This window comes from Modicisalibacter sp., from assembly GCF_055145905.1.
The window spans coordinates 1-55,894 of sequence record NZ_JBSREH010000041.1 but is presented as its reverse complement, the minus strand read 5'-3'; the positions used below and the strand labels follow the sequence as shown (position 1 = coordinate 55,894).

The 55,894-nt window shown below is 67.2% G+C and carries 54 protein-coding genes and 2 tRNA genes (1 of these 56 cut by a window edge); 23 read left to right on the top strand and 33 right to left on the bottom strand.

What is annotated here, in order from left to right:
* The 9 genes from ACTCB7_RS12375 to hemA all read right to left on the bottom strand — a co-directional run.
* Window positions 1–492, bottom strand: the 5' portion of a protein-coding gene (locus ACTCB7_RS12375; RefSeq protein ID WP_163649912.1) for an ABC transporter permease. Its footprint begins 306 nt before the window's first position; the window shows 492 of its 798 coding nt (coding positions 1–492); the start codon lies at window positions 490–492; its stop codon lies off the left edge, out of view.
* Entirely contained in the window at window positions 489–1,409 is a 921-nt protein-coding gene (locus ACTCB7_RS12370) for an ABC transporter permease (RefSeq protein ID WP_163649913.1), read from the bottom strand. Before ACTCB7_RS12370 ends, ACTCB7_RS12375 begins: the two co-directional genes overlap by 4 nt.
* A gap of 10 nt (window positions 1,410–1,419) precedes the next feature.
* Window positions 1,420–2,550 (bottom strand): ABC transporter ATP-binding protein, encoded by a 1,131-nt coding sequence (locus ACTCB7_RS12365; RefSeq protein WP_163649914.1) that lies wholly within the window; start codon window positions 2,548–2,550, stop codon window positions 1,420–1,422.
* Window positions 2,551–2,624: 74 nt separating this feature from the next.
* Entirely contained in the window at window positions 2,625–3,914 is a 1,290-nt protein-coding gene (locus tag ACTCB7_RS12360) for an NAD(P)/FAD-dependent oxidoreductase (RefSeq protein WP_463006903.1), read from the bottom strand.
* A gap of 162 nt (window positions 3,915–4,076) precedes the next feature.
* A complete protein-coding gene (locus ACTCB7_RS12355; protein ID WP_463006902.1) occupies window positions 4,077–4,826 on the bottom strand; it encodes a HesA/MoeB/ThiF family protein in 750 nt (249 codons plus the stop codon).
* A gap of 23 nt (window positions 4,827–4,849) precedes the next feature.
* The gene (locus ACTCB7_RS12350) at window positions 4,850–5,350 is read right to left on the bottom strand and encodes an Lrp/AsnC ligand binding domain-containing protein (RefSeq protein WP_163649917.1); all 501 of its coding nucleotides are present in this window, start codon (window positions 5,348–5,350) and stop codon (window positions 4,850–4,852) included.
* Window positions 5,351–5,521: 171 nt separating this feature from the next.
* Complete coding sequence (gene prmC, locus ACTCB7_RS12345; RefSeq protein WP_224415197.1) at window positions 5,522–6,376, bottom strand: peptide chain release factor N(5)-glutamine methyltransferase; 855 nt, start codon at window positions 6,374–6,376, stop codon at window positions 5,522–5,524.
* Complete coding sequence (gene prfA / locus ACTCB7_RS12340; protein ID WP_224415198.1) at window positions 6,376–7,461, bottom strand: peptide chain release factor 1; 1,086 nt, start codon at window positions 7,459–7,461, stop codon at window positions 6,376–6,378. The genes prmC and prfA overlap by 1 nt, the downstream gene beginning before the upstream one ends.
* 8 nt (window positions 7,462–7,469) lie before the next feature.
* Window positions 7,470–8,744, bottom strand: a complete 1,275-nt coding sequence (hemA, locus tag ACTCB7_RS12335) for a glutamyl-tRNA reductase (protein WP_224415199.1) — start codon at window positions 8,742–8,744, stop codon at window positions 7,470–7,472.
* Window positions 8,745–9,078: 334 nt separating this feature from the next.
* Between hemA and ACTCB7_RS12330 the strand changes: the two genes are divergently transcribed.
* The 9 genes from ACTCB7_RS12330 (at window position 9,079) to ACTCB7_RS12290 (ending at window position 16,376) form a co-directional block, all read left to right on the top strand.
* Window positions 9,079–10,797 carry a tetratricopeptide repeat protein gene (locus ACTCB7_RS12330; protein WP_224415200.1) on the top strand — a complete coding sequence of 573 codons (1,719 nt, stop codon included), beginning with the start codon at window positions 9,079–9,081 and terminating at the stop codon, window positions 10,795–10,797.
* A 3-nt stretch (window positions 10,798–10,800) separates the two neighbouring features.
* Window positions 10,801–11,412 (top strand): lipoprotein insertase outer membrane protein LolB, encoded by a 612-nt coding sequence (gene lolB, locus ACTCB7_RS12325; protein ID WP_224415201.1) that lies wholly within the window; start codon window positions 10,801–10,803, stop codon window positions 11,410–11,412.
* Entirely contained in the window at window positions 11,409–12,260 is an 852-nt protein-coding gene (ispE, locus tag ACTCB7_RS12320; protein WP_224415202.1) for a 4-(cytidine 5'-diphospho)-2-C-methyl-D-erythritol kinase, read from the top strand. Before lolB ends, ispE begins: the two co-directional genes overlap by 4 nt.
* Before the next feature lie 71 nt (window positions 12,261–12,331).
* A tRNA-Gln gene (locus ACTCB7_RS12315) sits at window positions 12,332–12,406 on the top strand.
* 66 nt (window positions 12,407–12,472) lie between these two features.
* Entirely contained in the window at window positions 12,473–13,414 is a 942-nt protein-coding gene (locus ACTCB7_RS12310) for a ribose-phosphate pyrophosphokinase (protein ID WP_224415203.1), read from the top strand.
* 115 nt (window positions 13,415–13,529) lie between these two features.
* Window positions 13,530–14,180, top strand: a complete 651-nt coding sequence (locus ACTCB7_RS12305) for a 50S ribosomal protein L25/general stress protein Ctc (RefSeq protein ID WP_463006901.1) — start codon at window positions 13,530–13,532, stop codon at window positions 14,178–14,180.
* 42 nt (window positions 14,181–14,222) lie between these two features.
* Window positions 14,223–14,807, top strand: a complete 585-nt coding sequence (pth, locus tag ACTCB7_RS12300) for an aminoacyl-tRNA hydrolase (protein WP_463006900.1) — start codon at window positions 14,223–14,225, stop codon at window positions 14,805–14,807.
* Window positions 14,808–14,980: 173 nt separating this feature from the next.
* Window positions 14,981–16,072, top strand: coding sequence for a redox-regulated ATPase YchF (ychF, locus tag ACTCB7_RS12295; protein ID WP_463006899.1), 1,092 nt, complete (start codon window positions 14,981–14,983; stop codon window positions 16,070–16,072).
* Between the two features lie 227 nt (window positions 16,073–16,299).
* A tRNA-Met gene (locus ACTCB7_RS12290) sits at window positions 16,300–16,376 on the top strand.
* Between the two features lie 74 nt (window positions 16,377–16,450).
* Here ACTCB7_RS12290 and murB read toward each other — a convergent pair.
* From murB to ACTCB7_RS12245, 9 genes are read right to left on the bottom strand one after another with little or no spacing between them, the layout of a single operon-like run.
* A complete protein-coding gene (gene murB / locus ACTCB7_RS12285) occupies window positions 16,451–17,476 on the bottom strand; it encodes a UDP-N-acetylmuramate dehydrogenase (RefSeq protein ID WP_463006898.1) in 1,026 nt (341 codons plus the stop codon).
* Entirely contained in the window at window positions 17,473–17,946 is a 474-nt protein-coding gene (locus ACTCB7_RS12280) for a low molecular weight protein-tyrosine-phosphatase (protein WP_463006959.1), read from the bottom strand. Before ACTCB7_RS12280 ends, murB begins: the two co-directional genes overlap by 4 nt.
* Window positions 17,946–18,719: a 3-deoxy-manno-octulosonate cytidylyltransferase gene (gene kdsB, locus ACTCB7_RS12275; RefSeq protein WP_463006897.1), complete on the bottom strand. Its 774-nt coding sequence runs from the start codon at window positions 18,717–18,719 to the stop codon at window positions 17,946–17,948. Before kdsB ends, ACTCB7_RS12280 begins: the two co-directional genes overlap by 1 nt.
* Window positions 18,716–18,931: a Trm112 family protein gene (locus ACTCB7_RS12270; protein WP_224415209.1), complete on the bottom strand. Its 216-nt coding sequence runs from the start codon at window positions 18,929–18,931 to the stop codon at window positions 18,716–18,718. The genes kdsB and ACTCB7_RS12270 overlap by 4 nt, the downstream gene beginning before the upstream one ends.
* On the bottom strand, window positions 18,924–19,961 hold the full coding sequence (gene lpxK, locus ACTCB7_RS12265; protein WP_224415210.1) for a tetraacyldisaccharide 4'-kinase: 1,038 nt from the start codon (window positions 19,959–19,961) through the stop codon (window positions 18,924–18,926). The genes ACTCB7_RS12270 and lpxK overlap by 8 nt, the downstream gene beginning before the upstream one ends.
* Window positions 19,958–21,700, bottom strand: a complete 1,743-nt coding sequence (gene msbA / locus ACTCB7_RS12260) for a lipid A export permease/ATP-binding protein MsbA (RefSeq protein ID WP_224420954.1) — start codon at window positions 21,698–21,700, stop codon at window positions 19,958–19,960. Before msbA ends, lpxK begins: the two co-directional genes overlap by 4 nt.
* Window positions 21,697–22,128, bottom strand: coding sequence for an ExbD/TolR family protein (locus tag ACTCB7_RS12255; protein WP_463006896.1), 432 nt, complete (start codon window positions 22,126–22,128; stop codon window positions 21,697–21,699). The genes msbA and ACTCB7_RS12255 overlap by 4 nt, the downstream gene beginning before the upstream one ends.
* Window positions 22,125–22,778: a MotA/TolQ/ExbB proton channel family protein gene (locus ACTCB7_RS12250; RefSeq protein WP_463006895.1), complete on the bottom strand. Its 654-nt coding sequence runs from the start codon at window positions 22,776–22,778 to the stop codon at window positions 22,125–22,127. Before ACTCB7_RS12250 ends, ACTCB7_RS12255 begins: the two co-directional genes overlap by 4 nt.
* 38 nt (window positions 22,779–22,816) lie before the next feature.
* Window positions 22,817–25,144 carry a DNA internalization-related competence protein ComEC/Rec2 gene (locus tag ACTCB7_RS12245; protein ID WP_463006894.1) on the bottom strand — a complete coding sequence of 776 codons (2,328 nt, stop codon included), beginning with the start codon at window positions 25,142–25,144 and terminating at the stop codon, window positions 22,817–22,819.
* A 95-nt stretch (window positions 25,145–25,239) separates the two neighbouring features.
* On the opposite strand from ACTCB7_RS12245, the gene ACTCB7_RS12240 reads away from it, so the two are divergent.
* Window positions 25,240–25,794 carry a DUF2062 domain-containing protein gene (locus ACTCB7_RS12240; protein ID WP_463006893.1) on the top strand — a complete coding sequence of 185 codons (555 nt, stop codon included), beginning with the start codon at window positions 25,240–25,242 and terminating at the stop codon, window positions 25,792–25,794.
* Window positions 25,795–25,817: 23 nt separating this feature from the next.
* Here ACTCB7_RS12240 and ACTCB7_RS12235 read toward each other — a convergent pair whose 3' ends face one another.
* Together ACTCB7_RS12235 and ACTCB7_RS12230 are read right to left on the bottom strand one after the other, a co-directional pair.
* The gene (locus ACTCB7_RS12235) at window positions 25,818–26,540 is read right to left on the bottom strand and encodes an ABC transporter ATP-binding protein (protein WP_463006892.1); all 723 of its coding nucleotides are present in this window, start codon (window positions 26,538–26,540) and stop codon (window positions 25,818–25,820) included.
* On the bottom strand, window positions 26,533–27,774 hold the full coding sequence (locus ACTCB7_RS12230; RefSeq protein ID WP_463006891.1) for a lipoprotein-releasing ABC transporter permease subunit: 1,242 nt from the start codon (window positions 27,772–27,774) through the stop codon (window positions 26,533–26,535). The genes ACTCB7_RS12235 and ACTCB7_RS12230 overlap by 8 nt, the downstream gene beginning before the upstream one ends.
* 155 nt (window positions 27,775–27,929) lie before the next feature.
* On the opposite strand from ACTCB7_RS12230, the gene ACTCB7_RS12225 reads away from it, so the two are divergent.
* From ACTCB7_RS12225 to ACTCB7_RS12210, 4 genes are all read left to right on the top strand, one after another.
* Window positions 27,930–28,997 carry an agmatine deiminase family protein gene (locus tag ACTCB7_RS12225; protein ID WP_463006890.1) on the top strand — a complete coding sequence of 356 codons (1,068 nt, stop codon included), beginning with the start codon at window positions 27,930–27,932 and terminating at the stop codon, window positions 28,995–28,997.
* Window position 28,998: 1 nt separating this feature from the next.
* Window positions 28,999–29,898 (top strand): carbon-nitrogen hydrolase, encoded by a 900-nt coding sequence (locus ACTCB7_RS12220; RefSeq protein ID WP_463006889.1) that lies wholly within the window; start codon window positions 28,999–29,001, stop codon window positions 29,896–29,898.
* A gap of 185 nt (window positions 29,899–30,083) precedes the next feature.
* Window positions 30,084–31,022: an oxygen-dependent tRNA uridine(34) hydroxylase TrhO gene (gene trhO, locus ACTCB7_RS12215; protein WP_463006888.1), complete on the top strand. Its 939-nt coding sequence runs from the start codon at window positions 30,084–30,086 to the stop codon at window positions 31,020–31,022.
* A 105-nt stretch (window positions 31,023–31,127) separates the two neighbouring features.
* A complete protein-coding gene (locus tag ACTCB7_RS12210) occupies window positions 31,128–31,994 on the top strand; it encodes a DNA replication terminus site-binding protein (RefSeq protein ID WP_463006887.1) in 867 nt (288 codons plus the stop codon).
* Between the two features lie 18 nt (window positions 31,995–32,012).
* On the opposite strand, the gene ACTCB7_RS12205 is transcribed toward ACTCB7_RS12210, so the two are convergent.
* The 11 genes from ACTCB7_RS12205 to ACTCB7_RS12155 all read right to left on the bottom strand — a co-directional run bounded on the left by ACTCB7_RS12205 (window position 32,013) and on the right by ACTCB7_RS12155 (window position 42,824).
* Window positions 32,013–32,297, bottom strand: a complete 285-nt coding sequence (locus tag ACTCB7_RS12205; RefSeq protein ID WP_463006886.1) for a YrhK family protein — start codon at window positions 32,295–32,297, stop codon at window positions 32,013–32,015.
* 81 nt (window positions 32,298–32,378) lie between these two features.
* Window positions 32,379–33,770 carry a Si-specific NAD(P)(+) transhydrogenase gene (sthA, locus tag ACTCB7_RS12200; protein ID WP_463006885.1) on the bottom strand — a complete coding sequence of 464 codons (1,392 nt, stop codon included), beginning with the start codon at window positions 33,768–33,770 and terminating at the stop codon, window positions 32,379–32,381.
* A gap of 70 nt (window positions 33,771–33,840) precedes the next feature.
* Complete coding sequence (gene nqrM / locus ACTCB7_RS12195; protein ID WP_463006884.1) at window positions 33,841–34,098, bottom strand: (Na+)-NQR maturation NqrM; 258 nt, start codon at window positions 34,096–34,098, stop codon at window positions 33,841–33,843.
* Between the two features lies 1 nt (window position 34,099).
* A complete protein-coding gene (locus ACTCB7_RS12190; protein WP_463006883.1) occupies window positions 34,100–35,167 on the bottom strand; it encodes an FAD:protein FMN transferase in 1,068 nt (355 codons plus the stop codon).
* Window positions 35,164–36,396: an NADH:ubiquinone reductase (Na(+)-transporting) subunit F gene (gene nqrF, locus ACTCB7_RS12185; protein ID WP_463006882.1), complete on the bottom strand. Its 1,233-nt coding sequence runs from the start codon at window positions 36,394–36,396 to the stop codon at window positions 35,164–35,166. The genes ACTCB7_RS12190 and nqrF overlap by 4 nt, the downstream gene beginning before the upstream one ends.
* Before the next feature lie 26 nt (window positions 36,397–36,422).
* A complete protein-coding gene (gene nqrE / locus ACTCB7_RS12180) occupies window positions 36,423–37,043 on the bottom strand; it encodes an NADH:ubiquinone reductase (Na(+)-transporting) subunit E (protein WP_463006881.1) in 621 nt (206 codons plus the stop codon).
* Window positions 37,044–37,712 carry an NADH:ubiquinone reductase (Na(+)-transporting) subunit D gene (locus ACTCB7_RS12175; RefSeq protein ID WP_463006880.1) on the bottom strand — a complete coding sequence of 223 codons (669 nt, stop codon included), beginning with the start codon at window positions 37,710–37,712 and terminating at the stop codon, window positions 37,044–37,046.
* A 3-nt stretch (window positions 37,713–37,715) separates the two neighbouring features.
* The gene (locus ACTCB7_RS12170) at window positions 37,716–38,501 is read right to left on the bottom strand and encodes a Na(+)-translocating NADH-quinone reductase subunit C (RefSeq protein WP_463006879.1); all 786 of its coding nucleotides are present in this window, start codon (window positions 38,499–38,501) and stop codon (window positions 37,716–37,718) included.
* Complete coding sequence (locus ACTCB7_RS12165) at window positions 38,501–39,733, bottom strand: NADH:ubiquinone reductase (Na(+)-transporting) subunit B (RefSeq protein ID WP_463006878.1); 1,233 nt, start codon at window positions 39,731–39,733, stop codon at window positions 38,501–38,503. The genes ACTCB7_RS12170 and ACTCB7_RS12165 overlap by 1 nt, the downstream gene beginning before the upstream one ends.
* Entirely contained in the window at window positions 39,733–41,085 is a 1,353-nt protein-coding gene (locus ACTCB7_RS12160) for a Na(+)-translocating NADH-quinone reductase subunit A (protein ID WP_463006877.1), read from the bottom strand. The genes ACTCB7_RS12165 and ACTCB7_RS12160 overlap by 1 nt, the downstream gene beginning before the upstream one ends.
* Window positions 41,086–41,369: 284 nt before the next feature.
* Window positions 41,370–42,824 carry a glyceraldehyde-3-phosphate dehydrogenase gene (locus ACTCB7_RS12155; RefSeq protein ID WP_163649949.1) on the bottom strand — a complete coding sequence of 485 codons (1,455 nt, stop codon included), beginning with the start codon at window positions 42,822–42,824 and terminating at the stop codon, window positions 41,370–41,372.
* Between the two features lie 243 nt (window positions 42,825–43,067).
* On the opposite strand from ACTCB7_RS12155, the gene mfd reads away from it, so the two are divergent.
* Window positions 43,068–46,517, top strand: coding sequence for a transcription-repair coupling factor (gene mfd / locus ACTCB7_RS12150; RefSeq protein WP_463006876.1), 3,450 nt, complete (start codon window positions 43,068–43,070; stop codon window positions 46,515–46,517).
* A 98-nt stretch (window positions 46,518–46,615) separates the two neighbouring features.
* On the opposite strand, the gene ACTCB7_RS12145 is transcribed toward mfd, so the two are convergent.
* Both ACTCB7_RS12145 and ACTCB7_RS12140 read right to left on the bottom strand, forming a co-directional pair.
* Complete coding sequence (locus ACTCB7_RS12145; RefSeq protein ID WP_224415223.1) at window positions 46,616–46,879, bottom strand: Lpp/OprI family alanine-zipper lipoprotein; 264 nt, start codon at window positions 46,877–46,879, stop codon at window positions 46,616–46,618.
* Between the two features lie 136 nt (window positions 46,880–47,015).
* Entirely contained in the window at window positions 47,016–47,576 is a 561-nt protein-coding gene (locus ACTCB7_RS12140) for a L,D-transpeptidase family protein (protein WP_463006875.1), read from the bottom strand.
* 201 nt (window positions 47,577–47,777) lie between these two features.
* Here ACTCB7_RS12140 and ACTCB7_RS12135 point away from each other — a divergent pair, with 201 nt between their 5' ends.
* The 8 genes from ACTCB7_RS12135 to ACTCB7_RS12100 all read left to right on the top strand — a co-directional run bounded on the left by ACTCB7_RS12135 (window position 47,778) and on the right by ACTCB7_RS12100 (window position 55,809).
* A complete protein-coding gene (locus ACTCB7_RS12135) occupies window positions 47,778–48,752 on the top strand; it encodes a GlxA family transcriptional regulator (protein WP_463006874.1) in 975 nt (324 codons plus the stop codon).
* Between the two features lie 99 nt (window positions 48,753–48,851).
* The gene (locus tag ACTCB7_RS12130; protein ID WP_463006873.1) at window positions 48,852–50,114 is read left to right on the top strand and encodes a TauD/TfdA family dioxygenase; all 1,263 of its coding nucleotides are present in this window, start codon (window positions 48,852–48,854) and stop codon (window positions 50,112–50,114) included.
* A 320-nt stretch (window positions 50,115–50,434) separates the two neighbouring features.
* The gene (locus ACTCB7_RS12125) at window positions 50,435–50,875 is read left to right on the top strand and encodes a LexA family protein (RefSeq protein ID WP_463006872.1); all 441 of its coding nucleotides are present in this window, start codon (window positions 50,435–50,437) and stop codon (window positions 50,873–50,875) included.
* A gap of 7 nt (window positions 50,876–50,882) precedes the next feature.
* Window positions 50,883–52,163, top strand: a complete 1,281-nt coding sequence (locus ACTCB7_RS12120; RefSeq protein ID WP_463006871.1) for a Y-family DNA polymerase — start codon at window positions 50,883–50,885, stop codon at window positions 52,161–52,163.
* A 297-nt stretch (window positions 52,164–52,460) separates the two neighbouring features.
* Complete coding sequence (locus ACTCB7_RS12115; RefSeq protein ID WP_463006870.1) at window positions 52,461–53,228, top strand: Crp/Fnr family transcriptional regulator; 768 nt, start codon at window positions 52,461–52,463, stop codon at window positions 53,226–53,228.
* 103 nt (window positions 53,229–53,331) lie between these two features.
* Entirely contained in the window at window positions 53,332–53,661 is a 330-nt protein-coding gene (locus ACTCB7_RS12110) for a hypothetical protein (protein ID WP_463006869.1), read from the top strand.
* 171 nt (window positions 53,662–53,832) lie between these two features.
* Window positions 53,833–54,273 carry a DUF411 domain-containing protein gene (locus ACTCB7_RS12105; protein ID WP_463006868.1) on the top strand — a complete coding sequence of 147 codons (441 nt, stop codon included), beginning with the start codon at window positions 53,833–53,835 and terminating at the stop codon, window positions 54,271–54,273.
* A 411-nt stretch (window positions 54,274–54,684) separates the two neighbouring features.
* Complete coding sequence (locus ACTCB7_RS12100; RefSeq protein WP_463006867.1) at window positions 54,685–55,809, top strand: tyrosine-type recombinase/integrase; 1,125 nt, start codon at window positions 54,685–54,687, stop codon at window positions 55,807–55,809.
* Window positions 55,810–55,894 lie beyond the last annotated feature (85 nt).

Genomic DNA, 55,894 nt, shown 5'->3' with positions numbered 1-55,894 from the left:
CGGATCGAGCCCCACGAACCGCGAATAGACGATCAGCGCCACGAAAGGAATCTGGAAGGTGACATGGGCGATGATCATGGTGCCCAGCCCCGGCTCGAGCAGCCCGGTCGCGCGGTTGATCTGCACGAAGAAGGCCATCTCGGAGATGCCGAAGACGATGTCCGGCAGCACGATCGGCAGGTAGATCAGCACGATCAGCCAGCCCAGCCGGCGATGCCGGTGACGATACATGCCATAGCCGATCAGGCAGCCGATCACCAGGGCGATCACCGAGGAGACGATCGCCAGGATCAGGCTGTTGCGAAACGCCGAGAGAATCTGCGCGTTGCCCAGCAGCTGGTGGTACCAGCGCAGCGAGACATCGGCGAAATGCGCGGCGCTGTTCACCGAGTTGAAGGAGAACAGCACCACCACCGCCAGCGGCAGATAAAGAAAGACGAGCGTCAGCCACCAGAAGCCGGCCAGCCCGCGAGCGAGGGTGCGCCGTCTCATATCACCACCTCCTCGCCGCCGCCCAGGCGCCGGCCGATGCGGCGCATGGCGTAGAGGCCGACGAAGGTGGCCAGCAGCATGAGGATCGCCCCGGCGGCGCCCAGCGGCCAGTTGGAGCCCCCCGAGAACTGACGGGCCACCAGGTTGCCGAGCATCATGCTCTTGCCGCCGCCCAGCAGCTCGGGAATCACGTACATGCCGAACGCCGGGATCGCCACCAGCACGGTGCCCGCCAGCAGCCCGGGCAGGGTCTGCGGGAACACCGCATGCCGGAAGGCGCGTACCGGCGAGGCGTAGAGATCCTGAGCGGCCTGCACCTGGGCGACGTCGAGCTTCTCGAAGGCGGCGTAGAGCGGCAGCACCATGAACGGCAGGAAGTTGTAGACCAGCCCCAGGGTCACCGCGAAGTCGGAGGGGTACAGGCCCATGTGCGGACCGATCAGGCCCAGCGACTCGGCCAGGTCGGAGAGCGGCGTGCCCGGCGCCAGCAGGTTCATCCAGCCGAAGGTACGGATCACCTGGTTGGTCCAGGAGGGTACCACCACCGCCAGCAGCATCAGTGGCCGCCATCGCTCGCGACAGGTGGTGATGTAGTAGGCCAGCGGGTAGGCAACGACGACCACCAGCGCTGTGGAGACCACGGTCTGCCACAGCGAGCGCAACAGAGTGTAGAGATTGCCCGGGCTCCAGCCCAGGAAGCCGAATCCGGCGAGCTGCCGGAAGGCATCCAGCGACAGCGGCATCTCCGGCAGGCCGTAGGGGCCGTTGGTCATGAAGGCCACCGCCATCAGGTAGAGGCTGGGCAGGACCAGGAAGACCGTGATCCAGGCGGCCCCCGGCGTCACGCTGAACAGCAGATGCCGGGTCTCGCCGACCACCGCGCGCCGCCGCGACGCCGTCAGGGACGATTCCACCATGATGCCCTCCTCAGGCCGCGACCCGGACCAGGTCTTCGGGACAGACGCCGATGACCACCCGGTCACCGATCTCGTGCATGCGCTGCCCCAGGTTGCTGGCCACGACCATCAGCGGCTGGCCGTTGACCGTCACTCGATACTCGATGCGGCTGCCCCGGTAGAGGCGCTCCTCGACGGTGCCCTCGAGCCGGTTGTAGCCCTCCGGCAGCGCGTCGTCGAGCACCAGGGTCTCGGGGCGGATCAGCAGCCAGCCGTCCGACTCGGCGCGCCGCTCGGCGGGGGCGAGCCGCAGCCAGCCCAGCCGGGTCTCCACCCGGTCGCCGTCGACCGCGGTGATGGCGACCAGGTTGTCGTGGCCCATGAAGCGCGCCACGAAGGCGTTGGCCGGATGCTCGTAGACCTCGCTGGGCGTGCCCACCTGCTGGATGACCCCGCCGTCGAGCACGGCGATGCGATCCGACATCACCATCGCCTCGTCCTGATCGTGGGTGACGAACACGAAGGTCATGCCCAGGCGTTTCTGCAGGCGCTGCAGCTCGACCTGAAGCTGGCTGCGCAGCCCCGCATCGAGCGCCGACAGGGGTTCGTCGAGCAGCAGTACGTCGGGCTCGCAGACCAGCGCCCGGGCCAGGGCGATACGCTGCTTCTGGCCACCCGAGAGCTGGTCGACGCGCCGCTCGACCAGCGAGCCGAGCTGGATGAACTCCGCCACCTCGGCCACCTTGCGCTCGCGCTCGGCGGCCGATTCGCCCCGCATACGCAGGCCGAAGGCCAGGTTGTCGCGCACCGACAGGTGGGGAAACAGGGCGTAGGACTGGAAGACGGTATTGACGCTGCGCCGGTGCGGCGGGGTGTCGGTGACGTCGCGGCCGCCAATCCACAGCCGGCCGGCGTTGGGCTCCTCGAGCCCGGCGAGAATCCGCAGCAACGTGGTCTTGCCGCAGCCGGACGGCCCCAGCAGGGTGAAGAACTCCCCCGCCTCGATGGTCAGGTCGACGCCATCGAGTGCCACGGTGTCCCTGCCGAACCGCTTGTGCAGTCCCTCGAGGCGTATCGATGAAGCCGCGCGCGGCGGAGCACCGCCATCGGCCGCGGCCGTTTCCGCCGCCGCTCGGGTGACCGCCGGGGTCGAATCACTCATCGCACTACTCCCCTTGTTGTTGTCGGACTGTCACGATGCCGTCGCCGGTGCCGCTGGAGAGGCCACGGCCCGGTTCAGAGTCGATCGCGCAACTTGTAGAAGCTGGTCGCCAGCACCAGCAGCGGCATGCGCAGCCACTCGCCGCCCGGAAAGGCATGGTGCGGCATGGCGGCGAAGTGCTCGAAACGCTCGCCTCGCCCCTCGATGGCGTCGGCCAGCAGCTGCCCGGCCAGCCCGGCCAGCGCCATGCCGTGGCCCGAATAGCCTTGAGCGTAGAACAGGTTGCCGTCGAGGCAGCCGAAGTCGGGCGCCCGGTTGCGGGTGATGGCCACATCGCCCCCCCAGCGGTAGTCGATGCGCACGCCCTCGAGCGCCGGGAACAGCCGGGCGATCTTGGCGTCCATGCGGGCCTGAAGGCCGCGCGGTTCACGGCCGTTGTAGCTCACCTCCCCGCCGTAGATCAGCCGGCGATCCGCGGAAAGTCGATAGTAGTCGAGCACGAAATTGGCGTCGGACAGCGCATCGTTGCGCGGCAGGACCCGGGCCGTTTGGGCGTCGCTGAGCGGCTCGGTGGCGACGATGTAGTTGGCGGCGCGCATGATGCGCCCGGAGAGCTCCGGCACCAGCCCGTGCTGGTAGGCATTGGCGGCCAGTACCACGACATCCGCGCTGACGCTCCCCTGCGGCGTGCGCACGCGAGCCGGCTCACCACGCTCGATGGCAACGGCGGGACTGTGTTCGTGGATGATGACGCCGGCATCCTGGGCGGCTCGCGCCAGTCCCAGCGTGTAGTTGAGCGGATGAAGGTGGCCGCCCTCGGCGTCGTGAAGCGCGGCCGGATAGGCATCGGTGACCACATGCTCGCGCAGCGCCTCGCCCTCGAGCAGTGACAGCGCCGAATAGCCGTAGCGTTCCGCCAGGGTGTCGCGGAACTCGCGCAGCTCGCGCACGTGGCGCGGCTTGACCGCGGCGTGCAGATAGCCCCAGCTCAGGTCGCAGGGAATGGCGTGTCGTTCGACGAGCGAAGCGGTCAGACGCACCGCCTCGCGGCTCATCTCCCAGACGGCCCGCGCGCGCTCGCGCCCCAGGGCCTTCTCGATCACGCCGATGTCGGTGCCCAGCCCGGGCAGGATCTGACCGCCGCTGCGCCCCGAGGCGCCATAGCCGATCTCGCCGGCCTCGAGCAGCACCACGCGGTGGCCGCGCTCGGCCAGATGCAGCGCCGCCGAACAGCCGGTGACGCCACCGCCGATCACGCACACGTCGGCCTGGGTATCGCCGTCCAGAGCAGGTGCCGGCGCGAGGCTGACCGCCACACTGGCGTTATAGTAGGAATCAGGGCGTCGCAAGGCGGCGGCAGTCATCGCGAGTATCCCGGTAGGTCGGCCATCCCGTTGGCCTGATTATTGTTGAATTTCTTTTACCAGGCGGTATCAATACCGCAGCAATTGACGCCTAGTCTGACACCACCAAGACGTCGAATGTCAAGTATTCAATAACAGAGCATGGCCCTGCACCGGCGGGTCTCAGCGCCCGCCGCAGTCCGGACAGGCGGGGTCGCGCGCGACATTGAAGTGGCGCCATTCCCCCCGCAGACCATCGAAGGTGGACAACCCCCGGTGCACGCGGCCCGCCCCGCTGAGCAGCTTGACCGCCTCGAGCGCCTGAAAGGTGCCGATGAGGCCCACCAGCGGCCCCGCCACGCCGCTTTCCGCGCAGCGCAGCTCTTCCTCCTCGCCCGCCTCGGGGGGATAGAGGCAGGCATAGCAGGGCGAGTCCGCGCGGCGCGGGTCGAACACCGCCAGCTGCCCGGAGAAGCGGATCGCCGCCCCCGATACCAGCGGTCGCCCGGCGGCCAGACAGGCCCGGTTGATGGCGTAGCGGCTGGCGAAGCGGTCCGTGCAGTCGAGCACCACATCGGCCTCGGCCACCGCCGCGTGCAGCGTTTCCCCGTCGAGATGGTGGTCCAGGGCGCGCACCTCGCAATGGGGATTGAGCCGCTGCACCGCCGCGGCGGCGGACTCGGCCTTGTTGCGCCCGACATCCGCCTCGCCGTGGGCGATCTGGCGCTGCAGGTTGGTCAGGTCGACGCGGTCGGCGTCCGCCAGGGTCAGCCGCCCCACGCCGGCCGCGGCCAGGTAGAGGGCCACGGGCGAGCCCAGCCCGCCGGCACCGACCACCAGGGCATGTCCGGCCAGCAGCCGTTCCTGCCCGGCGATGTCGATGGCATCGAGCATGATATGGCGGCTGTAGCGCAGCAGGGATTCATCGTTCATGGCAGGGGCACCAGGCTGGGTGGCTATTTCTCGTCGAGTTGCTCGAGCTCGGGGACATGCAGGACGAACTCTTCCTTGACCTCCTCCATCACCACGTAGCTCTTCGATTCCTTGACCCCGGGCAGGGTCAGCACCACGTCGCCGAGCAGCTGGCGATAGGCGGACATCTCCGGAATCCGGCACTTGAGGATGTAGTCGAACTGACCGGAGACCAGATGGCACTCCTGGATCTGCGGCAGCTTGGCCACCGCCCGGCGAAACTCGTCGAAGACCGTCGGCGACTGGGTTTCCAGGCAGATCTCGACGAACACCAGCAGGTTGGCCTTGAGCGCCCGCGGATCGAGCACGGCCCGATAGCCGCGGATGATGCCGGCCCGCTCCAGGCGCTTGACGCGCTCCAGGCAGGGCGTGGTGGACAGGCCGACCTGCGATGCCAGGTCGACATAGGAGATACGGGCGTTTTCCTGCAGGCAGCGCAGGATATTGAGGTCGATACGGTCCAGCGATCGGGTCTTGGCTTTCATTGTTGGGTCGATTCCCCGCTGCCAACCGGCAGAATGATCATCTGAATTTGCCGCCCGGCAGGGCAGCCGGCGGCAAATACATCACACGAAAGGACATGAGGGCAGCCGAATTCACCATGCCGGCACACGGCCGCCACACACTCATATCACATTCCCGGGAAGGGGGGCCAGTCACGCCCCGTCGACGGATCCCGGCCAGCGCCCCTCGGTCACTCGAGGCAGCCCGGCCAGATCGGCATGCGTGTGAACCGTCGCGAAGCCGGCGGCCCGGAACGCCTCGCGCAGCCACTCGTCCTGCGCCATGCCGTGCTCCAGCAGCAGGCGTCCGCCGGCCAGCAGATGGCCGCGGGCCGTGTCGATCAGGTGCAGGAGATCCGCCCGCCCCCGGTCCTCGGCAACCAGCGCCGAAGCCGGCTCGAAGCGCACGTCGCCGCGCGCCAGGTGGGGGTCGTCGACGGCCAGGTAGGGCGGATTGGCCACGATCAGCGCAAAGCGTCGCCCGGCCAGGGCGTCGAACCAGTGGCTCTCGTGAAAGGCCGCATTCAAGATGCCCAACCGCTCGGCGTTGCGCCGCGCCAGGGCCACGGCCGCCGGGACCCGGTCGACCCCGGTAACCTCCCAGCCCGGTCGCTCGCTGGCCAATGCCAGGGCGATCGCGCCGCTGCCGGTGCCGAGGTCGAGCACCGCCGCCGACTCGGGCGTGTCGCCGGCCAGCGCCGCCTCGACCAGGGTTTCCGTGTCGGGACGCGGGATCAGCGTGGTCGCCTCGGTCAGCAGGGGCAGCCCCCAGAACTCGCGTTCCCCGGTCAGGTAGGCCACCGGCTGCCCGCCGTCGCGCGCCGCCACCAGGGCCTCGAAGCGCGCCCGCTCGAAGCCGTCGAGCTCGCGGTCGCCCCAGGTATACAGCCAGGTCCGGTCGCGCCCCAGCACGTGGGCCAGCAGCACCTCGGCATCGAGGCGCGGCGTCGGCGAACCGGCCGCCGTCAGGCGTGTCGTGGCCGCGGCCAGCAGGCGGTCGATGCGCATCAGGCGTCCTGCAGGCTGGCCAGCCGCTCGGCCTGGTACTCGTTGACCAGCGGCCCGATCACCTCGTCCAGCTCGCCGGCCATCACCTCGCCCAGCTTGTAGAGCGTCAGGTTGATGCGGTGATCGGTGATCCGGCCCTGGGGGAAGTTGTAGGTGCGGATGCGCTCGCTGCGATCTCCCGAGCCGACCAGCGACTTGCGAGCATCGGCCTGCTGGCGGCGCTGGCTGTCCACCGCCTCCTGCTTGAGCCGCGCGGCGAGCAGCGCCATCGCCTTGGCGCGGTTCTTGTGCTGGCTGCGCTCCTCCTGGCACTCCACCACCAGGCCGCTGGGCAGGTGGGTGATGCGGATCGCCGAGTCGGTGGTATTGACGTGCTGGCCGCCGGCGCCGCTGGAGCGGAAGGTGTCGACGCGCAGGTCGTTGGCGTCGATGTCGATGTCGCCGACCGCCTCGACCTCGGGCATCACCGCCACCGTGCAGGCCGAGGTGTGGATGCGCCCCTGGGACTCGGTGGCCGGCACCCGCTGCACGCGGTGCGCCCCGGACTCGAACTTGAGCCGGGCGTAGACGCCCTCGCCGCGCACCCGGGCGATGATCTCCTTGTAGCCGCCCTGCTCGCCGTGGCTGGCGCTGACCACCTCGACCTTCCAGCCGACCTTCTCGGCATGGCGCGAGTACATGCGGAACAGGTCGCCGGCGAACAGCGCCGCCTCGTCGCCGCCGGTGCCGGCACGGATCTCCAGGAAGACGTTGCGGTGGTCGTCGGGGTCCTTCGGCACCAGCAGCTGCTTGAGCCGGGCATCCAGCGACGCCAGCCGCTCGCGCCCGTCCTGCAGCTCGGTCTCGGCCATCTCGCGCATCTCGGCGTCGCTGTCATCGCACAGCTGCTCGGCCTCGGCGATATCCGCCTCCGTGCCCCGGTAGGCCTGCCACGCCTCGACCAGCGGCTCGAGCTCGGCATACTCGCGGGAATAGTCGCGAAAGCGCGCCTGATCCCCGATCACCTCGGGGTCCGCCAACAAGGCGGCCAGCTCCTCGAAACGGTCCTGAAGGCTTTCCAGACGGTGGCGCAATGACGCTTTCATGCAGTGTCCTATTCCGGGTCCTGGGAGGGCGCGGCGGGGTCGAGCAGCAGGCTTTCGGCCGCCTGGATGAGGTCGTGTCGCTCGGCACCGGAGGCCTCGCGCAGGCGCAGGGTCGGCCCGTGCAGCAGGCGATTGGTGAGCTGCTGGCTGAGCCGGCGCAGGACCTTCTCCGGGTCGCCGCCCCGCGCCAGCTGGGCCAGCGCCTGGGCCTCGGCGGCCTGGCGCTGCGCCTCGCCCTGCTCGCGGTAGCGGCGGATCAGGTCGCCCGCGCCCCGCACCCGGCGCTCGTGAAGCCACTGCCCCACGCCCTGGTCGATCAGCTCCTCGGCCTGACGGGCCGCGACCTGGCGGTGCCGGCGGTTCTCCTCGATCACTTCGTGAAGATTGTCGACGGTATAGAGGAAGACATCGTCGAGCTCGCCCACCTGGGGCTCGATGTCCCGCGGCACGGCGATGTCGACCATGAAGATCGGGCGATGACGACGCACCTTGAGCGCCCGCTCGACCATGCCCTTGCCGAGAATCGGCAGCGGGGCCGCCGTGGAGGTGATGACGATGTCGGCCTGCTCCAGGGCACGCGGGATCTCGCCCAGGGCGATGGCCTCGGCGCCGAACTCGCCGGCCAGCTGCTCGGCCCGCTCGCGGGTGCGGTTGGCCACGGTCAGCTCCCGCACGCCCGCTTCATGGAGGTGGCGCGCGACCAGCTCGATGGTCTCGCCGGCCCCCACCAGCAGCGCCCGGGAACGCGAGAAGTCGTCGAAGATGCGGCTCGCCAGGCTGACCGCGGCATAGGCCACCGACACCGGGTTCTCGCCGATGCCGGTCTCGGTGCGCACCTGCTTGGCCACCGCGAAGGTGTGCTGGAACAACCGCTCGAGCTCGCCACCCAGCCCCTTGACCTGGCGCGCCTGCTGGTAGGCATCCTTGATCTGGCCGAGGATCTGCGGCTCGCCCAGCACCATCGAGTCCAGCCCCGAGGCGACACGCATCAGATGCCGGGCCGCGGCGTCGTCGAGGTAGTGGTAGGCGCAGCGCATCAGTGATTCGACCGGCAGGCCGTGAAAGCCACCGAGCCACTCCAGCAGCGGCCGCTCGCCCTGCGACTGAATGACGCAGTAGAGTTCGGTGCGATTGCAGGTCGAGAGCACCGCGGCTTCGTCGACCACCGGCAACGCCTTGAGCTGCGCCAGGGCGGCTTCCAGCTGCTCGGGCGTGAAGGCGACCTGTTCGCGTACCGCCACGTCCGCGGTCTTGTGATTGATTCCCAGAGCGAGAAGGGTCATTGCAGTCAGGGTCGTTGAGTCCTAGGCGATCGAGAACACCCCGGGTCGGACGGCAGGAGCCACACGGGCTCACGGCACGACCTGGCGGCGCGGTCATGCGGCATGACCTTGAGTGACTGGCCGTTTTCGGCGCCCCAGTCTATCACAGCACGCCCCGACATGGGGACGCGCCCGGCGACACGCAACCCCCGACGCCCCCACCCGGCCCGCCACGACTTTGCCCGCCCCCGGCGAACCGGTATGCTGACAGCTCGGCCCGGCCCTGCCGGCAGGGAGGCGTTCCGGGGCCCCCGGGGAAGGCCCGCGACGAGCGGTTCACGACATAGAGGACGGCATGCACGCACGCTGGCTTGTGACGACACTGACCGCCACCTGGCTGGCGGGCTGCCAGACCCTTTCACCGCCCCCGCCGGCGGATCCCATGGCCTCGGCCCCGCCCGTGGAATCGGGGCTGGACGCCGCGGGCCTGACCACCCTGATCAGCGCCGAGCTGGCCGGCCAGCGGGGTGATTTCGCCCGCGCCACCCGGGGCTACCTGGACGCCGCGCAACGCTATCACTCCGCGGCCCTGGCCGAGCGCGCCACCCTCGCCGCCCGCTACACCGACGACCGCGACCTGCTCGAGCAGGCCGCGCGCCGCTGGCAGTCGCTGGCGCCGGACGCCGAGGCGCCCGCCCGCCTGCTCGCCGGCCTGGCCATGGAACGCGGCGACTGGCTGGACAGCCTGAACCAGCGCCTGACCCTGGCGGCACGTGGCGGCCAGGGGGATCTCACCGGCTTCGCCGAGACCGCCATCGAGCAGAACGTCGCCCCGGCCCCGCTGATCGCACGCCTGCAGGACTTCCTCGCCGAGTACGACGACCAGCCGCAGGCGCAACTGGCCACGGCCCTGCTGGAGGCCGCCGGCGGCGACACCCGGCGCGCCGAGACCCGTCTGTCGCGACTCGCCGAGCGCCATCCCGAGCTCCCGGGGCTGTGGCTGGCCCGCACGCGCCTCGCCCTGCAGGAAGACCGCTACGCCGCCGCCCGCGACGCCGCCCGTCGCGGGCTCGAGGCGGCGCCCGACGACAGCCGCCTGACCCTGCTGCTGGCCCAGGCGCAGCTGCGCCTGGGCAACGTCGACGCCGCCGAGTCGCGCATCGACACGCTGCTCGAGCGCCATGCCGACGCCCCGCAACTGCGCCTGGCCCTGGCCCGCCTGTACCTCGAGGAGGGCTACCCGGCCCCGGCCAAGCGCCTGCTGCTGCCGCTCATCGAACAGGACGACGCCTCGCCGGCGGCCTTCATCCTGCTGGGCATGATCGCCGAGACCGAAGGCGAGGTGGACAATGCCCTGCTCTACTATCGCCAGGTCCCGCCCGGCGACGGCTTCCTCGACGCCCGCCGGCGGGCCGCGCAGATGCTGGCCGAGCACGACCGGCTGCCCGACGCCCGGACCTTCCTGCACGTCGAACGCCTGCGACATCCCGAGTCCTACGGCGAGCTGGCGGCGATCGAGGTCCAGCTGCTGAGCGAGCATCACCAGGAGACCGAGGCCGACGCCCTGCTCGACCGCGCCCTGAAGCGTCGTCCCGACGACACGCAACTGCGCTTCATGCGCGGCATGCGCCGCTACCAGCAGGGCGACATCGCCGGCATGGAGAGCGACCTGCGCCGCATCCTCGAGCAGCAGCCCGAGGACGCCGCAGCCCTCAACGCCCTGGGCTACACCCTGCTCGACGAGACCGAGCGTCTCGACGAGGCGCGCCCGCTGATCGAGAAGGCCTACCGCCTTGCGCCCGACAATCCGGCGGTCATCGACAGCATGGGCTGGCTGCAGTACAAGCTCGGCCGGCCGCAGCAGGCGCTGGTGCACCTGCGCGAGGCCTATCGGCGCCAGCCCGACCAGGAGATCGCCGCCCACCTGGCGGAAGTGCTGTGGCAACAGGGCCGGCGCGCGGAGGCCCGCCGCCTGGTGGCCGAGGCCCTCGAACGCTTCGACTCGCGGCCCCAGATCGAGGCGCTGATCCAGCGCATCCCGGCCCTCGCACCCACCCATGCCCGACCGGAGTGACCCATGCGATCTCTCGCCTTTCCCGCCCTGCTGCTCGCCCTGCTGACGCTGGCGGGCTGCGCCAGCCAGGCCCCGTCGCCGGAACAGCCCCGCGAGCGCGGCGACTGGGACGCCCAGAAGGCCCGGCTGGAAGCCTTCGACCACTGGCGCCTGGCCGGCAAGGTCGGCCTGCGCACGCCCGACGACGCCACCAGCGCCAATCTGGACTGGGTCCAGCGCGCCTCGCGCTACCACATGCTGATCAGCGGCCCCTTCGGCAGCGGTCGCAGCGTCCTCGAGGGCGGCCCCGACGGGGTCGTGCTGACCACCGGCAAGGGCCGTTTCACCGCCGACACCCCGGAACGGCTGATGGAACAGCAGCTCGGCTGGTCGCTGCCCGTCTCGGCGCTCGACGACTGGGTGCGCGGCCTGCCGGCGCCGATCGTCGCGCACCGCCTGACCCGCGACGACCGGGGCTTTCCCCTGCAGCTGCACCAGGCCGGCTGGACCATCGACTACCGTGACTGGACCCGCGCCGGCGGCCTGTGGCTGCCCAGCCGCGTGGTGATGACCTTTCCCGGGCTGCGCGCCACCCTGGTGGTCAAGGAATGGCATCCGAATCCGGAGTCCTCATGACGTCACTGAGCCTGCCGGCGCCGGCCAAGCTCAATCGCCTGCTGCACATCACCGGGCGCCGCGCCGACGGCTACCACGAGCTGCAGACGCTGTTCCAGCTGCTCGACACCGGCGACACCCTGCATTTCACGCCCCGTGACGACGGCCGCATCACCCTCTCGCCGGCCGTGCCCGGCGTGGCCCACGCGGACAACCTGGTGGTACGTGCCGCCACCCTGCTGCAACAGGCCAGCGGCTGTCGCCGCGGCGCCGACATCCGCCTCGACAAGCGCCTGCCGATGGGCGGCGGGCTGGGCGGCGGAAGCTCCAACGCGGCGACCACCCTGCTGGGGCTCGACCGGCTCTGGGGGCTGGGGCTCGACCTCGACGACCTGGCCGGTCTGGGCCTGACGCTGGGCGCCGATGTGCCGGTCTTCGTGCGCGGCCGCTCCGCCTGGGCCGAGGGCATCGGCGAGCGCCTCGTCCCGGTGTCCCTCGACGCCGGCTGGTTCGTGGTCATTCACCCCGGCGTCGCGGTGTCCACGCCGGCGGTGTTTCAGGCGCCCGAATTGACACGTGACACCCCCCCCATTACCATGGCGCGCGCATTGCAGGAGGGGCCGATCGCCTGGCGCAACGACTGCCAGCCGACCGTTCGCGCGCTATACCCGGCCGTGGGCGAGGCACTCGACTGGCTGTCGCACCATGCACCGAGCCTGCTGACCGGCACCGGCGCCTGCGTGTTCTGCCATTTGACGCAGGAATCCGAGGCCGATAGGATACTGTCCCGTGTCGGCGAGGGCTGGCAGGCCTTCAAGGCTCGCGGCTGCGACACCTCACCCCTCCATCGGGCGCTGGGCCTGCTCTGAACGGCTTGCCGGCGCTACCGTGGTTGCAATCGCGACCCGATGTCGCGACGAGTTCGGGAAATCATGACTACTGGGGTATAGCCAAGTGGTAAGGCAGCGGTTTCTGGTACCGCCATTCCCAGGTTCGAATCCTGGTACCCCAGCCATTCCTTCCGAACGCGACCGCACAATCCCGCTCCTGAGATCCCCCAAGACTCCAAAGGTGGCTGCGCGTGTCTAAATTGATGGTTTTCGCCGGGAACGCCAATCCCGAACTCGCCCGCAAGGTAGCCGAGGCCCTCGACAATCGGCTGGGCCACGCCACGGTCGGCCAGTTCAGCGACGGCGAGATCGCGGTCGAGATCAACGAGAACGTTCGCGGCAAGGACGTCTTCATCCTGCAGTCCACCTGCGCCCCGACCAACGACAACCTGATGGAACTGATCCTCATGGTGGACGCCCTGCGTCGCGCGTCCGCCACCCGGATCACCGCTGTGGTGCCCTACTTCGGCTACGCCCGTCAGGATCGCCGGGTGCGCTCCGCCCGCGTGCCGATCTCCGCCAAGGTGGTCGCCGACATGATGGTCAAGGCCGGTGTCGACCGGGTGATGACCATGGACCTGCACGCCGACCAGATCCAGGGCTTCTTCGACGTGCCGGTGGACAACGTCTACGGCTCGCCGATCCTGCTCGACGACATCGAGCGCCAGAACTACGACGACCTGGTGGTGGTCTCGCCGGACGTCGGCGGCGTGGTGCGGGCTCGCGCCATCGCCAAGCAGCTCAACGCCGACCTGGCGATCATCGACAAGCGTCGCCCGCAGGCCAACCAGGCCCAGGTCATGCACATCATCGGCGACATCGACGACCGCACCTGCGTGGTGGTCGACGACATGGTCGACACCGCCGGTACCCTGTGCAAGGCCGCCGAGGCGCTCAAGGATCACGGCGCCCGTCGCGTCGTCGCCTACGCCACGCACCCGATCCTGTCGGGCCCGGCCGTCGACAACATCAGCGGCTCGGTACTTGACGAACTCGTCGTGGCCGATACCATTCCGCTTTCCGAACCGGCGCGCCGCAGCGGCAAGATTCGCCAGCTGTCGGTGGCCGGGCTGATCGCCGAGGCCATCCGCCGGGTCAGCAACGAGGAATCCGTGAGCGCGATGTTCCACTGAGCGCTTGCATCGGGGCATTTCGCCCCGGAACGTGCGCCGTGAGGCGCTGATCGGAAACGGCATCGTCTGGTCGCGGGCGATGCCGCTTCCTTATTTCGACCCCGAGAGGTTAACCATGTCCGACTATCAACTGACCGCCAACGTTCGAACCGACCTGGGGAAAGGTGCGAGCCGCCGCCTGCGTCGCGAGAACCAGCAAGTCGCCGCCATCATCTACGGCGGCGAGAAGGCCCCGCAGCCGATCACTATCGACAAGCCGGCCTTCTACAAGGCGCTCGAAGAGGAAGCCTTCTTCTCCTCGATCATCAGCATCGACGTCGACGGCACCCAGGAGCAGGTCGTCATCCGTGACCTGCAGCGCCATCCGTACAAGGCGCTGATCACCCACGCCGACTTCCTGCGTGTCGACGCCACCCACGCCATGACCCTGAACGTCCCGCTGCACGTGCTGGGCGAGGAAGAGTGCAAGGGCATCAAGGAAGACGGCGGCGTGCTCCACGTGCTGGCCACCGAAGTCCAGATCAGCTGCCTGCCGAAGGACCTGCCGGAGTACCTCGAGGTCGACATCAGCGGCCTGGGCCTGGGCGAGACCCTGCACCTGTCCGACCTCCAGCTGCCGGCCGGCGTGACCCTGGTCGAGCTGAGCCACGGCGAGTCTCACGACGCCGGTGTGGTCAGCATCACCCGCCCGACCCGCGGCACCACCGCGGATGAAGGCAGCGACGAGGAAGCCGCCGAAGGCGAAGAAGGCCAGTCCGAAGAGTAAGACGTCGGACGCCTGGCAACCACCCGCGAGACAAGGCCCCGCATGAGTCCAGTGAAAGCGATCATCGGCCTGGGCAATCCCGGCCCCGAGTACGCCGACACCCGTCACAATGCGGGCGCCTGGCTGGTGGAAGCCATCGCGCGCGACAGCCACGCGCCGCTGCGCATGGAGAAGAAGTTCCTCGGCCAGTACGCCAAGGTCCACTTCGCCGGTCGGGATGTGCATCTGCTCAACCCGACCACCTTCATGAATCGCAGCGGCGCCGCTGTCGCCGCGCTCTGCCAGTTCTTCAAGCTCTCCCCCGATGAACTGCTCGTCGCCCACGACGAGCTCGACATCGCCCCCGGCACCGCCCGCTACAAGACCGGCGGCGGTCACGGCGGCCACAACGGCCTGCGCGACACCATCAGCGCGCTGGGCAACTGCAGGGACTTCCACCGCCTGCGCATCGGCATCGGCCACCCCGGCAACGCCAGGCAGGTCACCAACTACGTGCTGGGTCGCCCCGGCAAGGCCGAGCGTCAGGCCATCGACGCCGCCCTCGACGAATGCCTCGCCACCCTGCCCGACGCCCTCGCCGGCGACTGGGCCCGAGCCATGAACCGGCTGCACAGTTTCACGCCGTAGCCCGTAGCCCGTAGCCCGTAGCCCGTAGCCCGTACCCCGTAGCCCGTAGCCCGTAGCCCGTAGCCCGTAGCCCGTAGCCCGTAGCCCGTAGCTGAGAGTATGGCCCCCGCCCGCGGTGTCCCGTAGAATGCCCGCCATTCGTTCACTCGCTCTTCTCATCGTCAGGAACACCCATGGGATTCAACTGCGGCATCGTCGGCTTGCCCAACGTCGGCAAGTCCACGCTCTTCAATGCGCTCACCAAGTCCGGCATCGACGCCGAGAACTTCCCCTTCTGCACCATCGAGCCCAACACCGGCATCGTGCCGATGCCCGATCCGCGGCTCGACAAGCTCGCCGAGATCGTCAAGCCCGAGAAGGTCGTGCCCACCACCATGGAATTCGTCGACATCGCCGGTCTGGTGGCGGGCGCCTCCAAGGGTGAAGGCTTGGGCAACCAGTTCCTCGCCAACATCCGCGAGACCGACGCCATCGCCCATGTGGTGCGCTGCTTCGACAACGACAACGTCATTCACGTGGCCAACCAGGTCGACCCGCGGGCCGATATCGAGACCATCAACCTGGAGCTGGCGCTGGCCGATCTGGACAGCGTCGAGCGCGCCATCCAGCGCCTGACCCGAGTGGTCAAGGGCGGCGACAAGGAAGCGATCGCCACCAAGGCGATTCTCGAGCGCATCCAGCCGCACCTGGCCGAGGGGCTGCCGCTGCGCAGCGTCGGCCTGTCCGATGACGAGAAGCGCCAGCTCAAGAGCTACGGCTTCCTGACGCTCAAGCCAACCATGTACATCGCCAACGTCAACGAGGACGGCTTCGAGAACAACCCGCACCTCGACACGGTTCACGAGATCGCCGCCGAGGAAGGCGCCGTGGTGGTGCCGGTCTGCAACCAGCTGGAGGCCGAAATCGCCGAGCTGGAGGACGAGGAGCGGGCGATGTTCCTCGACGAGATGGGCATGGAGGAGCCGGGACTCGACCGGGTGATTCGTGCCGGCTACCACCTTCTCGGCCTGCAGACCTACTTCACCGCGGGCGTCAAGGAAGTCCGCGCCTGGACGGTCAAGGTCGGCGCCACCGCCCCGCAGGCCGCTGGCGTCATCCACACCGACTTCGAGAAGGGCTTCATCCGCGCCGAAGTGGTCGCCTACGACGACTTCGTCACGCTGGGTGGCGAGTCCGGGGCCAAGGAAGCCGGCAAGTGGCGCCTGGAAGGCAAGGACTACATCGTCGCCGATGGCGATGTCATCCACTTCCGCTTCAACGTCTGACTGATCTCGTCGGAAAGTACCATGGCGCTCGGGGCTGACCTGTCGACAAGCTTGCGATGAGGCGCCATGAATACATCCTTGTAGGCTACCGACGCCCTCCCTGGCGTCGGACCTCCTCCGCAGCTTGTCCCCAGGGCCCCTTGGGATCAGACAGGCGCCGTCTTCCAGTCAGTGCGATATTCCTTGACAGCTCAGTATCTTGAGCGTAATATTCGCCCTCGTTGAACGGCTACGTAGCTCAGCTGGTTAGAGCACATCACTCATAATGATGGGGTCCCCTGTTCGAATCAGGGCGTAGCCACCAGAATACGCGAAGGGCCCGTCGGTTTTGCCGACGGGCCCTTTTCGTGTTGCGTGGATTGAACCCCATGCCCCCGCTTACGCCTTGCCGGGCACGGCTTCCCCCAGCACCCGCGGCTCGCGCGTCAGGCGCACGCCGAAGCGCGCCTCCACCATCGCCGTCACCCGCTCGGCGAGCGCCAGCAGCTCCGCGGCACTTCCGCCCCCGTGATGCACCAGCACCAGGGCCTGGCGGTCGTGCACGCCGACATGGCCGTCGCGCACCCCCTTTAGACCGCAGCGATCGATCAGCCAGCCGGCGGCGAGCTTGACGTGGCCATCAGGCAGCGGGAAGTGCGGCATGTCGGGCCACTCGTCCAGCAACCGCTGTGCTTTCTCCGCGTCGACGATCGGGTTGGTGAAGAAACTGCCGGCATTGCCGAGTACCGCCGGGTCCGGCAGCTTTTCGCGCCGCACCGCGCTGACGGCGGCGACGACATCGGCGGCGGACGGGGAAGCGGGCACACGCGCGGCGAGATCACCGTAGTCGAGCCGCGGCCGGGGACGGTGCGACAGGCGCAGCACCAGGCGGGTGATGATCACGCGATTCTCGAGGGCGTGCTTGAAGACGCTGTCGCGATAGCCGAAAGCGCACTCATCGCGCCCCAGCACCCGCTCGCGCGCGCCGTCGCGCTCGAGCAGGTGCACGGTCTCGAGCACCTCGGCAAGCTCCACGCCATAGGCGCCGATGTTCTGGATCGGTGCCGCCCCGGCCTGCCCGGGGATCAGCGCCAAGTTCTCGATGCCCCACAGGCCACGCTCGGCCATGGCCACGACCAGCTCGTGCCAGTTCACGCCGGCCCCCACATGAACGCGCACCGTGTCGCCATCGGCCGGCTCGAGCCAATAGTCGGTCAGCGCCGGGCGCACCACGAGCCCCGGCAGCCAGGGTTCGAGCACCAGGTTGCTGCCGCCGCCGATCACCGTCAGTGGCCAATCGTGGCGCTCGGCCTCGACCAGGGCCTCATGGGCTTGAGCCAGTGAGGTTACCGTCACCAGGCGCTCGGCGGTCGCCGGCAGCCCCAGGGTGTTGGCGGCGGTCAGATCGACGTCGTGCTGGATCATGACCCCGCCAGACGGCGCTGGATCTCGACAATCAGGCCGTCGCTGGCCGACTCGATCAGATCGAGCACCCTCTCGAAGCCGTCATCGCCACCGAAGTAGGGGTCCGGGACCGCTTCGCCGGGACGCCCGGCATAGCGCAAGAAGAGCTCGGTCTGCGCCCGGCAATCCGCAGGCTTTCGCGCCTCGATCGCGGCCAGGTTGTCGTGATCCATGGCCAGGATGTAGTCAAAGCGCTCGAAGTCCTCGGCCGCCAGGGTGCGTGCGCGCAGCGCGGAGAGATCGATGCCGCGCTGGTTCGCCGCGGCCTGGGCCCGCCGGTCCGGCGCCTTGCCGACATGCCAGTGGCCGATGCCGCAGGAGTCGACCTCGACCCGCTCGGCCAGCCCCGCCTGGCGCAGCTGCTCGCGGAACACGCCCTCGGCGCTCGGCGAGCGGCAGATGTTGCCCAGGCACACGAACAGCACGCGCATCATGAGGCTCCCTCCTGTTCGACGATCTGACGGCGCACCCGCTCCAGATCCTCGGCGCTGTCCACCCCGGCGGGATGCACGTCGCGGGCCAGCGCCACCTGGATGTGATGGCCGTGATGCAGGGCACGCAGCTGCTCGAGCTGCTCGAGCTGCTCGAGCGGGCTGGGCAGCCAGTTGACGAAGTCGGCGAGAAAGCCCGCCCGATAGGCATACAGGCCGATATGCCGCAGCCAGGCATCGGTGGCCAGGGTCTGCGGGCGCGCGCTGAAGTGCGCCCGGTCCCAGGGGATCGGCGCCCGCGAGAAGTACAGCGCCCGGCCGCGCACGTCGCGCACCACCTTGACGGCGTTGGGGTTGAGCAGGGTCTCGACGTCGCTGATCGGGGCCGCCAGCGTGGCGATCGAGGCCTCGGGGTCGTCGGCCAGCCGCGCGGCCACCTGGGCGATCGACGCCGGCGGCAGCAGCGGCTCGTCCCCCTGGACGTTGACCACGAGGGTCTCGGCGGGCAGCGCGAGCGCCTGCGCCACCTCGGCCAGCCGATCGGTCCCCGAGGGGTGGTCGTCGCGGGTCATCAGCGCCTCGCCGCCGGCGGCTTCCACCGCCCGGCAGACGCGCGCATCGTCGCTGGCCACCACCACGCGGGCGGCACCGCTGAGACAGGCGCGCTGCCAGACACGCACCACCATCGGCACGCCGGCGATGTCGGCCAGCGGCTTGCCCGGCAGGCGGCTGGCCGCGTAGCGCGCCGGAATCACCACCACGAACTCGCTCATGCATTCGGCCCCGGCGCCGGGCCGAGGCGCTCGCCCAGCTTCTCCTCGGCATCCATCACCCGCGCCTCCTCCTCGAGCATCACCGGGATGTCGTCGCGTATCGGGAAGGCCAGGCCGTCATACAGGCACTTGAGCTCACCGCGCTCGCGGTCGTAGGCCAGCTTGCCCTGACACAGCGGGCAGACCAGCATGGCCAGCAGTTCCTTATCCATCGTTTACCTCGCAGGTGGCGGGTTGTAGCGTGTCGTGTCGCTCGGCGACGAGCGTCGCCAGGCGCTCGCGCAGCCAGTCGGCGAAGGCCGGGTCCGGCACGGCCTCGACGTCCAGCGCCCAGCAGCGCTCGTTGGCGAAGCGTCGGCATTTCACCGCATCCTTGGCGGTCATCACCACCGGGCGGTTGTCGGCGAAGCGCAGGTCCTCGGCGCTGTAGCGGTGATGGTCGGCCAGCGGGTGCGCATCGTGCGCCACGCCCAGCGCCGTCAGCGTGGCGAAGAACCGGGCCGGATGGCCGATGCCGGCCAAGGCATGCACCCGTCCGGAGAACGGCACCCGCGCGATGGGATAGCAGGCGTCATCGGTGAGGTGGCGCCAGCGTGCCGGCTCGAGGTGCATGGCGTGACCGGCGACCGCACGCTCGGCGCCTTGCGCCCCGTTGACGATCACCGCATCCACCGAGTCCAGCCGCGACAGCGGCTCGCGCAGAGGGCCGGCCGGCAGGCAGCGGCCGTTGCCGAAGCCCAGGGCGCCATCGACCACCACCAGTTCGAGATCGCGCCCCAGCGCCAGGTGCTGCAGGCCGTCGTCGGCGATGATGATGTCGCAGCCGGCGGCGATCAGCTTGCGGGCACCGCGCGGGCGGTCGGGGTCGACCACCACCGGTCGCCCGGTCTGCTGGGCGAGCATCAGCGGCTCGTCGCCGCTGTGGGCGGGGTCGCTGTCGGTATTGACGTAGAGCGGATAGCGCGGCGCCTGGCCGCCGTAGCCCCGGGAGACGATGCCCGGCCGCCAGCCCTGCTCGCCCAGCCAGCGCGCCAGCCAGGCGACCAGCGGCGACTTGCCGGTGCCGCCCAGGGTCAGGTTGCCGACCACCACCACCGGCACCGGCGAGCGCCACACCGTGTACCGCCCGGCGGCATAGGCCCGCTGTCGTGCCTCGACACCGCGGCGATAGAGCCAGGCCAGCGGGCGCAGCGCCTGCAGCCAGCCGGCATCACGGTACCAGGCGTCCACCCAGCGGCTCATGCCGTCACCTCCTGGAACTGCAGGCGGTGGAGTGCCGCGTAGGCGCCGTCACGCTCGATGAGCTCGCCGTGGGTGCCGCTCTCGACGATCTCGCCCTGCTCCATCACCAGGATGCGATCGGCGCGCTCGATGGTCGACAGCCGGTGGGCGATGACAAAGGTGGTGCGTCCGCGGCAGACCGTTTCCAGCGCCTGCTGGATGTAGCGTTCCGACTCGGTGTCCAGGGCCGAGGTGGCCTCGTCGAGCACCAGCAGCGGGGCATCCTTGAAGATCGCCCGGGCGATCGCCAGGCGCTGGCGCTGGCCGCCCGAGAGCATCACCCCGTTGTCGCCGATCACGGTGTCGTAGCCATTCGGCAGGCGCCGGATGAAATCGTCGGCGTAGGCCGCGCGCGCCGCCGCGGCGACGGCCTCGCGATCGGCGCCGGGCACGCCGTAGGCGATGTTGTCGGCCACCGTGGTGTTGAACAGCGTGACCTGCTGCGAGACCAGCGCGATCTGGCGGCGCAGCGGCGACAGCCGGTACGCGTCGAGCGGCACCCCGTCCAGGGTCACCCGCCCCTGCGTGGGACGATAGAAGCGCGGCAGCAGGTTGACCAGAGTCGACTTGCCGCTGCCCGAGCGACCGACGATGGCGATCATCTCGCCGGGGGCCACCGTCAGCTCGATGCCCTTGAGCACCTCGGGCTGATCGCTGCCATAGGCGAAGCGCACGCCCTCGAAGCGCACCTCGCCGCGCACGCTCTGGGGGTCGCGATAGCCCGCGTCGATCTCGGCGGGTTCCTCGAGCAGGCGGAACAGCTCGTCGGAGGCGGCCAGCCCCTTCTGGATCACCGAGTTGACATCGGTCAGCGACTTGATGGGCTTGGCCATCAGCGAGGCGGCGGTGATGAAGGCCACGAACTCGCCCGGCGTCATGTCCTCCATCAGCTCGGGCGCCATGGCCAGCCACACCAGCGCCGCCAGCGAGATGGCCACCGACAGCTGGATCACCGGCGTGCTGACCGCCTTGGTCAGCGCCTCCTTCATGCTCTGGTCGCGGTTGTAGGCACTGGCCGCGGCGAAGCGGCGCTTCTCGTAGTCTTCCGCCCCGTGGGTGCGCACCACCTTGTAGCCGGTCAGCGCCTCGGAGGCAACATGGGTGACATCGCCCATGGAGTTCTGGATGCGCCGCGAGATCTCCCGGAAGCGCTTGCTGGCGTAGCGCACCACGCCGCCGATCAGCGGCGTCACGGCGAGAAACAGCAGGGTCAGCATCCAGTTGGTCCACAGCAGGTAGAGGATCAACCCGATGACGAACAGCCCCTCGCGCAGGATGACGGTGATGGCGTTGCTCGCCGCGCCGGTGACCTGCTCGACGTGGTAGGTGACCCGCGAGATCAGGTGCCCGCTGGAGTGGGCGTCGAAGAAGGACCCCGGCAGGTGGAGCATGTGATTGAACACGTTGCAGCGCAGGGCGTGCACCACGTTGCGCGCCACGCCGCTCATGAAATAGGTGCCCAGGAAGGTGCCCAGGCCGCGCGCCGCGAACATGACGATCACGAACAGCGGCAGGTACAGCCGGAAGGCGGCATCCGGATCGCGAATGCCGTCGATCAGCCGCTTCATCATCTCGGCCAGCGCCGTGCTCGAGGCCGCGTAGATGGCGTAGCCCAGCACGGCGACGGCGAACTGCCGCCAGTGGGGCTTCACATAGCCCAGCAGGCGCCGGTACAGGGTCAGGCTGTCGGGTTGTGTCACGGCGTCTCCGTTTGCGGTTGCGAGGCGGCCGAGGGCCGCGTGGCGATGCGGACCTGCCGAATGTTCAGCGCCGCCGCCTGGTCGAGCGCCGCCACCACGGCGGCATGCGTCGCCCGGCCGTCGGCCTCGATGACCAGGCCCTGCTCCCGGGCGGCGTCGGCGTGCTGGGCCAGGGCGCGATGCAGGGCATCACGCGAGGCCAGCGCCTGCGCATCGAGCCGGTAGGTGCCGTCGCGGGTGACCACCACAGTCACCGGGCTCGACTCGAGCCGCGCGGCATGGTCGCTGGCGGGCAGGCTCAGTTCCAGTGCCTGCCGGGGCGTGAAGGTGGTCGAGACCATGAAGAAGATCAACAGCAGAAACACCACATCGATCAGCGGCGTCAGGTTGACCTCCACCGGGTCGCGCTGGCGGCGCGGAAACTTCATGCCCGCTCGCCCCGCGGCTCGTGGCGCTCCGCCAGGGTCAGGTCCCCCGAATGATGGGCGAGAAACTCGACCATGCGCCCGGCCTGCTCTTCCATGCGCACGGTGATCGCCTCGACGCGGCGCTGGAAGTAGCGGTGGAACATCAGCGCCGGGATCGCCACCGCCAGCCCCGCCGCCGTGGTCACCAGCGCCTGGGAAATGCCGCCGGCCAGTTCGCTGGTCCGCTGCGCGCCCTCGGCACCGACGATCACCGCGAAGACCTGGATCATGCCCACCACGGTGCCCAGCAGGCCGATCAGCGGCGTGATCGAGGCGATGGTGCCCAGCGGGCTGAGGAAGCGTTCCATGTCATGGATCACCGCCGTGGCCGACTCCTGGAGGCGCGCGCGCACGGCATCCTGGCCCAGCCGGGCGTTGCGCAGCCCCGCCGCCAGCACCCCGCCCAGCGGCGAGTGGCTCTCCAGCCAGAACAGGTTGACCTGCCCCTGCTGGATCAGCTCGCAGACCTCCTCGGCCAGGCTCGGCGGCGCGATGCGCGAGGCCCGCAGGCTCCACAGCCGCTCGATGACGATCATCGTCGCCAGCAGCGAACAGCCGAGGATGGGAATCATCAGGACCCCGCCGGCCACCAGGGTGTCGTAAACGTTCATTGCGTTCCGTCTCCCGCGTCGTGAAGGCAACGCCGATTTCAGTGCGGCGATTCTATCGCATGGCAGTCCCCTCCGACACTCTCGCCCCCGCCCGGCAGGGCTCGCCGAGTGGTCACCGCCGGTGCGGGTCCGCCGCCCAGCCACAGGGTCACCGCGCCGTCCAGCGCCGTGTTCCACAGGCAGCTGCCGGCGCGCCGGTAGCGCCTCACCACCGCGGGACGGGGGTGGCCGTGGGGATTGTCCCGCCCCGCGCTGAACACGACCTGTCGCGGCCGGGTCGTCGCCACCCAGGCCGGCGACGAACTGGTGGCACTGCCGTGATGCCCGGCCACCAGCACCGTCACGTTCCGTGGCACCGTATCCAGCAGACGCGTCTCGACGGCCGTGGTGGCATCCCCGCTGATCAGGGCCTGCTCGCCGTTGGCCGCCGTCACCAGCAGCACGCAGGAGCGATCGTTGCGAGGCTTTTCGGGAGGCGTCCCGCGCGGCCAGAGGAACCGGAAGCGCACACCGTCCCAGCGCCATCCGCGTCCGGCTCGGCAGCGCCGTCGCTCGGCGTCCTCGCCGGCGGTTGATGGCCGGTCCGCCAGCGGCGAGTACCAGCGCGCCACCGCATGCCGGGCCACCAGCTCGGGTACGCCGCCGGCATGGTCGCGATCCCCGTGGCTGACGATCACGGCATCGAAGTGCTGCCCCGCCGGCCAGAGAGTGGACAGCGGCATGAAGCCGGAACGAAATCGTGGCCCGGTGTCGTAGAGCAGCCGGTGATGGGCGGTGCGCAGCTCGACCAGCTGCCCCTGGCCGACGTCCTGCACCCGCAGGCGCAACCGGCCCTTCGCCATGTCGGGCGGGGCCAGGGTCACGACCAGCACGGCCAGCGTCAGGCTGCCCAGCCAGCGGGGCACCGCCGTGACCCCAGGCAGCCCCCAGAGCAGCGTGATCAGGATCAGCGCCAGCGCCGTCGGCCAGATCGCCCAGCCCGGCGGCTCCCACAGCGGAACGGCACCGGCCGTCGCCACCAGGGCGGCGTGCAGCCCGTGGGCCAGCCAGCCAAAGCCCTGCCAGCACAACGACGCCAGCGGCGGCACGGGCGCCGCCATCCAGCCGGCCAGCCCCAGGGGCACCAGCAGGCTGCCGACCAGCGGCACGATCAGCAGGTTGACCAGGGGGGCCGCCGGAGCCAGCCGACCGAAGGCGAGCAGCACGGCCGCCGCCATCAGCGGCGACAGCAGCAGCTGGGTACGCAGCAGGGCCAGGCACCAGCCTCGCCGACCGGCGGGCCGTCGGCGCCCCTGCCAGGCCAGGATGAGCAGCGCCACGGCGGTGAACGACAGCCACAGCCCCGGGCGCCACAGCGACAGCGGGTCGATCGCCACCACCAATGCGAGCGCCAGCCACCAGCCCTGCCAGGGGCCCGGCGCATGGCGGCCGCTGGCCACCCACAGGCCGATCAGGGTCATGATGATGGCGCGCAGCGTGGGCGGCTCCAGCCCCGCCAGCCAGCCGTAGCCCACCGCGGCCAGCGCCGCCGCCCACCAGGGCCACACCGCCAGCCGCCAGCGAGCGGGCATGACCAGCCGGGCCACCCCGCGCGCCAGCCACAGCATCAGCGTCGCGACGAGCCCCACGTGCAGCCCCGAGATCACCATCACATGCGTGGTGCCGGTGGCATTGAGCAGGTCCCAGTCGGCCTCCGTCAGCCGCTCGGACGCCCCCAGGGTCAGCGCCCCCAGCCAGCGCCGGGTCAGCGGGTCAGCGACCCGCTGGTCGAGATGCGCCAGCGCCGCCTCGCGCACGCCGGGCCTGCCGGCCACGAGCCGCCGCGGGGGTGGCGCGTCGCGCACATAGCCGGTGGCGCCGATGCCCTCGCGCCACAGCCAGGCGCCATAGTCGAAGGTGTGGGGGTTGGCGAAGCCGGCCGGCGGTCGCAGCCGCAGTGTCAGGGACCAGACATCGCCCGTCGCCAGGGCCGGCGGATCGTACCAGCTGACCCGCACCCGCTCGAGCCGCCGGCAGTCCGGACGCACCGCCGCCAGGGGCCGGCAGTCCGACACGGCCAGGCGCAGCCGGGCCAGCGACCCGTCCCGCTGCCACTGGGTGATGGTGGCGGTCACCCGCAGGTCCTGCCGCGACAACCCTTCTGGCAGACGCGCTTGCCGCGCCTCGCCGATCGCCAGTGCCGTCAGGCCCATGACCAGCAACAGCACGACGAGCCGGTAACGCCCCGCCGCCAGGCCGAGCAGCACGGCGACGGCCAGGAACCCCGGCAGACCGGGCGGCGCCCACCAGCCCGCCAGGCTGCCCGACACGGCGGCCAGCGCCAGGCCGACGGCCAGGCTCGGCGCGGGGAAACGAGGAAAGGACAACGAGACGATGGACGACGCTCCTCACTGACACGCGGACATGGCAGAAGGCGGGCCAACTATGGATAATGACCGAACCCGATACAGCGAGCGATACCATGCCGCGCCGTCTTCTCCAGCGCTACATGCCTCACCCGGAAACCCTGCAGCGCAATCGCTCGCTGCGTTTCATGAGCCACCTGATCGGCAATGCCACGCTGTGGATGCTGACCCGCCGCTCGGTGGGCAATGCCTTCATGGTCGGCCTGTTCTGCGCCCTGCTGCCGATGCCCTTCCAGATGGTGGTCGCCGCCGCCGGCGCCTGGCTGCTGCGCTGCAACCTGCCGCTGTCGGTCGGGCTGGTCTGGCTGACCAACCCGCTGACCATGCCGCTGATCTTCTACGGCAACTATCGGCTGGGCGCCTGGCTTCTGAACACCCCGGCGCGCCCCGCTCCCGACCAGTTCAGCACCCACTGGATCGCCGCCAAGATGGCCGAGATCCTGCCGCCGCTGCTGCTCGGCTCGCTGGTCGCCGCGGTGGTCACCGGGGTGGTGGCCAACGTGGCGATCCGCCTGATCTGGCGCTGGCACGTGGCGCGCAGCTGGCGGCGTCGCCAGCGCCGCCGCCGGCGGGCCCGGGCGGCCCACGCCGGACGACCGCCTTCCGCCTAGGCCTCCGGCGCGGCCCGCCTCGGTCAGGTCTCGGTCAGGTGGCCCAGGTCGAGGTGCATCACGCGGTCCTGGTGCGCGGCCAGTCCCGGGTCATGGGTCACCACCACAAAGGCGCAGGCCGCCGTCGCCGCCAGCTCGTCCATCAGGCCGAGGATGCTCGCCGCGGTGGTCTGATCCAGGTTGCCGGTGGGCTCGTCCATCAGCATCAGGCTCGGGTCGGTGATCAGCGCCCGGGCGATCGCCACCCGCTGGCGCTCGCCGCCGGAGAGCTCGCCCGGCTTGTGGTCGGCGCGCGGCGCCATGCCGACCCGCTCGAGGATGGCCAGCGCCCGCTGCTGCGCCTCGCGGCGCTTCTCGCCCCGGATCATCAGGGGCAGGGCCACGTTCTCGCAGGCGGTGAATTCGGCCAGCAGGTGGTGAAACTGGTAGACGAAGCCGATATGCCGGTTGCGGAAGCGCCCCAGGGCCGCCTCGCCCAGCTCGGCCAGCGACTGGCCGGCGACCCGCACCGTGCCCGCGGTGGGCCGGTCGAGCCCGCCCAGCAGGTTGAGCAGCGTGGTCTTGCCGGAGCCCGAGCTGCCCACCACGGCGATGCGCTCGCCGGCCCGCACCGCCAGGTCGAGCCCGTTGAGCACGGTGACGTCCTGCGGCCCCTCGCGGTAGACCTTGGTCAGCCCCTCGCAGGCCAGCATGACCTCGCGCTGTGCCATGTCGGGCGCGGCGACGGAAGAGATCGGATCACTCATAGCGCAGGACCTCCGCGGGTTGCACGCGTGACGCCCGCCAGGCGGGATACAGCGTCGACAGGAAACTCAGCCCGAAGGCCGTGGCAACGATGATGCCCACATCGCTCCATTCGAGCCGCGAGGGCAGATAGCTGATGAAGTAGACGTTGGGGTCCAGGAACTGGATGCCGGTGACCGATTCGAACCAGGCGATGATGTCGGACACCGACAGCGCCAGGACGATGCCCAGCCCCACGCCGATGAGAATGCCGATCAGGCCGATGGCCAGTCCCTGGACGATGAAGATGCCCATGATGGTCCGTGGCGTGGCACCGATGGTGCGCAGGATGGCGATGTCGGCGTGCTTGTCGGTCACCACCATCACCAGCGTCGAGACGATGTTGAAGGCCGCCACCGCGACGATCACCATCAGCAGCAACCCGATCATGCGCTTCTCCATCTGGATCGCCTGAAACAGGTTGCCGTGGGTGTAGGTCCAGTCCATGCCGCGATAGCCGTAGCCCAGCTCGTTGAGAATCGACTGGGTGACACTGCCGGCCAGGAACAGGTCGTCGAGTTCGAGGCGCAGCCCGCCGACGTTGTCGCCCATCCGGGCGAGCTTCTGCATATCCTGGATGTTGGCGTAGGCCAGACGGGCGTCAAGGTCCGCGCCCACCTTGAAGATGCCGCTCACCGTGAAGCGCTTCATGCGCGGGAAGACCCCGCCCGGGGTGATCGAGGCCTCGGGCACCAGCAGCGTCACCCGGTCGCCGACTCCCACGCCCAGATTGCGCGCCAGCAGATCACCGAGCACGACATGCCATTCCCCGGGAGCCAAGTCGTCGAGGCTGCCCTGTTGCATATGCTGGTCGATGATCGACACACGCTTCTCGTAGTCGGGCTTTATACCCCACACCATGGCGCCCTGGGTGTTGCCCCCGGCCGCCAGCATGCCCTGCTGCTCGACATAGGGCGCCGCGGCGACAACGTGCTTGCGCTGGGTCAGGCGCTCGGCAAGCGGCTTCCAGTCACTCATCCCCGCGGGTTTCTCGATGCGCGTGTGGGGCACCATGCCCAGCACGCGGGTGCGCAGTTCGTGGTCGAAGCCGTTCATCACCGAGAGCACCAGGATCAGCACCGCCACGCCCAGCGTCAGGCCCAGCATCGAGGTCAGCGAGATGAACGAGATGAAGTGATTGCGGCGCTTGGCGCGCACGTAGCGCAATCCGATCAGAAAAGGTAGGCGATCCAGCATCAACTTCGGTTCCTTGTCGACAGGCGACCCATGGTACGGTTTTTTCGGCGCCGACGCATCGAGCCCCGACGCGACGAAAGGCTTGCAACGCACACGGCGACGTCTAAAATGCCGCCGCCTGCCCCACGGGCGCGTTCTCGGCTTCAGGAGACACCATGACGCAGCGTCTGTTCCCCGAATGGCACCCGCAGGATGCCATTCAGCTTACCTGGCCCACCGCCGAGAGCGACTGGGCGACCCTGTTGGCGTGCATCGAGGCGACCCTGGAAGCCATGACGGTGGCCATCGCCCGCTATCAGGCCGTGTTGATCACGGTGGCCGACGCGACCGTCCGGGAACGCCTGAGAGCCCGTTTCGATCACCTCGGCGTGCCTGTCGCGCGCCTGCGCATCGCCGTGGCCCCCAGCGACGACACCTGGGCCCGCGACCACGGCCCCATCGCCGTCGAGCGCGACGGCCGGGTGGTACTGCTCGACTATCGTTTCACCGGCTGGGGCGGCAAGTTTCCCGCCGCCCGCGACAATGCCCTGACCCGCCGCCTGGCCGGATCCGGCTGCTTCGCCGCCCCGGTGGAGTCCCGCGACCTGGTGCTCGAGGGGGGCGCCATCGAGACCGACGGCGAGGGCACGCTGCTGACCACCGAGGCCTGCCTGCTCAACCCCAATCGCAACCCGACGCTGGACCGGGCGGCGATCGAGGCGCGTCTGCGCGAGGACTTCGGGGTCGACCGCGTGCTCTGGCTGCGTCACGGCCATCTCGAGGGCGACGACACCGACAGCCACATCGATACCCTGGCGCGCTTCTGCGATGCCCGGACCATCGCCTACGTGCGCTGCGACGATCCACAGGACCCGCACCATGCGGAATTCAAGGCGATGGAGCGCGAACTTCAGGCGCTGCGCCGACGCGACGGCTCGCCCTACCGGCTGATCCCGCTGCCCTGGCCAAGGCCCTGCCACGACCCCGAGGACGGCCACCGACTGCCGGCGACCTATGCCAACTTCCTGATCCTCGACGCGGCGGTGCTGGTGCCCACCTACGCCGACCCGGCCGACACCCGGGCACTCGCAGCACTGGGCGAGGCGTTTCCCGACCGGGACATCGTGCCCATCGACTGCCGTACTGTGATCCGCCAGCATGGCAGCCTACACTGCCTGACCATGCAGTTACCGCGGGGCAGCCTGAACGCCGCCGACGCGACGCCATTAGAAGAGGAGCGCTGACATGACGAAGACCCTCAAGGTCGGCCTGGTCCAGCAGGCTGCCTGGCCCGACAAGGCGCGCAGCTTGGCCGCCAGCGAAGCCGGCATTCGCGACCTGGCCGCCCGGGGCGCCGAACTGGTGCTGCTGCAGGAGCTGCACGCCACGCACTACTTCTGCCAGTACGAGGACCCGGCACTGTTCGACCAGGCCGAAGCACTGGACGGCCCCACCGCCACGCGCCTGGCCGAACTGGCCCGGGAGCTGGACATCGTGCTGGTCGGCTCGATCTTCGAGCGGCGTGCCGCCGGGGTCTATCACAACACCGCCGTGGTGATGGACCGGGCCCGCGGCCGGGTCGGCCACTACCGCAAGATGCACATCCCCGACGACCCCGGCTTCTACGAGAAGTTCTACTTCACCCCGGGTGACGCCGATGCCGAGCAGGGGTTCGAACCCATCGACACCTCGGTGGGCCGCCTCGGCGTGCTGGTGTGCTGGGATCAGTGGTATCCGGAAGCGGCACGCCTGATGGCACTGGCCGGCGCCGAGCTGCTGCTCTATCCGACCGCCATCGGCTGGCATCCGCCCGACGACCTGCCGGAGAAAGGCCGCCAGAAGGACGCCTGGACGCTGATCCAGCGCGCTCACGGCGTGGCCAACGGCCTGCCGGTGCTGGTCGCCAATCGCGTCGGTCACGAAGCCGACCACAGCGGGGTCACACCCGGCATCGATTTCTGGGGCGGCAGCTTCATCTGCGGCCCCCAGGGCGAACTGCTGGCCCATGCCGGCGACGAGCCCGAGAACCTGCTGGTCGAACTCGACATGGCCGGCAGCGAGAACGTCCGCCGTATGTGGCCCTACCTGCGTGACCGGCGCATCGATGCCTACGGCGACCTGACCCGGCGCTATCGCGACCGCTGATCGCCCGACCGCCTTGCGCATTCTGACGGGCGACTGCTGCGGCATCGCCCGTCCTGCCCCAGCGACACCCCGCCGTGCTGCGCGTCTCGGCCGTTTGCCGTAGAATAGCGCCGCGCGGTGCCAACCACCGCTCTCGATACCCATCCGGACCGTCCTTTACGCGGACGACTGACTGGAGCTTCTGCATGAGTGATTCCATCGTCGTGGCGGCGATGTACAAGTTCGTCACGCTGACCGATTATCAGGAACTGCGCGAGCCGCTGCTCGCCGTGATGCAGGCCAATGACGTCAAGGGAACGCTGCTGCTTGCCGAGGAAGGCATCAACGGCACCGTCTCCGCCCCTCGCGAGGGCATCGACGCCCTGCTCGACTGGCTCAAGGCGGACCCGCGCCTGGCCGGGCTCGACCACAAGGAGTCCTACTGCGAGACGCATCCCTTCTATCGCACCAAGGTCAAGCTCAAGCGCGAGATCGTCACCCTCGGCGTACCCGGCGTCGATCCCAACCGCCAGGTCGGCACCTACGTCGATCCCGAACGGTGGAACGACGTGATCAGTGACCCCGAGGTACTGGTGATCGACACCCGCAACGACTACGAAGTGGAAATCGGCAGCTTCGAGGGCGCCGTCGACCCGCGAACCAAGTCGTTCCGTGAGTTCCCCGAGTACATCAAGGCGCACTACGACCCCAGCCGCCACAAGAAGGTAGCCATGTTCTGCACCGGCGGCATTCGCTGCGAGAAGGCGTCGAGCTTCATGCTCGACGCCGGATTCGAGGAGGTCTACCACCTCAAGGGCGGCATCCTCAACTATCTCGAGAAGGTCCCCGAAGAACAGTCACTGTGGCGCGGCGACTGCTTCGTCTTCGACAACCGCGTGACCGTTCGGCACGATCTCAGCGAGGGCGAATACGACCAGTGCCATGCCTGTCGCCGCCCCATCTCCGAGGCCGACCGGGCGTCCGAAAAGTACGAACCCGGCGTGAGCTGCCCGCACTGCTGGGATTCGCTCTCGGAGAAGACCCGGGCACGCGCCGCCGAGCGCCAGCGTCAGATCGAGCTGGCAAAAGCCCGCCAAGAGCCCCACCCGATCGGCCGCGACCCTCGGGAACTCGTGGAATCCTGATCGATGACCGCCGCCCGTCGCCATGGCGCGCGGGCGGCGTGACAACTGCCAACCTGACAGCTATTCTGGACGCACAAAGATAACGGTATAAAAAGGAATAGCCCGATGGAAGTCCAGTATCGCCTGATGGCCGAACTCGAAGCCGCCTTCGATTCGCTGATAGACGCCACTCACCGGCTGCTCGATGTCTACGCCGACGCGCCTCGCGAGGCCTGGGCACTGGACACGCCGACACCGGACCGCGACTGGCTGGAAGGCGCCCTCTTCGACGTCTGGTATCACGACGGCCAGGATGGCCGGGCCACACGCAGCTACGTGGGCCTGGTCGCCGCCGACGACGCGCTGCTCGACGCCGTGGGTGAGGTCAACCGGTGCAAGTCCGCCTTCGCCACCAAGTTGGGCGAGATCCGCGATCAGGCCGCCGGCCTGATCCCCGAAGCCAAGGCCGTGCTGCCCTTCCGCCACCCGGCCCTGCACCAGCACCTGCGCGGCCAGGGGCTGGCCCGCCTGCATCTCAAGCAGTGCTGGCGGCACATTCCCGTCGCCGACGCCCCCCTGTCCCGGGTTCGCCTGGCCTGGTACTCGAGTGGCCGTTCGATCAAGCGTCTCAGCGTGCGCGAGGCCGAGCAGCGGCTGTTGGCGATGGACAGTGAGGCAGCGCACATTCGCATCCAGCTGGAACAGCTCGCCAGGCTGCCGTCGAGCGAGCCACTGGCCCAGGTCCAGAAACAGGCGCCGGTGATGCGCGCCAACCTGTTTTTCGCCGAACCGCTCGCCGACGGCCGTGAGCGGCGCGCCATGAACCTGCCCCTGCCGCTGTTCATTCCCGCCCCGAACGCACGATTGCCACAGCACAACACGCCGCTGCCCCGCCCGCCGGAAGGCCGCACCCGCGCCAAGCGCAGCGACGAGCGCCTCGAGGAAGACGTCTTCCTGCCCAGCCTGCGCGTCTACCGTTACCGCAGCCGGTAAGGGTGCGCCCCCGGCGAGTCAGTAGTCCTGGTCGGTATCAGGCATCCGCTTGAAATACACGTAGCGATGCAGGCGAATCATGGGACGAATCAGCAACTGCACACTGCCGATCACGAACAGCCAGACGCCCAGTGTCTTGAGGAAGCCTTCGTAGAAGAAGCAGATGCTGCCGACGGTGAACCAGATCCCCAGCATGGCATCGTTGATGATGCTCAGGACCTCGTAGCGCCGATGGATCACCAGTTCCTCGTGGCCGATGGTGAAGATCCAGTCGTTGCTCTGCGGGTCACGTTCCTTGCGCATCCTGACCTCCTGTCGCGATGAGATGAACATGCAGGCCCGCGCTGTGGCGGGCCCGACGCTGTGCCCGAAAACTGCCGGCGCTCAGAACAGGCGATTGAGACCGTTCTGGGCGGCCACCCGGTAGGCTTCCGCCATGGTGGGATAGTTGAAGGTGGTATTGATGAAGTACTTGAGGCTGTTGGCCTCGCCCGGCTGCTGCATGATCGCCTGGCCAATGTGCACGATCTCGGAGGCCTGGTCGCCGAAGCAGTGGATGCCGAGAATCTCCAGCGTCTCGCGATGGAAGAGGATCTTCAGCATACCCACGGTATCGCCGGTGATCTGGGCGCGGGCGGTATCCTTGAAGAAGGCCTGCGCCACCTCGTAGGGCACCTTCGCTTCGGTGAGTTCGCGTTCGGTACGCCCCACCGAGCTGATCTCGGGAATCGTGTAGATGCCGGTGGGTATGTCGGTAACGAAGCGAAACGGCTCATCGAGGAATTCGTCGCTGGCGCTGCGCCCCTGGTCATAGGCGGCACTGGCCAGGCTCGGCCAGCCGATCACGTCGCCCACGGCATAGATGTGCGGGATCGCCGTGCGATAGTGATCATCGACGGTCAGCTGACCGCGGCCGTTGGCCTCCAGGCCGATGGTCTCCAGACCCAGCTCGTCGGTGTTGCCGGTACGGCCGTTGGCCCACAGGAAGGCGTCGGCGCGCAGTTTCTTGCCCGACTTCAGGTGTACCACCACGCCGGACTCGTCACCCTCGACCTTCTCGTACTCCTCGTTGTGACGTACCAGCACGCCATGGTGGCGCAGGTGATAGGACAGCGCGTCGCTGATCTCGTCGTCGAGGAACGACAACAGACGATCACGCGTGTCGATCAGGTCGACCTTGACGCCCAGCCCGGAGAAGATCGACGCGTATTCGGAGCCGATGACCCCCGCCCCGTAGATGATCAGCGTACGCGGCGTATGCGAGAGCCCCAGGATGGTGTCCGAACAGTAGATGCGCGGGTGCCGAAAGTTGACGTCGCCCGGCCGGTAGGGACGCGAGCCGGTGGCGACGACGATCTTCTGGGCGCAGAGCTCCTCGGCGCCTTCGTGGTTGTCGCGCACCACCACGGTGTGCTCGTCCTTGAAGCGGGCCACGCCGAAGAACAGGTCGATGCGGTTGCGCGCATAGAAGGTGGTGCGCATCTCCACCTGCTGATCGATGGTCACCCGCGAGCGCTCGAGCACCCGGGGAAACGAGAACCAACGGGGTTCGCCGATATCGCGGAACATGCGGTTGGTGTTGAACTGCATGATCTGCTTGACCTGATGGCGCAGCGCCTTGGAGGGAATCGTCCCCCAGTGCGTGCAGTTGCCGCCCACGGCCGGCTGCTTCTCGATGATGGCCACCCGCTTGCCATGCTTGGCCGCATTGATCGCCGCACTCTCCCCGGCCGGCCCGGTACCGATCACCACCACATCGTAGTTATGGACTGCCATCAGTTCTCGCGTCTCCTCGTTGGTTCTGATAGATGGGGGCGGCGGCTCGCCCGTGGCCAGCCGCCGCGGCTCACCGGCGTGTCGCGTCGTAGCCCAGGTCCAGGCCGCGCTGCTCATCGGACTGCCGACGGGCACCGGCCCGGCGCTTGCGGTTTTCCTCCTCGCAGACCTCATCCTTGCCGCCGCAGATATCACAGCCATCCTTGAGCCCGAGGTTGTTGAGCCCGCCACAGGAGCCGGTGATCGGCTTGCGGCCGAGCAGCACCCCCACCGACATTGCGGTTACCAGCAACAGCATGGCACCCAGTACCAGTAGCCAGATCGTCATGTCATTCCTCCTTGCCGACTGTCTTCGCCCCTTCAAGATAGGGCGCGAAAGCCGAACTCATGCGAATGTCGAACCCTTCATCCGTTCTGACAATCAAGTAGACCGCCAGGTTTTCCCGTTCGGCCAGATCCAGTGCCGCCTGCTCGCCCATCACGGTCAGCGCCGTGGCCAGGGCATCCGCGGTGGCACAACGTTCGCTGATCACCGTCACCGAGGCGACATGGTTGGTGATCGGCCGGCCGGTTCGCGGGTCGATGGTGTGCGAATAGCGCACGCCGTCCTGCTCGAAATAGTTGCGGTAATCCCCGGAGGTGGCCACCGCCGACGTGCCCAGGTCGATGACCCGTTGCACACTGCGCTCGCTGGAGACCGGCTTCTCGACGGCAATTCGCCATTCGGCGCCATCCGGCTTTTGCCCGCGAGTGCGAATCTCACCGCCCACCTCGACCAGATAACTGTCGACACCCTGTTTCTCCAGGTAGTCGGCGACCTGATCGGTGCCGTAGCCCTTGGCGATCGCCGACAGGTCGACGTAGACCGGCTTGGTCTTGGTCAGCGTGTCGCCGTCGAGCTTGAGGGCATGGATGTCGATCCGCGCCAACGCCGCGGTAAGCGCGGTCGGGTCGGGCACCCGGTCCGGCCGCCCATCGGGACCGAATCCCCACAGGTTGACTGCCGGCCCCACGGTCACGTCGAAGGCATCATTGGAGAGTCGAGCGATCCGCAGGGACTCGCGGATGACCTCGGCCGTCTGCGGCGAGAGGAAGAACGGCACGCCGACCGGATAGCGGTTGAAGCGCGACAGTTCCGAATCCGGCTTGTAGGTGGACATCAGGTGGTCGACATGTTGCAGCGTGTCGAGAATGCCCTGCCCCAGCGCCTTGTCCTCGGCCTCGTCGAGCGCGGCGTAGACGGTAACGTGGTAGCCGGTACCGAAGATCGGACCCTGAAAGCGATGGGCCGCCACGTCCGGGCGACCGTCGCAACCGGCCAGCAGAATTGCCAGGGCCACTACCGACAACAGGGCCTTGAGCGGCCCTGTTGCGGTTGGTCTGACTGGCGCGGTCATCCGCCGAAGTCATCCAGCAGGATGTTCTCCGGCTCCACCCCGAGGTCGGTCAGCATCTTGATCACCGACGCGTTCATCATGGGCGGCCCGCACATGTAGTACTCGCAGTCCTCGGGCGCCGGGTGATCCTTGAGATAGTTCTCGTAGAGCACGTTGTGAATGAAGCCCGTGTACCCGGTCCAGTTGTCTTCCGGCTGCGGGTCAGAAAGCGCCAGATGCCACTCGAAGTTGTCGTGCTCTTCGGCCAGCTTGTCGTATTCCTCGTTGTAGAAGGTCTCGCGCCAGGAGCGCGCACCGTACCAGAACGAGACCTTGCGCTTGGTATCCAGGCGCTTGAGCTGGTCGAAGATGTGGCTACGCATCGGCGCCATGCCCGCACCACCGCCGATGAACACCATCTCGGCGTCGGTGTCCTTGGCGAAGAACTCGCCGAACGGCCCCATCACCGTGACCTTGTCGCCCGCCTTGAGATTGAAGACGTAGGTCGACATCACGCCCGGCGGATGGCTGGTGTTGGGCGGCGGCGTGGCGATACGGATGTTGAACTTGAGGATGCCCTTCTCTTCCGGGTAGTTGGCCATCGAGTAGGCGCGGATCACTTCCTCGTCGTTCTTGTGGGAGACATTGAACAGGCCGAACTTCTCCCAGTCGCCCCGGTACTCCTCCTCGATATCGAAGTCGGAGAACTTGACGTCGTAGGGCGGTGCCACCAGCTGCACATAGCCGCCGGCACGGAAGGCCACTTCCTCGCCTTCCGGCAGCTTGAGGTTGAGCTCCTTGATGAAGGTGGCGACGTTGGGGTTCTCGATGACCTCGCATTCCCACTTCTTGACGCCGAAGACCTCCTCGGGGACCTCGATCTTCATGTTCTGCTTGACCGGCACCTGGCAGGACAGTCGCCAGCCTTCCTTCTTCTCGCCCATGGTGAAGTGGGATTCCTCGGTGGGCAGGATCGAGCCGCCCCCCTCGGTGACCCGGCACTTGCACTGGGCGCAGGAGCCCCCGCCGCCACAGGCGGAGGACAGGAAGATGCCGTTGGAGGCCAGGGTCTGCAGCAGCTTGCCGCCGGCCTGCGTGGTCAGGGTGTTGTCGGGATCGTCGTTGATCTCGATGGTCACGTCACCGCTGCTCACCAGTCGGCTGCGCGCCGCCAGGATGATCGCCACCAGGCCAATGACGATCACGGTGAACATGACGACGCCGAGCACGATAATCGATGTATCGACCATGTCGGTTTCCTATTGTCGTGTTGTGCTTACAGCTGGATGCCGGAGAAGGACATGAAGCCCAGCGACATCAACCCCACGGTGATGAAGGTGATGCCCAGGCCCCGCAGGCCGGCAGGCACGTCGCTGTACTTGAGCTTCTGGCGGATGCCCGCCAGCGCGGTGATCGCCAGCGTCCAGCCGGCACCGGCACCAAAGCCGTAGATCACCGACTCGCCGAAGCTGTAGTCACGCTGCACCATGAACAGCGAGGCGCCGAGGATCGCGCAGTTGACCGTGATCAGCGGCAGGAACACGCCCAGCGCGTTGTAGAGCGTGGGCACGAACTTGTCGAGGAACATCTCGAGGATCTGCACGATCGCCGCGATCACGCCGATGTAGCTGAGCAGGCCGAGGAACGACAGGTCGATGTTCTCGGCGCCCTCGACACCGGTCCAGCTCAAGGCGCCCTCCTGCAGCAGGTAGTGCAGGATCAGGTTGTTGGCCGGCACGGTGATCGTCAGCACCACGATGACCGCCACGCCCAGACCGATGGCCGAGGAGACCTTCTTGGACACCGCCATGAAGGTGCACATGCCGAGGAAGAAGGCCAGGGCCATGTTCTCGACGAACACGGCCTTCACGAACAGGCTCAGGTAATGTTCGAACATTTACGCTGCCTCCTTGGCCTTGGTGTTGGCCGTGATCTTGAACTCGTTTTCCTCGACCTGTTCCGGGTTGACGCTGCGCAGACCCCAGATGATCAGGCCGATCACGAAGAACGCCGAGGGCGGCAGCAGCAGCAGGCCGTTGGTGACATACCAGCCGCCGTCGTTGACCGGCTGCAGCACGGTGAAGCCGAACACGCTGCCGGAACCGAACAGCTCACGGAAGAAGCCCACGGCCAACAGCAGCACAGTGTAACCGAGGCCATTGCCGACACCGTCGAGGAAACTCATCACCGGCCCGTTCTGCATGGCGAAGGCCTCGGCGCGGCCCATCACGATGCAGTTGGTGATGATCAGGCCGACGAACACCGAGAGCTGCTTGGAGATCTCGTAGGCATAGGCCTTGAGCACCTGGTCGACCACGATGACCAGCGAGGCGATGATCGTCATCTGCACGATGATGCGGATCGACGACGGGATCTGACGGCGAATCAGGGACACGAAGAAACTCGAGAACGCCGTGACCGCGATGACCGCCAGCCCCATGACCAGCGAGGTGCTCATGGAGTTGGTGACCGCCAGCGCGGAGCAGATCCCCAGAATCTGCAGGGCGATCGGGTTGTTCTTGAAGATCGGCGTGGTCAGCACGCCTTTGGGCGTATAGGCAGCCATGGCTTACGCTCCTTGCGTCTTGTCGCGGAACCGGGCCAAGTACTCGGCGAAGCCTTCGTCACTCAGCCAGAATTGCAGCAGATGGGTTACCCCCTTGCTGGTCAGGGTCGCCCCGGAGAGCGCGTCCACCTTGTGGATGGCATCCGGCGTCTGGGGCCCGACACCGCCCTTCACCAGCTTGATGGCCGGATCCATGCTGTCTTCCGGATAGATCTTCTTGCCGTCCCACAGGGCCTTCCACTTGGGATTTTCAACCTCGCCGCCGAGTCCCGGGGTTTCCCCCTGATCGTAGAAGGACAGGCCAACGACGGTGTTGCCGTCACCCTTGAGGGCCAGATAGCCGGACATCAGCGACCACAGCCCCTGACCGCGAACCGGCACGATGATCTCGTCGGGACGGTCGGGGTCCCCTACCAGATATACCGTAGCGTAGTTCTCGCGACGACCGATACCCGCAATGTCGTCACTGCCGGACAGGGTGATCGACTGCGCCGGGTCCTTGGCGGCCTCGAACTGGTTGAAGGTCTCGGGGTTCTTGTCCTCGGCATACTCCCCGGTCTTCAGGTTGACCACGCGCGGCGTGACCAGCTCGTCGTACAGGTCTCGGATATCCTTGCCGGGCTTGTAGAGCTCGGCCACCTGGAGCAGGTTGCGCATGCGGTCCTGTTCCTGGTTCTTCTGCTGGGTCGGCCGCAGCACGACCGCTGCCGAGGCGACCACCACGGAACAGACGATACACAGCGCGAACGCGACCGTGAGGGTCTTCTTGACGGAGTTGTTGCTGGCCATCAGGCGGTCTCCTTGCTCATCGTGACAGCCGCTTCACGCTTCTGCCGACGCTTGATGTTGGCCTGCACCACGAAGTGGTCGATCAGCGGGGCGAACAGGTTGGCGAACAGGATCGCCAGCATGATGCCCTCGGGGAACGCCGGGTTCACCACGCGGATCAGCACGGTCATGACCCCGATCAGGGCACCGAACACCCACTTGCCGGTGTCGGTCATCGAGGCGGACACCGGATCGGTGGCCATGAACACCATGCCGAAGGCGAAGCCGCCGATCACCAGATGCCAGTACCAGGGCATGGCGAACAGCGCATTGGTGTCGGAGCCGATGACGTTGAACAGCGAGCTGGTCGCCACCATGCCCAGGAACACGCCGAGCATGATCCGCCAAGAGGCGATCTTGGTCCACAGCAGCACCGCGGCACCGATCAGGATCGCCAGGGTCGAGACCTCGCCGATCGACCCGGGGATGAAGCCGAAAAAGGCATCGGTCCAGCTCATCTGCTGGTGCAGGGCCATCATGCCGTCGCCGTGGGCCGTGGAAAGCGCGGTGGCACCGGTGTAGCCGTCCGCCGGCACCCACACGGAGTCACCGGAAATCTGCGCCGGATAGGCGAAATACAGGAAGGCGCGGCCGGTGAGTGCCGGGTTGAGGAAGTTCTTGCCGGTACCGCCGAAGACTTCCTTGCCGATCACCACACCGAAGGTGATGCCCAGCGCCACCTGCCACAGCGGGATGGTCGCCGGCAGGATCAGCGCATACAGCACCGAGGTGACGAAGAAGCCTTCGTTGACCTCGTGACCGCGCTTGACGGCGAACAGCACCTCCCAGAAACCGCCGACCACGAAGGTCACGAAATAGATCGGCAGGAAGTAGGTGGCGCCCAGTACGAAGTTGTCCCACCAGTTCGCCGGATCGTTGCCGCTGGCCAGCAGCATGGTTACCGCCTCGCGCCAGCCACCCAGGGCACTGTAGCCGTCGGCGATGGCCTGGTTGGCCTGCAGACCGACGTTGTACATGCCGAAGAACATCGCCGGGAAGGTGCAGAACCACACCGTGATCATGATCCGCTTGAGATCGATGCCGTCACGGATATGCGAGGTGGTGCGGGTGACGTCGGGGGGCGAGTAGAAGATAGTGTCCACGGCTTCGTAGAGCGCGTAGAACTTCTCGTACTTGCCTCCCTTGTGAAAGTGCGGCTCGAGATTGTCGAGTGTCTGTCGGATGCCCATCATCAAGCCTCTTTCTCGATCGTGGTGAGATTGTCGCGCAGGATGGGACCGTACTCGTACTTGCCGGGGCACACATAGGTGCACAGCGCGAGGTCTTCCTCATCCAGCTCGAGGCAGCCGAGCTGCATGGCCGTTTCGATGTCGCCGACGATCAGCGACCGCAGCAGCTGGGTCGGCAGGATATCCAGCGGCATCACCGCCTCGTAGGCGCCCACCGGCACCATGGCGCGCTCGGAACCGTTGGTGGTGGTCGTCGGCGCATAGTTGTGCAGGCCGGTCAGCCGCGACAGATAGATACCCAGCACCGAGTGACGGTCGCGCCCCGGCGACAGCCAGCCCATGAAGCTGCGCTTGTTGCCTTCCTCGAGCAGGCTGATCTGCTGGTGGAAGCGGCCCAGATAGCTCAGCGCGCCCTCGGCGACCTTGCCGCCGAACACCGAGCCCGAGATCACGCGGGTGTCGTTGTCGGCCGAAGCGATCTCGCCGTCGAGCAGCTCACGGCAGCTCGCTCCCATCCGTGTGCGGATCAGGCGCGGCTTTTCGGCGCGCGGTCCGCCCAGCGCGATCACCCGGCTGACGTCGAGCTTGCCCTCGGCGAACAGCTTGCCGATGGCGATCACGTCCTGATAGCCCAGGTGCCAGACCTGGCGCGTCAGACTGACCGGCGACAGATGGTGGATATGGGTGCCTACCAGGCCCGCCGGATGCGGCCCCTTGAAGCTCTCGGCCTGCACGCCGGCCACGTCGGAACCAGGCAGCCTGGCATCCGGTGCATGGCACAGGAACACCTTGCCCTGAGTGAGACGCCCCAGCACCTTCAAGCCGTTGGCGAACGCCTCGGGCTGCTCGTTGATGACCAGCGCGGGGTCGGCAGCCAGCGGATGGGTGTCGATGGCGGTGACGAAGATGCTGGCCGGCTCGGCATCCGGTGCCGGCGTGCGCGAGAAGGGCCGGGTGCGCAGCGCGGTCCACAGCCCGGACTCGACCAGCTGATCGACCACCGACTGACGCTCGAGCCGCTCCAGGGCATCGGCACCATGGGCGGTGAACGCCACCTGCTCCTCGGCATCATCGACCTTGATCACTACCGACAGCAGGCGACGCCGCTCGCCACGGTTGATTTCGACCACCTCGCCGGCCGCCGGCGAGGTGAAGGTCACTCCCGGGATCTTCTTGTCGGTGAAGAGGCGCTGCCCCAGTTTCACCCGATCCCCCTCCCGGACTTCCATCGTCGGCTTCATGCCGACATAGTCGGTGCCCAGGACGGCCACGTGGCGCACCGGCCGCGCATCCTCGATACGCTGCTCGGGCGCCCCCGCGATGGGGAGATCCAGGCCTCGTTTGACTTCGATCATAGTCTCGCCCAGTTATCGAATCTGATTAGCAAGGAAAGGGGTTCGACGCACGACATGGCAATGACTCCGACGCGCAGGCCTGCGTCGTGAGCGGCAACAGTCACGGTGCTCGAAAACTTTCTTGTCAGAATATTGTGATATGTACAGCCCGTGGCCATACGGACCGCGCCCAAAAAAACGCAGCCATTATAAAGAGACACCGATCGAAAGGCCACCAGCAGCCGGAGAGTGACGGCGCCGGCAGAAGACAGGCGGCGCCCCGGGCGGGGCGCCGCAAAGGCCCGTCAGTCGCGGGCGCGAGGCAGGTAGCGGAAACGCACGTTGGACATGGACTGGAGGATGCGCACCACCTGGCAGCTGTAGCCGAACTCGTTGTCGTACCAGACGTAGAGCACGGCATTGGTGCCGTCGGCGATGGTCGCCTTGGCATCGACGATGCCGGCGTGGCGGTTGCCGACGAAGTCCGAGGACACCACCTCGGGCGAGTCGACGTAGTCGATCTGCTTCTGCAGCGGCGAGTCCAGCGAGATGCGACGCAGGTAGTCGTTGAGGGTCTGCCGGTCGGCCTCGCGCGTCAGGTTCAGGTTGAGGATCGCCATGGAGACGTTGGGCGTCGGCACGCGAATCGCGTTGCCGGTGAGCTTGCCGGACAGCTCCGGCAGCGCCTTGGCCACCGCCTTGGCCGCCCCGGTCTCGGTCAACACCATGTTGAGCGGCGCACTGCGGCCGCGGCGATCGCCCTTGTGGTAATTGTCGATCAGGTTCTGGTCGTTGGTGTAGGAGTGCACCGTCTCGACGTGGCCATTGGCGATGCCGAATTCGTCGTTGATGGCCTTGAGCACCGGCACGATGGCGTTGGTGGTGCACGACGCCGCGGAGATGATCCGGTCCTCGTCGCCGATGTCGCCGTGATTGATACCGTAGACGATGTTCTTGAGATCGCCCTTGCCCGGCGCGGTCAGCAGCACCTTGGCCACGCCCTTGCTCGCCAGGTGCTGGGACAGCCCCTCCTCGTCGCGCCACTTGCCGGTGTTATCGACGACGATGGCGTTGTCGATACCGTAGGCGGTGTAATCGATCTCGGCAGGCGAGTCGGCGTGAATCACCTTGATATAGTGCCCGTTGGCGATCAGGGCGCTGTTTTCGTGATCGACGCTGATCGAGCCGGAGAACGGCCCGTGGACCGAGTCGCGACGCAGCAGGCTCGCGCGCTTCTCGAGGTCGTCGCCACCGCCGCGCACCACGATGGCACGCAGGCGCAGCAGGTTGCCGCCGCCAGCCTTCTCGATCAGGATGCGGGCCAGGATGCGCCCGATACGGCCGAAGCCGTAGAGCACCACGTCCTTGGGCTCGCCGCCCATGCCGTTGGTTTCGTGGCCGCCGACAATCTCGGCCAGCTCCTCGCGCAGGAAGGCTTCGACGTCGCTGCGCCCGCTGCGCTTGAAGGCGACCGCCAGCTTGCCCAGGTCAATGTGCGCCGGCCCCAGCTCCAGGTTCAGCATGGCGCGAACCATCGGCAGGGTATCCCGCACGGACAGCTCGGTGCCCTCGACCTTCTTCACGTAGCGGTGGTTCTTGAGAATCCGGATCACCGAACGGATGATCAGCGAGCGGCCGTACAGCGAAGGCACCACATTGTACTTGCGGTACAGCTGACCGAGCAGGGGAATCATCTCTTCGGCCAGTGCTTCGTTGTCCTGCCATTCCTGGAAACAGGTGTCGAGCTTGTCTTGACTCACGTAGTCGCCCCTTACGGAATCGCGTGGATAATGACCCACGTATTATCCGTGCCGCTGAGACAGGACTGCAATCGCTGTATGGTCGCACTTGCTGTAGGCCCACTACAGAAATCACGGGTTGACTACAAGCGCAAAATCGGCCTGTGCCGCGGGTTTACGAGGCACAAGGGCCGCGCTTTTCCCGGCAGCCACTCGCAGCTGTTATGATCGCTCCACCGTCGCCACGTCGAAATGTTGTCGAACATGCCTGACTTTTCGCCACTCGATCCACCGCGCCCCTCGGGGGTTCGCGACACGCTTTACTGCCTGGCACCCCACGGTGCCGCCACACCACTGAGCCTGGCGCGACTCGCCGACGATGCCCAATTGCTGGTGATCACCGCCGACACCGCCGGTGCCCAGCGCCTGGAAAGCGCCCTGCGCTTCTTCGCGAACGTGCCGGTGCTGCCCTTCCCCGACTGGGAGACGCTGCCCTACGACAGTTTCTCGCCACATCAGGACATCGTCTCCGAGCGTCTGCGTACCCTGCGTCGCCTGCAGAGCGCCGATGGCGGTATCGTCATCGTGCCGATCAACACCCTGATGCAGCGCCTGCCGCCGACCGACTACATCGCCGGGCGGGTGATGACACTGGAAGTCGGCATGACGCTCGACCGCGACGCCTTCCGCACCCGCCTGGCACGTGCCGGCTACCGTGCGGTGGAAACCGTCTACGAGCCCGGCGAGTACGCCCTGCGCGGCGCGCTGATCGACCTCTTCCCGATGGGCAGCGAAACACCACTGCGCATCGACCTGTTCGATGACGAGATCGACACCCTGCGCCGCTTCGACCCCGACACCCAGCGAAGCGGCGACAAGGTCGAGACGATCGAGCTGCTGCCCGCGCACGAGTACTCGCTGACGCGCTCGGCGATCGCCTGTTTCCGTGAGGGCTTCGAGACGCTGTTCGATGTCGACCCGCGCCAGTGCCCGCTGTACAACGACGCCATCAAGGGGATTCCCTCGCCGGGGCTGGAGCAGTACCTGCCGCTGTTCTTCGAGGAAACCGCGACGCTGTTCGACCACCTCGCCGCGGGCACTCGCATCGCCCTGATGCCCGGCGTCCATGAGGCGGCGGACCACCACTGGGCAGCGATCCAGAGCCGCTACGAGAACCTCGGCGTCGACCCGACACGTCCCCTGCTGCCCCCGTCCCGGGCCTTCATCCCGGTGCCCGAGGTGTTCGCCGCCATCAAGGCGCGCCCCCGCCTCGAGCTGACCCGCGACGAAGCGCACCCTCACGCCCGGCACCCGGCGACCCAGCCGCCGCCCCAGGTGGCGATCAATGCCCGTGCGCAGCAACCGCTGGCCGCACTCGAGCGCTACCTGACCGCGCACGCCGGCCAGCGCATCCTGTTCGTCGCCGAATCCCGCGGCCGCCGCGAGGCCCTGGAGGAAACCCTTGCCGTCCTGCACCGCGAGATTCCCCATGCCGATAGCTGGCAGAGTTTCCTGGCCGATGACACGCCGCTGGCGATTACCGAGGGGCTGCTCGAGGAAGGGCTGAACCTCGATGACCCGGCACTGGCGGTGATCACCGAGACCGAGCTGTTCGGCGATGTGGTCCGCCAGAGCCGTCGCCGCGAGAAGGCCACCGACGACAACGAGCTGGCGATCCGCCACCTCTCGGAGCTGCGACCCGGCGCTCCGGTGGTGCACCAGGCCCACGGCGTGGGCCGCTACCTGGGCCTCGAGACCCTCGAGGCCGGCGGCCAGGCCGCCGAGTTCGTGGCGCTCGAGTATGCCGACGGCGCACGGCTCTATGTGCCGGTCGACAGCCTGCACCTGATCTCGCGCTATGCCGGCGCCAGTGATGAGCTCGCCCCGCTGCACAAGCTGGGCTCCGACACCTGGGACAAGGCCAAGAAGAAGGCCGCCGAGCGCATCCGCGATACCGCCGCCGAACTGCTCGACATCTACGCGCGCCGCGAGGCCCGCGAAGGCTTCGCCTGCGAAGCGCCCGGCGAGGACTACCAGCGTTTCGCCGCCAGCTTCCCGTTCGAGGAGACCCCCGACCAGCGCGCGGCAATCCAGGCGGTGATCGGCGACATGACCGCGCCACGCCCCATGGACCGGGTGGTCTGCGGCGATGTCGGCTTCGGCAAGACCGAGGTCGCCATGCGCGCCGCCTTCCTCGCCGTGCACTCGGGCCGCCAGGTGGTGGTGCTGGTGCCCACCACCCTGCTCGCCCGCCAGCACTACGACAACTTCCGCGATCGCTTCGCCGACACCGCGGTGCAAGTCGAGCTGATCTCGCGCTTCACCGGCGGCAAGGGCCAGGCCGACACCCTGAAGCGCATCGAGGAAGGCCGTGCCGACATCGTCATCGGCACCCACAAGCTGCTCTCCAAGTCGATGAAGTTCCCCAACATGGGGCTGCTGATCGTCGACGAGGAACATCGCTTCGGGGTCAGTCAGAAGGAGCGGCTCAAGAACCTGCGCGCCGAGGTCGACATCCTCACGCTGACCGCCACGCCAATCCCACGGACGCTCAACATGGCCATGAGCGGCATTCGCGATCTATCGATCATCGCCACCCCGCCGGCACGCCGCCTGTCGGTGAAGACCTTCGTCCAGCAGCGCGACGATGGCGTGATCAAGGAGGCGCTGCTGCGCGAGATCCTGCGCGGCGGCCAGGCCTACGTGCTGCACAACGAGGTCAAGACCATCGAGCAGAGCGCCGAGGCGATACGCGAACTGGTGCCCGAGGCCCGGGTCGCGGTGGCCCACGGCCAGCTGCCCGAGCGCTCGCTGGAGCGGATCATGTCGGACTTCTATCACCAGCGTTTCAACGTGCTGGTGTGCTCGACGATCATCGAGACCGGCATCGACGTGCCCAGCGCCAACACCATCATCATCGAGCGCGCCGACAAGTTCGGCCTGGCCCAGCTGCACCAGCTGCGCGGCCGCGTGGGCCGCAGCCACCACCAGGCCTATGCCTACCTGCTCACCCCGCATCCCAGGGCGATGACCAGGGATGCCGTGAAGCGGCTCGAGGCCATCGGCCAGGCCGAGGACCTCGGCGCCGGCTTCACCCTGGCCAGCCACGACATGGAGATTCGCGGCGCCGGCGAACTGCTCGGCGACGAACAGAGCGGCCAGATGGAAACCGTCGGCTACAGCCTCTACATGCAGATGCTCGACCGCGCGGTGAAGGCGATCCGTGCCGGCAGGACGCCCAACATCGAGGCGCCGCTCGAGGAAGGCGTGGAGATCAGCCTCAATCTGCCGGCGCTGATTCCCGACGACTACCTGCATGACGTCCAGCAGCGGCTGGTCATGTACAAGCGCATCAGCCATGCCGATGACGAGGCCGCGCTCAAGGAACTGCAGGTCGAGATGATCGACCGCTTCGGGCTGCTGCCGGCGCCGGTCAAGACGCTGATGCGCCAGACCCGGCTGCGCCAGCGCGCCGAGCGGCTGGGCATCGTGCGCCTGGAAGCCGGCGAGTCACGCGGACGCGTGATCTTCGGCGACCATCCGGCCGTCGACCCCATGACCCTGGTGCAGCTGATTCAGCAGAACCCCGAGCAGTACCGGCTGGATGGCGCGGAGACCCTGCGCTTCGAGGCCGACATGGCCGACGAGGCCCGGCGCTTCGCGGTGGTCGAAGCCCTGCTCGAGACCCTGAATCGCAAGGCGGCGGCCGCCTGACCTGCACGCCCCGAGTGTGCCCCGAAACGTCGAAGGCCCCGCCGGAGCGGGGCCTTCGTCATGCAGATTCTGCCTCTCCGCGAGGCAGAATCGTCGCATTACTTCTGCATGGACTGCTGGAACATGCGGTCCATGGCCTGACGGTTTTCACGCGCCATCTGCAGGGCAGACTGGGCAGTCTGCTGCGCCTGGTTGGCGGTGTTCAGCGCCTCGCTCGACATGCTGCGAGCCTCGGCGACATCGGAATCCATCTGATCCCACTTGCTCTGCTCGTCACCGCCCTGTGCAGCACAGCCTGCCATGACCAGCATGGCGGCACCAACTGCGGAAAGCTTGAGAGCGCTGCTGAAGCTGTTAGCCATCATGATCTCCTTAGAGTCTATCCTTGGTTCTTTGCGTTGGATTCCTGCTCGGCAGGTCTTCAGGGCAACGATGGTCGTCGTCCATGAAACCCGCCTCTATGATGCAAGCAAACCTGCATCACTTCCACCCTAGAAACTAGCGGATGATGACCTTGGTGCCAAGTTGCACCAGCTCGCCCAGACGATCGATCTGCGGGTTGGTCACGGCAACGCAACCCTGTGTCCAATTGAAGCGACGATGCATGACGGGGTCGGCCTGACCCAGCCCGTGAATACCGATGTCACCGCCCAGCACCGTGTCCTGAGGCGGTCGCCCATGCCGTCGATAGAAACGCAGGTAACGCTCGAACTCCCGCTCACTCAGGACACCGGTTTCCTCAGCCCGACGAGCCTGGGTCAGGTTGGGAAAATCCAGCCCGATAAAGAGATGAAAGTCACTATCATAATTGAATCGTGTGACATGATAGACACCGCTGGGCGTGGTCATATCGCCCCGCAATCGCGTGTCGGCGACTCCTCGTCGCCCCACGGCGACGGGATGAAAACGTTCGATTTCCTGCTGGCCTCGATAGACCGTCAGGGTCGAACTGGCATGATCGATCAACACCCAGACCTTGTCCGTCTCCGGAGCCGCCCGAGCCCATGACGGCAAGACGAACAACATGCCCAGAACCACCCACCAGAACGCGCGCTTCATCCTCTCTCCTGACCGGCAAACCACCCGCTTTCGCCCTGCCGCCGCACACTGCGAGACAGCACACGTCATGACGTCTGCGGTGACCGGGCCGGGCAACAATACGCCAAGGCAGGGGCCACTGCCTAGCACCGGCGGCGCCTTGCCTGACGACCGCCATCGGTTACCATGCCGGCTTCAGGCAGCCAAGGCTTCGACGGCGACATGCGACTTCACTACACCGGCCCTTTCCCCGAAACGCTCGGCTTCCTGCTGATGCCCCGCTTCGCGATGGTGGCGTTCTTCTCCGCCGTCGAGCCACTGCGCATCGCCAATCGGGTCGCAGGCCGCGAGCTGTTCGCCTGGAAGATCATCACCCAGGACGGCGAGCCGATCACCGCCAGCAACGGTATGACGCTGCTCGCCGATGCCTCGCCGGACACGGCGCCCCGGCTGCCCAGCCTGGCGATCTGCAGCAGTTTCGAGCCGGAGGCGACGCTGACCCGGCACACCCTGCGCTGGCTGCACCGTCTCGCCGAGGACGGCTGCGCGCTGGGCGGCATCGATACCGGCAGCATCATCCTCGCCCGGGCCGGGCTGCTGGCACGACGTCGCGTGACCCTGCACTGGGAGAGCCTGCCCGCCTTTCGCGAGCGCTTTCCCGATATCGACGCCGTCGAGTCGCTGTTCGAAGTCACCGAGCAGGGTTTCTCCTGCGCCGGCGGCGCGGCCGCCATGGACATGTCGCTCGACCTGATCGCCCGGCGTCACGGCCGGGCACTGGCCACTGCCGTGAGCGAGCAGCTGATCCACGACCAGGGCCGCACGCCCCAGCACCAGCAGCGTCAGGCCCTGGTGCAGCGCCTCGGCACCCACAAGCCCGCCCTGGTGGATGCCGTCGCCCTGATGGAACGACATGTCGAATCCCCACTGCCTCTGGACCGGATCGCCTCGAGGGTCGCCCTGTCGCTGCGCCAGCTGCAGCGGCTTTTCGAGCAGGAGCTGGGGGTGCGGCCACGCGACTACTATCGCCACCTGCGCCTGGCGCGGGCCCGCCAGCTGCTGCAGGAAACCGACCACGACATCCTGAGCATCGGCCTGGCCTGCGGCTTCACCTCGGCATCGAGCTTTTCGCGTGCCTACCGCCAGCGCTACCGCGAAAGTCCTCGCCAGACGCGCCTGAAACCGAGCGCCACCTGACACGACGACCAACGTCAAGAAAACGTCGCCTGCGGCGAACCCGCCGTCACGATGCACCGGCATGCTCGATGACATGCCCGCTTCGCGACGGAGACCCTGATGCAACATGCACCTGACAGCCCCGATCAACTGCCACCGACACCCGACTACGACGCCTGGCCGGTAGAGACCCGGCTCTCTACCGTCGAGCACCAGCCCCATCTTGTCACGCTGCATTGGCAGGACGGCCGAACGAGCCATTATCACAGCATCTGGTTGCGCGAGAACGCCGCGGACGACAGCACCGTCAACCCGGCGACCCGCGAGCGAACCCTCGATCTATCACGGCTCGGCGCCTGGCCGACCGTCGAGGCCGCCCGGCTGGACGACACCGGGGCGCTCAGCGTGACCTTCGCCCCGGAACAGCGCACGCTGCGCTTCCACCCGGGCTGGCTGCGCGCCCATGACTACTCGAACACCGAGCATATCGATGCCCCACTGGTGCCCGTCACCGTCTGGACCGGCGATCGCCACGACGCCCCGCACAGCCTCGATGCCGCTGGCTGGCTCGAACGCGAGCCAGAGGCCCCCGACGCGCAGGCCCTGCTCGAGTCGGCACTCACCGCGGTGCTGAGCCACGGCCTGGTGCGGCTGCGCAACCTGCCCACCGAGCCCGGCACCCTGGCGCGCATCGCCGAGCGTATCGGCCCGCTGCGGAGTACCAACTTCGGCAGCCTGTTCGACGTGCGCGCCAAGCCCGATCCGGACTCCAATGCCTATACCTCGATCGCCCTGCCGCCACACGTCGACCTGCCCACCCGCGAATACCAGCCCGGCCTGCAGCTGCTGCACTGCCTGGAAAACAGCGTCGCCGGCGGCCAGGCGGTGATGATGGACGGCTTCGCGGTCGCCGAGGCCCTGCGGGAGCGTGACCCGTATGCCTTCGAGACGCTGACCCGCGTCAAGTGGTGCTACGCCAACACCGCCCGCACCAGCGACTACGTCTGGTACGCGCCGATGATCCGGCGCGACGACAGCGGCCGACTGAGCGAGGTACGCATCGCCGATTTCCTGCGCGGGCCGCTGATGGCGCCGTTCGATGACGTGGAACCAGCCTACGCGGCATTGACCACCCTGCAACGGATGCTGCATGAACCGCATTTTGCCATGCGCTTCACCTACCACCCCGGCGACCTGGTGATCTTCGACAACCGGCGGCTGCTGCATGCCCGCGACGCCTTTGCGGGCGACTCGGGGCAGCGCTGGCTGCAGGGCTGCTACCTGGAGCGCGACGAGATTCGCTCGCGGCTGCGCATGTTGCGCCGCGCCGAGCGGGAGCGGCGTGTCGCGTCGCTGGTAACGGGCGACACGCCAACACTCTGAGTCAGCGCCCCAGGCGGCGGGTCTTGACACGCTCGGCAGCAATGGCTTTTTCGGCTAACGCACGCCGCAAACAAAAAAGGCCCCACCGGACGGCGGGGCCATACAATGCGTTGGGGTCAAGACAGGGACTGTTACCTGTCGATTTCAATGTAGGCCTCGCGTTCCAGACTGCCCATCAGCCAGACTCCATACGACGTGTAAGCGATTGCCGACAACACCACGCCTGAAAACATGCATTTCCGCATCGGCGAATTTGCCATGACGGACCTTTCACTGAATACTGTATATAAATACAGAAACCATACCTCAGGGATCCGGCCATGTCGCAACACGCCTTCCATCAGCCCCGGCAACCGGCCATGCCGCTCGCACTCCCCTTCCCCGAAATCCGCATACGCGCCGGCCTCAGCGGCTTCCCCTCGCCGGCCCAGGACTACACGAGTGATCGGCTCGATCTCAACGAGCACCTGATCAAGCGCCCCAGCGCCACCTTCTTCATGCGCGTGAGCGGCGACAGCATGGAGGACTTCGGCATGCACGACGGTGACCTGCTGATCATCGACCGCTCGCTGGACCCGCGCCCCGGCCACATGGTGGCCGCGCTCGTCGACGGCGAGGTCATCGTCAAGCGTTACGAAGTGCATGGCGGCCGCCCCTGCCTCGTTTCCGGCAATCCGCGCTATGCGCCGATCCCGCTGGCCGGGCACGAATGCCGGATCTGGGGCGTGATTCGCTCCGTGATTCACCAGTACCCGGTGTGAGGTGCGCATGATCGGTCTCGTCGACTGCAACAACTTCTATGTCAGTTGCGAGCGGGTCTTCCAGCCCAATCTGGAAGGCGTCCCGGTGGGGGTGCTCTCCAACAACGATGGTTGCGTCATCGCCCGATCGGAGGAACTCAAGGCGCTGGGCGTCAGGATGGGCACGCCGGCCTTCCAGCTCCAGCCCCTGGCGAGGCGTCACGGCGTGGTGCTGCTCTCGTCCAACTATGAGCTTTACGGGGACATGTCCGCCCGGGTACAGGCGGTTCTGGAGGAGTCTGCCCCGCGGGTGGAGCCCTACTCGATCGACGAGATGTTCGTGCGCTTCGACGGCCTCGATGCCGAAGGCACCCTCGCCCTGGCCCACACCCTGCACCACCGGGTGCGCCAGTACACCGGCATTCCAGTTTCCGTGGGCATCGCGCCCACTCGCACCCTGGCCAAGCTGGCCAATCGTGCCGCCAAGGCACACTCCGGCGGCCACGGTGTGTTGCGGCTCACCGCCGATGGTCCGGAAACGCGGGAACTTCTCCAGCGCACACCGCCGGGCGAAATCTGGGGCGTCGGCCGCCGGTTGGCGGAACGACTGCCCCTGGTGGGTATCCGCACCGCCGCGGACCTGCGCCAGGCGGAGGCCCGATACATTCGCCGCCGTTTCGGCACCCCCCTCGAGCGGACCGTGCTGGAACTGCGCGGCATCCCGGCCATCGAGATGAACGCCACCGATGCCTCCAGGCAGCGGATCATGACTTCCCGCAGCTTCGGCCGGCTGACCCATGAACTCCGCGAGCTGCGCGAGGCGATTCGCCAGCACGCCCAGCGTGGCGCGGAAAAATTGCGCCAACAGCGCAGCCTGTGCCGGGCGGTGCAAGTGTTCCTACGAACACCTCCGCACCGCCCGGATCTGCCGCAATATGCGCCGAGCCTGATCGTCGAGTTGGCGCGCCCCACCGACGACAGTCGGCTGATCCTGCAGGCCGCCCTGATGGCGCTCGAACGGATCCATCGCCGGGGGTATCGCTTCCTGAAGGGCGGCGTGATGCTGCTGGATCTGGTCGATATCGACCATCATCAGCTTTCACTGCTGGATGTCACACAGAGCGAGACCGAACGACAGCGCAGCGCCGCGCTCATGGCCACGCTGGACCGGCTCAACCGGCGCATGGGGCGCGACACCGTGACATTCGGCATGCCCACGCCCGGAGCCGCCTGGTCGCTGCGTTGCGGCAACCGCAGCAACCGCTGGACGACACGCTGGCAGGAACTGCCCATCGCGAAGACGCGTTGAACGGAACGGCTCGTTGGACGGGACAAAGAGAAGGCCCACCCCCTCCCGGGAGCAGGCCCTCAATCGCCGCGTGTCCTTGCAAACTCACCACAAGCTTCCTGCTCGTGCATCCCTGGCATGGCGAGCGTCCCGTGCCCGTTCTTCCCTGAGTGGCGTCCGTGCCCAGTACCACCATACGCCCCTTGACCCGACGCCCCTGGATAACCCATGTTATGAAAGGCAAAAAATACTCAACCTGTATTATTCAATTTGCCGCTATCCTGGCTCGCACGGATGGCCCTAGGGACAGGTGTCTTCATGACGACAGCCCCTCACGAAGTCTGCGTCTCCGACAATCTCATGCACTTCCTGGCGCTGTCCGACACGGACAAGCGCCTGCTGGCCGAACTCGAGCAGTCGCCTCGGTCGGTGGCCAGAGGGCATATGCTGTGGGAGGCTGCGGATACGCCCCATACCCTGTACACCCTGCGCTGCGGCTGGGCCTACAGCATGCACAAGTCCGAAAGCGGCGAGGAGCAGGTGCTGGATGTCTTCATCCCCGGCGACCTGATGGGCATTCGCGAGCTGACCTTTCCGGCCCACTCGACTGACGTCGTCATGCTGACGGAGGGGGTGGTCTGCCCGTTCCCCGCCGAGCGTCTGCTCGATATCTTCCAGCAGTCTTCTTCGCTGTCCTTGGCCATTCACGCCGCGGCCGCCCGACAGCAAGCCATCATCAGCGAGCGTCTGGTCAACATCCTGCGTCATGACGCCCGGGCGCGAATCGCTCACTTCGTGCTCGAGCTCTATTTCCGGCTGCGGCGCGTCGACCCGGCTGTCGAACGGGATTTTCTGGTCCCGCTCTCGCAGGGGGATTTCAGCAAGCTTCTCGGCATGACCAAGGTGCACGTCAGCCGAACGCTGAGTGAAATGGAGTCCCAGAACCTGTTGCGCAAGACTCGCAAGGCCCTGCAGATCCAGGATGTCGACCGGCTGCTGGCCATATCGTCGTTCGACCCCATGAAACTGACCGACCGGCTCAACCCGGCCCTGACACGAGGGCTTCCCACCGCCTGCTGGGAGTGAATCCCGGCCCTCGCCCGAGCCGACATCGGCAAGCGGACGGTACGGGATTGCATCGCTCCGTTTGGCGGGGTTCAATAGGCGTCGACGTACCGGGGAGTCCGCCATGACATTGCGGCGCTGGACATTATCGACATCAGGACAAAAGACGTGGCAACGCCTGCTGGCGCTGTCGATGGTTCTGGTGCTCGCCCTGGCGACGCTCTCCGCTCATGCGGCGACGGACAGCTGCCGCGATGATTGCATCCAGCTTCAGGGCAAGATGCTCGATCAGGGACAGGTGCTCGACATGCAGGCGGACTGCAGCACAGCCTGTGCTCTTCCTCTCGCCCCGGCCCCGCCTGCGGTCATCCCTCCGGCCGTTCGCCCGTTCATGGCCACCACCGCCGTGAGTGACCACATTCCCCAGCCTCCGCGCCGCCCTCCAAGAACCTGAGCCTGCTGACGGGCCACCCCGACGCCACACGCCGAGCACCACCCCATGTTGACGGCCTGCTGCTGCGCCGTTGCCCATGGCGGCCGAACGGGCTGCGGCCCTGCGGCGTCCCGGCCCCCACATCGCACCCCACATAACAGACCTGTTTACCACCAACTTGGGTTATCACGCATGAAAATCACACTGTCTCGCCTTCTGATCACTACCGGTCTGCTGATGGGCGCCACCAGTGCCAGCGCCGCCCTGCCGCACGAAGCCACTCTGTACAAGAACCCGCAGTGCGGCTGCTGTGACGGCTACGCGCGTCATCTGGAAAAAATGGGTGTCGACGTCACCATCGTCGACGACGAGGCGCTTGCCGAGATCAAGCAGACAGCCGGCGTTCCCTACGGCATGGGCGCCTGCCACACGGTCAAGATGGGCGACTACACCATCGAAGGGCATGTCCCGCTGGCGGCAGTAAAGGCTTTGTTCGAACAGCAGCCCGAGGCCGACGGCATCGGCCTGGCCGGCATGCCCAGCGGCACCCCCGGCATGCCGGGGCCGAAGCAGGCACCCTACAAGGTCTACCAGTTCCAGGACCATGAAGCGTCGCCGTTCATGACGCTGTGACGCAGGCGTGAAACCACCGATGGTGCTCGCCTGGTGGCGGGCATCATCGAACTGTTCGGAAGACACCGGGACAGGAGAGGTAGAAAGCAATATTGGAAATGATCGAGAAACTTCTGGATCTATAAGCGTTCCCAGATTTGTTCCCAATACCGTTCCCATGGGGTAGAAACGACGAAGGGGAATCAAGCTAAACTTGATTCCCCTTCTAAATTCTGTGGCGGAGGGGGAGTCCGCTTGATTAAAATACAGGGAAGTCTATCTTCAAACTTTTACTAACTGTTTTATATATATTTTTTTGGCTTTTTCGTCCAGAGACATCCGAAGCTGTATCGCCGATTGCAGAATCAAAGTATGGGCTGGAGTATGGGCTCAGGTATGGTACGCTGCTTCTCAAGCAACGAGGAGGCTGCCATGGGAAAGCTCACCACACGCGGGGTACAGAAACTGGTCAGGGAGGCCAAGCCCGGATTGACCAACGATGGCGAAGGCCTGTACCTCAAGATCGGCAAGAAAGGGGGAGCTAGCTGGATCTATCGGTTCCGGCGAAATGGCAAGCTTCGCGACATGGGCCTTGGTAGCTATTTGGACGTCAGCCTTTCTGAAGCGCGTGCTCGTGCCGGAAAAAACCGTAGTCTCGTCAAGGAGGGCGTTGACCCCCTTGAGGCCAAGGTAGAGGAAGAACAAGCAGACGAGACGACTCCCACCTTCACCAGCTGTGCCGCTCGCTACATCAAATCTCACCGCCGTAGCTGGCGGAACGCCAAGCACGCGCGGCAGTGGGTCAGCACGCTCAAGGCGTATGCCCGACCGGTGATCGGTTCCATGCCAGTGGATGAGGTCACCACCCAGGACGTCCTAAAGATCCTGTCGCCGATCTGGACCAACAAAACCGAGACAGCCAAGCGTGTGCAAGGCCGTATTGAGAACGTTCTCGACTACGCCGCAGCGCACAGCTACCGAGACCCCGTAAATCCTGCCCGCTGGCGTGGCCACCTCGACAAGCTGCTGGCCAAGCCGGCAAGGGTCAAGAAAGTGACCCACCACCCCGCCATGCCCTACGATGATGTCGCTGCCTTCATGTCAGAGCTTCAGGGCTATACCAGCATCTCCTCCAAGGCACTGCAATTCCTGATCTTCACAGCTACGCGCACTTCAGAGGTCCTGCGCGCTGATTGGCTGGAGATCGACCTCAACAATGAAACCTGGACGATCCCAGCTGACCGGATGAAGGCACGCCGCGAACACCGTGTGCCGCTGTCACGGCAAGCGGTGGAGCTGTTGGCCCAGCTGCCGAAGGTACAAGGCAATACACACGTATTCCCCGGCGCTCGCTATGGTCGCCCTCTCTCCAATATGGCCATGCTGCAGCTGATGCGCGGCATGGGGTACGGTGTCGGCAGCGAACGTGGCGACTACGTACCCCACGGCTTCCGCTCGAGCTTTCGCGACTGGACGGGCGAAGTCACCAGCTATCCCCGCGACGTCGCAGAGATGGCTCTCGCTCACACCATTGAAAACAAAGTCCTGAATCCGTGATGCCGGCGTCGACACTTTCCCTATCGCCGTCAGCGAGCATTTTTTGACCTCCGATTCCGTCTCAACCGCCGAATGCATCTCTGCC

Bases quoted from the DNA above. Each gene is read 5' to 3' on its own strand.
- ACTCB7_RS12160 (WP_463006877.1), bottom strand. From the start codon at position 41,085: ATGATCGAAGTCAAACGAGGCCTGGATCTCCCCATCGCGGGGGCGCCC.
- ACTCB7_RS12205 (WP_463006886.1), bottom strand. From the start codon at position 32,297: ATGCGCAAGGAACGTGACCCGCAGAGCAACGACTGGATCTTCACCATC.
- mfd (WP_463006876.1), top strand. From the start codon at position 43,068: ATGCCTGACTTTTCGCCACTCGATCCACCGCGCCCCTCGGGGGTTCGC.
- pth (WP_463006900.1), top strand. From the start codon at position 14,223: ATGAGTCCAGTGAAAGCGATCATCGGCCTGGGCAATCCCGGCCCCGAG.
- ACTCB7_RS12235 (WP_463006892.1), bottom strand. From the start codon at position 26,540: ATGAGTGATCCGATCTCTTCCGTCGCCGCGCCCGACATGGCACAGCGC.
- ACTCB7_RS12370 (WP_163649913.1), bottom strand. From the start codon at position 1,409: ATGGTGGAATCGTCCCTGACGGCGTCGCGGCGGCGCGCGGTGGTCGGC.
- ACTCB7_RS12350 (WP_163649917.1), bottom strand. From the start codon at position 5,350: ATGAAAGCCAAGACCCGATCGCTGGACCGTATCGACCTCAATATCCTG.
- ACTCB7_RS12225 (WP_463006890.1), top strand. From the start codon at position 27,930: ATGACGCAGCGTCTGTTCCCCGAATGGCACCCGCAGGATGCCATTCAG.
- ACTCB7_RS12175 (WP_463006880.1), bottom strand. From the start codon at position 37,712: ATGGCTGCCTATACGCCCAAAGGCGTGCTGACCACGCCGATCTTCAAG.
- ACTCB7_RS12140 (WP_463006875.1), bottom strand. From the start codon at position 47,576: ATGAAGCGCGCGTTCTGGTGGGTGGTTCTGGGCATGTTGTTCGTCTTG.
- ACTCB7_RS12270 (WP_224415209.1), bottom strand. From the start codon at position 18,931: ATGGATAAGGAACTGCTGGCCATGCTGGTCTGCCCGCTGTGTCAGGGC.
- ACTCB7_RS12255 (WP_463006896.1), bottom strand. From the start codon at position 22,128: ATGAAGTTTCCGCGCCGCCAGCGCGACCCGGTGGAGGTCAACCTGACG.
- nqrE (WP_463006881.1), bottom strand. From the start codon at position 37,043: ATGTTCGAACATTACCTGAGCCTGTTCGTGAAGGCCGTGTTCGTCGAG.
- ACTCB7_RS12135 (WP_463006874.1), top strand. From the start codon at position 47,778: ATGCGACTTCACTACACCGGCCCTTTCCCCGAAACGCTCGGCTTCCTG.
- lolB (WP_224415201.1), top strand. From the start codon at position 10,801: ATGCGATCTCTCGCCTTTCCCGCCCTGCTGCTCGCCCTGCTGACGCTG.
- ACTCB7_RS12120 (WP_463006871.1), top strand. From the start codon at position 50,883: ATGATCGGTCTCGTCGACTGCAACAACTTCTATGTCAGTTGCGAGCGG.
- ACTCB7_RS12305 (WP_463006901.1), top strand. From the start codon at position 13,530: ATGTCCGACTATCAACTGACCGCCAACGTTCGAACCGACCTGGGGAAA.
- ACTCB7_RS12165 (WP_463006878.1), bottom strand. From the start codon at position 39,733: ATGATGGGCATCCGACAGACACTCGACAATCTCGAGCCGCACTTTCAC.
- ACTCB7_RS12250 (WP_463006895.1), bottom strand. From the start codon at position 22,778: ATGAACGTTTACGACACCCTGGTGGCCGGCGGGGTCCTGATGATTCCC.
- murB (WP_463006898.1), bottom strand. From the start codon at position 17,476: ATGATCCAGCACGACGTCGATCTGACCGCCGCCAACACCCTGGGGCTG.
- ACTCB7_RS12110 (WP_463006869.1), top strand. From the start codon at position 53,332: ATGACATTGCGGCGCTGGACATTATCGACATCAGGACAAAAGACGTGG.
- ACTCB7_RS12280 (WP_463006959.1), bottom strand. From the start codon at position 17,946: ATGCGCGTGCTGTTCGTGTGCCTGGGCAACATCTGCCGCTCGCCGAGC.
- ACTCB7_RS12210 (WP_463006887.1), top strand. From the start codon at position 31,128: ATGGAAGTCCAGTATCGCCTGATGGCCGAACTCGAAGCCGCCTTCGAT.
- ACTCB7_RS12115 (WP_463006870.1), top strand. From the start codon at position 52,461: ATGACGACAGCCCCTCACGAAGTCTGCGTCTCCGACAATCTCATGCAC.
- ACTCB7_RS12190 (WP_463006883.1), bottom strand. From the start codon at position 35,167: ATGACCGCGCCAGTCAGACCAACCGCAACAGGGCCGCTCAAGGCCCTG.
- prmC (WP_224415197.1), bottom strand. From the start codon at position 6,376: ATGCGCATCGACCGCCTGCTGGCCGCGGCCACGACACGCCTGACGGCG.
- hemA (WP_224415199.1), bottom strand. From the start codon at position 8,744: ATGACCCTTCTCGCTCTGGGAATCAATCACAAGACCGCGGACGTGGCG.
- ACTCB7_RS12365 (WP_163649914.1), bottom strand. From the start codon at position 2,550: ATGAGTGATTCGACCCCGGCGGTCACCCGAGCGGCGGCGGAAACGGCC.
- ACTCB7_RS12145 (WP_224415223.1), bottom strand. From the start codon at position 46,879: ATGGCTAACAGCTTCAGCAGCGCTCTCAAGCTTTCCGCAGTTGGTGCC.
- trhO (WP_463006888.1), top strand. From the start codon at position 30,084: ATGAGTGATTCCATCGTCGTGGCGGCGATGTACAAGTTCGTCACGCTG.
- ACTCB7_RS12125 (WP_463006872.1), top strand. From the start codon at position 50,435: ATGTCGCAACACGCCTTCCATCAGCCCCGGCAACCGGCCATGCCGCTC.
- nqrM (WP_463006884.1), bottom strand. From the start codon at position 34,098: ATGACGATCTGGCTACTGGTACTGGGTGCCATGCTGTTGCTGGTAACC.
- sthA (WP_463006885.1), bottom strand. From the start codon at position 33,770: ATGGCAGTCCATAACTACGATGTGGTGGTGATCGGTACCGGGCCGGCC.
- ACTCB7_RS12355 (WP_463006902.1), bottom strand. From the start codon at position 4,826: ATGAACGATGAATCCCTGCTGCGCTACAGCCGCCATATCATGCTCGAT.
- kdsB (WP_463006897.1), bottom strand. From the start codon at position 18,719: ATGAGCGAGTTCGTGGTGGTGATTCCGGCGCGCTACGCGGCCAGCCGC.
- ACTCB7_RS12220 (WP_463006889.1), top strand. From the start codon at position 28,999: ATGACGAAGACCCTCAAGGTCGGCCTGGTCCAGCAGGCTGCCTGGCCC.
- ACTCB7_RS12170 (WP_463006879.1), bottom strand. From the start codon at position 38,501: ATGGCCAGCAACAACTCCGTCAAGAAGACCCTCACGGTCGCGTTCGCG.
- lpxK (WP_224415210.1), bottom strand. From the start codon at position 19,961: ATGAGCCGCTGGGTGGACGCCTGGTACCGTGATGCCGGCTGGCTGCAG.
- ispE (WP_224415202.1), top strand. From the start codon at position 11,409: ATGACGTCACTGAGCCTGCCGGCGCCGGCCAAGCTCAATCGCCTGCTG.
- ACTCB7_RS12360 (WP_463006903.1), bottom strand. From the start codon at position 3,914: ATGACTGCCGCCGCCTTGCGACGCCCTGATTCCTACTATAACGCCAGT.
- ychF (WP_463006899.1), top strand. From the start codon at position 14,981: ATGGGATTCAACTGCGGCATCGTCGGCTTGCCCAACGTCGGCAAGTCC.
- ACTCB7_RS12105 (WP_463006868.1), top strand. From the start codon at position 53,833: ATGAAAATCACACTGTCTCGCCTTCTGATCACTACCGGTCTGCTGATG.
- ACTCB7_RS12100 (WP_463006867.1), top strand. From the start codon at position 54,685: ATGGGAAAGCTCACCACACGCGGGGTACAGAAACTGGTCAGGGAGGCC.
- prfA (WP_224415198.1), bottom strand. From the start codon at position 7,461: ATGAAAGCGTCATTGCGCCACCGTCTGGAAAGCCTTCAGGACCGTTTC.
- ACTCB7_RS12230 (WP_463006891.1), bottom strand. From the start codon at position 27,774: ATGCTGGATCGCCTACCTTTTCTGATCGGATTGCGCTACGTGCGCGCC.
- ACTCB7_RS12130 (WP_463006873.1), top strand. From the start codon at position 48,852: ATGCAACATGCACCTGACAGCCCCGATCAACTGCCACCGACACCCGAC.
- nqrF (WP_463006882.1), bottom strand. From the start codon at position 36,396: ATGGTCGATACATCGATTATCGTGCTCGGCGTCGTCATGTTCACCGTG.
- ACTCB7_RS12330 (WP_224415200.1), top strand. From the start codon at position 9,079: ATGCACGCACGCTGGCTTGTGACGACACTGACCGCCACCTGGCTGGCG.
- ACTCB7_RS12240 (WP_463006893.1), top strand. From the start codon at position 25,240: ATGCCGCGCCGTCTTCTCCAGCGCTACATGCCTCACCCGGAAACCCTG.